The organism is Streptomyces sp. NPDC088194, from assembly GCF_040702025.1.
Taxonomy (GTDB): Bacteria; Actinomycetota; Actinomycetes; order Streptomycetales; family Streptomycetaceae; genus Actinacidiphila.
This window is the reverse complement of the sequence record NZ_JBFBIV010000047.1, coordinates 1-57671: the sequence shown is the minus strand read 5'-3', so window position 1 is coordinate 57671 and position 57671 is coordinate 1. Positions and strand designations below refer to the sequence as shown.

Here is a 57671-nt window from a genome sequence, read left to right as displayed (position 1 = left end):
GCGACTCCGGCGACCGGCGCGGGCGCCACGACCACGGCCACCACGGCCACGACCACGGCCACGGCCACCCCGACAGCACCCGGCCAACAGCTCGGCGCACGCGCCAAGTTGATCCTCTTCGTGCTGTGCGCGGCCCAGTTCATGGTCGCGCTCGACTTCTCCATCCTCAACGTGGCCCTGCCCGTCCTCGGCGCCGACCTGGGCATGAGCCGGGCCAACCTCCAGTGGGCGGTGACCGCGTTCGCGCTGCCGTCGGGCGGCTTCCTGCTGCTCTTCGGCCGGATCGCGGACCTCTACGGGCGGCGCCGGCTCTTCCTGACCGGGCTCGCGCTGTTCGCGGTCGCGTCGCTGCTGGCCACGCTGGCGTGGAACCCGGCGGCGTTCCTGGCCGCACGCGCGCTCCAGGGGCTCGGCGCGGCGATGGTCGTGCCGACCGGGATGTCCCTGCTGACCACCACCTTCCCCGAAGGACCGCAGCGGGAAAGGGCGTTGGGGATCAGCGGCACCCTGCTGTCGCTGGGCTTCACCATCGGCGTGGTGCTGGGCGGCACCCTCACCGACGCGTTCGGCTGGCGCTCCACGATGGGGCTGCTCGCGGGCGTCGCGGTGCTGGTGCTGGCCGCCGCGCCGGGCCTGCTCACCGAGTCCCGGCACCCGGGCCGGCCGCGGATCGACGTGCCGGGCGCGGTGACCGTCACCGGCGGGCTGCTCGCGCTGATCTACGCGCTGTCCACCGCGGCGCAACACGGCTTCGGCGGCGCCGACGTGATCGTCACGCTGGTGCTCGGGCCGCTGCTGCTGGGCGCGTTCGCGCTGGTCGAGTCGCGGGCCGCGGAGCCGATGGTCTCGCTGGCGATGCTGCGCCGCCGCAGCGTCGCCTTCGGCAACCTGGCCGGGCTGGCCACGTTCTCGATGATGAGCTCGGTGGTCTTCCTGCTCACCCTCTACCTCCAGGAGGTCCGCGGGCTGTCGGCGTTCCGCACCGGCCTGGTCTTCGGCGTCCAGGGCGTGTTCGCGGCGGTCACGGGGATGACCGCGGCCCGCGTCATCGGCCGGATCGGCGCCCGCGCCACCGTGCTGACCGGGCTGGCCGTGCAGGCGCTGCTCACGCTCCCGCTCCTGCTGCTCGGCCCCGGCTCCGCCGGCACCTGGCTGGCGTTGGCCGCGGTCTCCCTCGCCTGCGTCGGCCACCTGCTGGTCGTCGTCTCCTACGGCATCACCGCGACCTCGGGCCTGCCTGACCACGAACAGGGCCTGGCCACCGGCCTGGTGACCAGCTCGCAGCAGGTCGGCATGACCATCGGCATCCCGCTGCTCTCCGCCCTCGCCGCCGCCCGCCCGCACTTCCTCTCCGGCCTCCACCTGGCGCTCGGCGTCGACGCGGCCGTCCTCGCCGCAGCCGCCCTCCTCGTCGCCGCCGGCCTGCCCCGCTTGGCGCGCTCGGCGAGTGCCCGGTAGATGACGCCGGCCACCGAGGGGTCCCGTCCCGCGTGCTCGCCGGTGGGGACGACCAGGCCGGGCGGGATCTGCTCGACGGACCCGCCGCCCGGACGGCGCCGCACCACGGTGTGGAGCATGTTGACGGTGACGACCGGCGGCCGGCCGCCCCTGATCGGGTCGTGGTCGTAGGCGCCGGGCAGGGGCCCGGCGGGCATCTCCACGACCAGGCCGTGGGCGGTGAGGCGGTGAGGCGGTGAGGTGGTCGGCCGGCCCGGTGAAGCGGCTCGGCCGCGACGCTGCCGAGCCGCTTCACCGCGCGACGGGGCGGGACGCCTGCAGCCGACCTCCGGGATCGGTGGGCCGGCCGTCAACGGTCGGCCCACCGACGACGCCGTGTCGGGCTTCGCCCGGACAATCGGCGGCGGCCCTCCACGGACAGCGGTGCGTTCGCGTGGGTCATGGTGTCGTCGGGGCCGTACCGGACACATGGCGCCGTGCGCCGGTGACGACGAGCGAGACATTCTGCCCGCCGAAGCCGAAGGAGTTGCTGAGCACGGCCTCCTGGGGGACGTCTCGTCGCTCCGCGACGACATCGAGATCGATGTCGGGACCTACACCGGCCGCGGTGAGGTTGCGGGTCGGCGGGATGACGCCGTGCTCGACGCTGAGGACGGCGATGAGCGCTTCGATCGCGCCGGCTGCGCCGAAGAGATGACCGAGCGCCGCCTTGGGGGCCGTCACGGTGGCGCGGCCGAAGACCTCCCCGATCGCGTGCGCCTCGGCAAGGTCGCCGACCGGAGTCCCGGTGGCATGGGCGTTGATGTGGCTGATCCGCTCGGGAGCCAGACCGGCTTGCGCCAGGGCCTTCCGCATGGCCGAGATCTGACCTGAGCCGTCGGCGGCGGGCGCCGTGATGTGGTGGGCGTCGGCGGCGATGCCGGCGCCGGCGAGCACCGCGTGGACGCGAGCGCCCCGGGCGCCGGCATGCGCGGCGCTTTCGAGCACCAGGACAGCGGCGCCTTCGCTGAGCACGAATCCGCTGCGGTCCGCGGCGAACGGCCGGGACGCGGAGGCGGGTTCGAGGGTATGCCGTGACAGTGCCTGTGCCTGGGCGAAGCCGGCCACGGTGATCGGTGTGATCGCGGCCTCGGTCCCGCCCGCGATCACCACGTCCGCCTCGCCGGCACGGATGAGCCTGGCCCCCAGGGCGATCGCCTCGGCGCCGGAGGAGCACGCCGAGACGGGCGTGTAGGCACCTGCCCGTGCACCGTATTCGATACTGATCAGCGCCGCCGCCGCGTTGGGCATGAGCATCGGGACCGTGCGTGGCGAGACGCGCCGCGTCCCGGCGGCCTTCAGTACGTCGTCTTCCTTCAGCAGCGTCCGTACGCCCCCGATGCCCGTGCCGATCGCCGACGCGAGCCGGTCCGGGTCCGCCGCTGGGGCACCGGCGTCGGCCCAGGCTTCGGCCGCCGCGGCCAGCGCCGCCTGCTGCGAGCGGTCGAGCCGCCTGGCCCGCACCGGCGGCAGCAACTTGGCGGGGTCGATCGCCATCGTCCCCGCGGCTGTGTCGGGAAGGCCCGCGTCGTCGTAGCCACGCAGGACGCCGCCGCGGATACCGGACTCACCGGCGAGCAGGGCGTCCCAGGTGGACGCCACGTCTGCCCCGAGTGGGGTGATCGCGCCGAGCCCGGTCACGACGACTTCAGTCCCGTGCATGCCCCTCAACCTTTCTTGTATGCGATACAAGTCAACATCGCCCTTGTTGTATCACATACAATTTCGACGTGGAGAAGAAGCGAACCGAAGCTCGATCAACGTCGGCCCGGTCGCGTGACCGCGGTCGCGCGACGAGGCACCGGCTGATCGAGGCGACCGCACGGCTGTGCAGGGAACGGCCCGGCACCGAGGTGAGCGTCGCGGAGATCGCGAACGCGGCAGGCGTCTTCCCCAACCAGGTCACCTACTACTTCGGCTCCAAGGACTCGCTCCTCGTGCACGCCGCCTTCCTCGGCTTGCTGCACGACGCCCGACGGATCGAGCGCATCGGTCGCCAAGCCCCCGACGCCGTGACGTTCCGCCGCAACATCGCCCGCGCCGTGCTGGCCATGCCCTCGCTCCCGTCGGTCACGCGGGCACTCGCCGCCGGGATCTCCAAGCCCGAACTCGCCCCCGTGGTCGACCAGCACCTCCAGTTGCTGTTCCGGCAGTCCGAGCGCTTCGTGAGCCAGCTCATCGACAGTCGCGGCTGGAGGGCCCGTCGACCGCTCGACGTGGAAGCCAGGACGTTCTGGAGCACCGCGCTCGGTGCGGTGCTGCTCGTCCGCGCCGGGGCACATGGCACCGTCGCCGACCTCGACCTCGCCGGAGCGTTGACCATCCACGACGAACCCGGTCCCGGTTAGCTCATTCGAGTGCGGGGCGGGCATGCGGGAACGGACGGGAGCATCAGGCGGGAGGCGCCCGGCAGGACCGTCTGTACGGCGGGACCCGGCTCGGGTTGCCAGCGCGGGTGACTGGTCGCGGCGACGTGCACGCGCAGGGCGTGGCCCGGCCGGAAGAGGTGGTGCGCGGACCACAGGTCGACGTCCACGGCGGTCTCGATCGGACCGGCTGGACCGGCTGGACCGGCTGAACCGGCGGGACCGGCTGGACCGGGCCGGCCGACGGGGTGGGCCGCGCGGGCGATCCCGTCCGCGAGGTTGACCGAAGTGCCGTCGGGCGCGACATCGCACAGCCGCACCACCCAGGTGGCGGTGGGAGCGGTGCAGGTCACCGTGAGCACCGCGCTGATCCGCCCGGCGATCTCCAGCGGGCGGGTCAACGGAGCGCTCGCGTAGACGAGTACGTCGGGGCGCGCCTCGATCGGCCGCTGGTCGGCGGGCCCGGCCGGGTGCTGCTCGGTCAGCAGCAGCGCGCCGCCGAGGGCGGGTACGGGGTCGGCCGGATCGTGCCGGAACGACCGGCCGGGCCCTGCCATACCTGTCACCGAAGGAGGCCGCGTGGACAGTTCGCCGTTCGCGTGCAGGTACCAGGCGGTCGGGTCGCTCGGCGGCGGCCACGCGGCGAACCGGCGCCAGCGGCCGGCCCCGGTGACGAAGACGAGAGCGGTGGCGTCCGCCGAGGTCCCGCGCGCCCGGCCGGCGCCGGGTTCCGGCGCGTTCCGCGGCTCGGCTGCGTCGCGCGACCCCCCGCCGACGATCCGCGTGCGCTCCACCACCGTTTCCAGCCAGTCCAGTTGGCGCTCCAGCAAGGAGCCGCCGCCGTCGATGTGCGCGCTGTCCGCGTGCGGCCCGAAGTCGAAGACGTCCCCGGCGGCGGCCGGTTCGGCCCGGCCGGACTGGTTGTCGTGGGTCCAGGGGCCGATGATCAGGGCGGCGCGGTGGCCCGCGGCGCGGGCGGCGGCGTGGTTGTCGAGGCTGCCCTGGAGGAACGCGTCGTACCAGCCCGCGACGGTGAGCGTGGCGACGGGCGGCAGCGCCGTATGGTCGGCGGGAACGGCGCGGGGTGGCGGGGCGCCGACCCGGCCGGGGACGGGCAGGCCCAGCGCGTCCGGCGCCGCGAGGTCCCAGTGCCCGGCACGCAACTCCCCCTCGGCGCGGGCGAGTTCCGCGAGAGCGGCGCGCCGCCGGACCGCGTCGGCCGCGTGCCTGCGGCGCAGGACCTCGTGGCCCAGGCCGAGCGTCCACTGGACGGGCAGGCCGAGTTCGCGGGCGCCCCCGCGCGCGAGCAACCCGTCAGCGGGGTCTGACCAGGTGAACTCCGGTATGGCGGCGACCAGTTCGGGAGGCGCCGCTTCGATCGCGGCCCACTGGGCGTGCCCGAGATAGCTGGGCCCGTACATCGCCACCCGGCCGTCGCTGCCGGGGAGCCCGGCGGCCCACCGGACGGTGTCGTGGCCGTCGTCGTACTCGTGGGCCAGCGGCTCCCACGCGCCGTCGGAGCCGAACCGGCCGCGGGTGTCCTGGAGGACGACGAGCCAGCAGCGGCGGGCCGCGGTGGCGGGGGCCAGGCGGGCGAGTATCCCCGGGTCGCGCCGCCCGTAGGGGCAGCGGGCGAGCAGGACCGGCCAGGGCCCGCGCCCGTACGGCGGCCGGTACACGTCGGCGCGCAGCACCGTGCCGTCGCGCATCGGGGCGTACGCGGTGTCGTACGGCTCAGGGCTGGACGTCACGGGGCTGGTGGACGTCACGGGGGCTCCTCGTCACGTGCGGGCCCCCGCCGTGGACAAGACGGCGGGGGCCGGTCAGCGGGGGCAGAACGCCAACGTGCGCTCTGTGAAAGCCGGTTGACGGGTCAGGTGATGGACAGGTCGTCGATGTAGCCGCGGTAACCGCCCGAGCCGCCGGGGTGGTCGTAGCCGACGAGGACACGCGCGATCCGCTTGCCGGAGTTCTTCGCCGCGAGGTCGACGGTCACGTGGTTCCACGTGTCGGGGGTCAAGTGGCCGCACTGGTGGGCGGGATGGATCTGGTCGCCGCTCTGGTCCACGGCGCCGGAGTCGCGCAGCGTGCCGCCGTCGGTGAAGACCAGGTCGACGGCGACGCACTCGCTCTCGGTCGAACCGGCGGGCACCCAGGGGGTGGTGGCGTGCGACTGGGGGTAGATCCAGTAGCCGAGGGTCTTCGCGGTGCCGATGTCCAGGGGTGCGGCACTGAGGTCGTAGACCTTGAGGTAGGCGTGCGGGCTGCTGCCGGCGGCACTGCCGGAGTACATCAGCGCGGCCGTTCCGGTGCGGGAGGTCTCCCCGCTGCGGACGCCCGTCTGCGGGCCGGTGGAGTCGGAGTTGATGCCGGTGACGCCCACGGCGTTGCCGCCCGCGGTGTCGACGGAGTCGGTCCAGGTGGGCTGCGGCTGGCCCGACTCGAAGCCGGTGGAGAAGCTGGTGCTGGTGGTGCCGCCGCCCGCCTTGACCGGCTGGGCGAGTTCGGCCTGCACGGTGGCGTAGGAGGTGCCGGGCCTGGCCAGGGTGATCGTCTCGCCCGCCGACGTGCTCAGCGTGATCTTCGTGCCGGACACGGTGCCCGCGTCGGAACCGCCCCGGTACACCTGCACCGGACTGCCGGGCCAGGGGTTGGTGAAGACGAGGTCGCCGCCCTTCTGGCTGACCGCGCGGACGTACTGCACCGCGTTGTCCGCCATGCTGCTGGAGATCAGGAAGCCGCCGGCGGCCATCAGGTCGCCGAACTTCGCGTTGGAGTTCGCCGGCCAGTCCGCGAAGACCTTCACGTCGCCCTGGAAAGACTGGAGCAGCATCTCGTCCAGGCCGGAGGTGGTGACGTTGATGTTCTCGATGCCGCCGCCGCTGTGGTGGACGGCGAGGTTGGGGTAGGAGTTGTCCACGGCCTCGGTGTGCAGGTTGGCCAGGATCGTGGCGGGGTCGTAGCCGACCCGGGCGGCGGCGGCGTAGAAGGTGGCGGGCGCGTTGCCGCCGTGCCAGGCCGCGGTGAGCTGGTCGACGGTGTTGCGCGCGGTCTGCACGAGCCCGGCCGGGCTGTCCAGGCCGACCTGGCCGCCCGGGTAGACGGCCTGGATGTCGATGTCGTTGCCGTCGTTGACCCAGCCCGCGCCGGTGGAGGTCTCCCGGAAGACGGTCTGGCCGTTCTGCGTCATCGTCGGCAGCGGCGCCAGGTGCGCGTCGATGTCCTGCCAGGTGGCGCGGGTCCCGGCGTCCTGGCCGAGCGCGGCGCTCATGTCGGTCAGGCCCTCCATCAGCAGGTGGACCAGGCCGAGCGACAGGATGCTGTTGGTCTGCGGGTAGGCGTTGCCTTCCTGCGGCGCGTCGTTGGTGATCGTGTACGTGCCGGAGGAGTCCTTGGTGAGGTAGTTCTGCCAGAACAGGCCGACCTGCTTCAGGAACGGGTAGACCTTCGCCGCGTACGTCGCGTCGCGGGTCTGCTCGTAGCGCATCACCATGTCACTGGCGACGTTGACCGCGTCGGACTTCTGGTTGTACAGGTTGGTGTCGGCGCTGGTGCCGTTCGGGGAGATGCCGACCGGGTAGAGCACGCCCTGGAAGCCGTTCTGCTGGGCGAGTTGCTGCCCGCGGCTCATCCAGTCCAGCACCGGCTGGTCGTAGGCGTCCATCTGCGCGATGTGATTGGTCGTCAGGGCGGCGTAGAACGGCGCCTGGTAGTTGTAGTTGGTGTGGTAGTCGCCGTTCCAGTTCATGTCGCCGGTGATCCAGTTGCCCCACAGGCCGGGCGCGTACTTCCCGCTCCGCGACACGCTGCCGAGCAGGTAGAGCGAGCCGTACCAGCTCTTCTCCACGTCCTTGTCGCCGATCTGCACGAAGGACCGCGACCAGTAGGAGTTCCACCAGCTGCGGTGCGAGGCGTTGTGGTCGTCGACGTTGCCCTGGGTGAGGTTGTCGACCAACGCGTCCGCCGCGGACTGGTAGTCGGCGGAGTCGTTGCTGCTCTCGATCGCCGCGACCAGCGTCGAGGTGGTGTTCGGCTGCATCGTCAGGGTCAGCTTGCTGCCGGATACCGACTGGCTCTGCCCGATGGTGCGCATCGCCATCCGGGCGCGCGGGTCGCCACTGCCGCCGGTGTCGGCGACCACGTCGGCGTCGAGGTCGTGGTCGCTGGTGGAGACGGTGGGCGTGCCGCCCGTACCGTTCTGCAGCGTGACGCCGATGCTCTGCGCGCTGCCGCCGGTGAGCGTGAACGACGTGACGAACAGGTTGGTGTCGGCGTCCACCCAGCTCCGCGTGGCCAGCGTCTGCCCGCCCAGGGTGTACGTGCCGCGCACCTCGGCGTGCTGGATGTCCTGCACCACGTGGTACGACGCCCCGGCCAGGCCGCCCGCCGACACCACGATCCGGCCGAGCGGCTTGATGGCGTGGCTGGTCGAGGACCAGAAGTCGTTCTTGCCCACGTAGAACGTCTGGTTGTCGATGCCGCCGCCGACCGCGACCCCGACGTCGCCGTTGCCCATCAGCGGCGCGTCCACGGTGTCGCCGCCGGTGAGGTGGCTCGGCGGCGCGTTCCACACGCCCTGGTACTGCGCGACCGTGGCCACGCCCTGGTTCGCGGTGATCGAGTCGGCCACCGCCGGCCGGGACAGCACCGTGGTCACCATGGCGCCCATCACGACCGCGGCGGTGGTCACGCTTCCCGCTCGTCTCGCAAGCGATGTGAGCCTCATCAGGCTGCTCCCTCTCTGCTTCTTCACGCCGGTCTCCCCGCGGGCCCGCCCGCCGCCGGCGCCCTCCGCTCCGGCACGCGCGGGGAGGGCGAACAGCGGTGTGCGGACGGGGAGGTGGGGGGCTCGGAGCGGGGGCACCGGCGGTCGTCGAAGCGGACCGGCACACCCGAAGACGTTCCCGGGAGGCGGCTCGCGGACCCGAGATAACGTTATCTTTGAATGACTGGGTTCATTTATAGGTGCGGGGCGGGCGGGTTGTAAAGGGGACGGGAGCGGAACCGTGGGGGTGGGGTGCGGCCGGGGGTTGGGCGCCGCGCGGAGGTGGGGCGCCGCCGGGGGTGGGGCGCCGCCGGCGGGGGGTGCCGCCGGGGGCACGCGTGTCGGCGGGGGCGCGCGTGTCGGCGTGGCCGCTCGGCGCCGCATGCCGGAGACCTTCACCAACTTCGGTGACTGGCTGGGAAACTGAACGTAGATCGTTGGCCGGGCTCGGGACCAACCGTGGGGCCAACGCTCCAGCAGCGCGGCCGTATACGCCTCTGTGCGCGCGGTCGTGGTTCGGTGCTCGCGGTGCCGAGAAACGGCCCCGACCCATACTCTGACAGTTCCGACAAGCGGCGGATCTGCTCGGGATCGCCCGGCACGAGTTCACCGCCGTACTACCACGCACGTAGGCGGCCGTTCGCGGGGGTACCGTTTTGGTGTCGACGCCGAACGGGAGACCGTTATGCCTGCCTATGCGGAAGAGCACACAGGGACGCGCGTCTTGGATGCCCGCAAGGTCAGAGGACTGACGCGGCGTGAGCTCTCCGACGCGTCGAGCGTCGCCTACAGCACGCTGACGAAGGTGGAACAAGGCGTCATGCCGGCGAGCCCCTCCGTGTTGGGCGCCCTCGCACGGGCGTTGTCGGTGCCTGTCGCCGAACTGACGGGGCAGCCGTACCTCGGGGAATTGCGGCAGGACCAACTCGACGGGTTGATAGAGCCGATCCGGGAGGCGCTGAACGTCTACGACCTGGGCCCGGACCCGGACATCTCGCCGCGCGCGCCCGAGGAGATGGAGACCGACGCCGAAGAGATGTGCGCCCTGGTACGCGCAACCGACATCAAGAAGGTCGCGGCGGAACTGCCGAGTCTGATCTTCGAGGCTACGACGGCGGCGCACGTCAGTCCGAGCGAGCGGCATTGGCGCTTGCTGGCCAGTACGTACCGCACCGCCTACGACGTCACGACGAAGCTGGGCTTCTTCGACCTGTGCACGGTTGCCCTGGACCGCATGGAGTGGGCGGCTCAGCATGCCTCCGATCCGGTCATCAGCGGCATGCGTCAGTACCTGCGAGCGCTGGCCTACCTGCGTGCGAGTGACTACCGCACCGGTCAACGACTGATCGGCCTGGGAATGAACACATTGAAGCAGGCAGATCCCGGACGAACGCGAGACGTCCTGACCGGGCAGCTTCATCTCGGTGCGTCCGTCCTCTCGGGCAGGGACAAGGACAGAGACGCGGCCGAGGGGCACCTGGACGAAGCCGAACGGATCGCCCAACGCACCGGACCGGCCGAACGAATCCACTGGCTCTCGTTCGGTCCCACGAACGTCGCCGCACACCGGGTCAGTGTCCTCGCCGAACTGGATCTGTATCCGGAGGCCGTCCAGACGGCAACCGCCATGACCGTTCCGTCTGACTGGCCGTTGTCCCGGCGGGCTCACCACCACGCCGAGGTGGCATGGGCCCAAATGTGGAGCGGGCACACGGAAGGGGCGTTCAAGAGCCTGCAACAGGCGAGGACGCTGGCTCCGCAGCAAACGCGGTACCACCCGATCGTGAGGGAGACCTACGCCGGGCTGGAGTCCGCTCGGCGCCGCATGCCGGAGACCTTCACCAACTTCGGTGACTGGCTCGGAAACTGAACGTAAATCATTGGCCGGAGCTATCAGTCAGGTCTGATAGTTCCGGCCTTTGTGTGTCGGCAAGCTGACAGGCAGTCACAGATTCCCGACCGGGGCTAGCACTCCGGGGGCGTGGACAACCTGAGGAAAGCAGGCTGACATGCGTGAGCGTATGGGCTGGAGCGAGCCGGGCACCAGAGTTGATTCAGCCGGGTCGGAACGCGAGGACGGCGGGAGCCCCGCGGTGAACGGTGCCCGGCTTCTGCCGTGGCCGGGGCCGGACGGGGGTGCGTGCTATCTCCGGTCGGATGAGTGTGACGCGTTGTGGCGGCTGGCCGACGAGATGGAGTCGGTGCAGCTCGGGATGGGCCGGGAACTGCTGGGCTTTGTCCGCCGGACGCTGGCGGAGGCGACGCCTTGGGACTGTGAACTCCAGGGCACGGTGGCGCACTTGTGTACGGCGTTGTCGGACGCGCTGCGGGTCGCCGACAGCCGTGGGGCGCTGCTGGGCCTGCCCGGGAGTAGGGATCGGGTGGGATCGACGGTGGGCGTATCCCGTTGATCGGGCCTGCCCTCGTTGCGTGAACTCCCCCTTGTAGCTCAGTCAGGAAGAGCCCGGGCAGCACCGCACGCTCTCCGTTCATTCGTGCGGGCAGGCCCGATGACTCCGGTTCGAGTCCGGACAAGGGGACGTGGCGGCCCGGCACGCGGAATTCCCGCGCGCCCAGGCCGAATACCACCACGACCGACACCGCGGAAAGGAGAGCCGTATGGCCGGCGCGAGCGGCGGGGACGGCAAGACGAAGATGCTCATCGACTGGGAGTGGTTATCCGCGCGGGAGTTGTACGCCAGTGAACTGGCCTACCGGCGACAGCGCGCGGGGCTGACGCTGATGGAACTCGGGGCGAAATGCCTTTACGAGCAGTCGTATCTGCATCGGCTGGAGCGGGGGCAGCGGTTGGGCACCGTGGAGGCTGCTGCCGCTCTGGACAAGGTGTACGGCACCGGCGACCTCCTGGTGAAGCTGTGGCACCTGGCCAAACGGGAAGCGAAGGACAAGCCGTTCCTCGGACTTGCCCCCTTGGAAGCCGACGCGGTGAGCGTCCAGGAATACGCCGTCAGCGCCGTGCCGTACCTGCTCCAGACCCGCGCCTACGCCGAAGAACAGCTCCGCACCGCCCGCCCACGCAGCATCAAGCAATTGAGCGCCCAGGTCGCCGCACGGCTGAAACGCCAGGACCGCCTCACCGGACCCACCCCCGTCCGCTACCGCGCACTGATCGACGAAGCCGTACTACGACGCAAAGCCCGCGACCCCCACACCTGGACCGCCCAACTGGAACACCTCATCGAGACCGCCCAAAAGCCCGATGTCTCCCTGCACGTCGTCCCGTTCGGCACCGGACCCCACCACATCCGCAGCTGCCTGGAACTCATCTTCTTCCAGGACGGCCACACCGTCGCCTACACCCAAAGCAGTTGGAGCGGCCACCTCGTCGAGGAACCCGAAGACGTCGAACCGCTGCGCCTGGCCTACGACCTGCTGCGCGATACCGCCCTCACGCCGGCGGACTCGCTGACCTTCCTCCGCACCGCGCTGGCCGAGCACGCGCCGCAACCGCAACCGGCTCTGCCCGCCTGAACCCGGCCACACGACAAGAATCGACAAGGAACGAGATGCAGACCCGTAAGACCTCTTCCGCAACGACCGGACCCTCGGCCTTACCCGCACCACCTCGCCGATGGACCCTCACCGCCACCGACGGCCGCACCCTCACCGGCCACCTGCCCGCGTGGGCCGGGAACGACCCGAGCGAGCACAACGTGCCCCCCGGTGCCTGGGAGGACCGGCTCGCCGACATCCACCTCACCCGGCGCTTCCCGGGACGCACGGTCCCCGTCTACTGCGCCACCAGCCCGGCCCCGGGACCCGTCGCCGAGGAAGCCTTCTCCTGCACCCTGGACTGCAACCCGCACGCCGAAGCACCCGAACCCCGCACCCCGCTGGTCAACCTGCACCTGTGCGGGGACAGTTGGCTCACCGACCTCGGCCCGCAGGACCTGACCCGGCTCGCCGCCACGTTCCGCTGGGTCGCGAACCGCCTCGACCGGGAGGTCCGCCCCGCCCTGGTGGACGCACAAGAGGACTGGGCCAGGCACGCCGATGCCGACCCGAAAGCCGTAGCACCCGACAGCCGTGCCGCCCCAAAGCCGTGGCACCCGAAAGCCGTGGCAGCCGGCACCCACCGGACTCCCGCGGCGCCGCCGCACCGTTGAGAACCCTCAGAGCGGGATCTCCCCCGACCCGCGGGTGATCAGCGTGGTGGGCACCGTCACCGTCCGCACCGGGCGCCCCGGGTCCGCCAGCCGCGCCTGGAACAGTTCGATCGTGGTGCGCCCGATCTGCACGTCACCCTGGGCGACGACGGTCAACCCGGGCCTGAGCAGATCCGCGAGGCCGAAGTCGTCGAAGCCGACCAGCGCGGTGGCGCCGAAGTCGGGCCCGAGCGCGCGGATCACGGCCACCGAGGTGGAGAAGTTGCCGGTGACGATGGCCGTCGCCGGGTCCGGCCCGCTCCGCAGCCGCTCCAGCGCCGCGGAGATCCGCTCGGCGGTGATCGGCCCGGGGTGCACCATCCCGTCGAGCGGGCCGCCGGCCGCCCGCAGGCAGTCCCGGAACGCGGCGGCGCGCTGCCGCCCGGTGTAGATCCGCTCGTCGTCCCCGATGTAGCCGATCCGCCGGTGGCCCTGCTCGGCGAGGTGGCGGAAGGCCAGCTCGATCCCGCCCTGGTTGTCGGACAGCACCGTGTCGACCTCGACTCCGGTGGCGGGCCGGTCGAAGGCCACCACGGCCAACCCGGAGTCGATCTCGGGCTGGAGGTACTGGTGACCGTCCGCGATCGGCTCGATGATGATCCCGTCCATGCGGCGCCCGCACATCGACATCACGGCCTCGCGCTCGCGCACCTCGTCGTCCTCGGTGGACATCGCGACGACCGTCAGGCCCGCCCCCCGCGCCGTCTCGTCGACCGCCCGCAGCACCGGGTGCGCGTCGGCGATGTGCCGCACCGCCGCGCCGATGGTGCCGGTGCGGCCACTGCGCAACTGGCGGGCCCGCTCGTCGGGTTGGAAGCCGAGACGGTCGATGGCCTGCCGGACCCGCTCGGCGAGCGCCCCGCCCACCGTCGTGTCGCCGTTGACGACCCGCGAGACCGTACGCAGCGCCACACCCGCTTCACGGGCCACATCGATCATCGTGGGCCGGCGCGGCCGTGACGATCCGCGCTTTCCGGCGGCACCAGGACCAGCCACTTCGCTTCCCTCTCCTCGATCGCCCACGACTCGCCCCCGGGGTCGGCCCGAGATCCGTCCGTGATCACCGAGGGGCTTGACTTGCTGTCCTGGAACCCTAGTGTACTCGGCGAGAAAACGTTATCTCGCCGTCAGGACGCGGCAACCGCCGAAGCGTCCCCGGTCCGGGACGCGTCCGTGCTCGCCGGTTTCCGCCTGCCCCAGAAGCGCTCCGCGGCGCCGACGCGGGCCTCCCGCAGTCCCCACGCAGCCCTGCCGTCGTTACTCAAAGTACCCACATCGTCACTCAACGATCCTGGCAAGTCCTCCGCTGTACCCCGCAGTTGCCGTGACCCGTGGTCCGTGGCCCCGTGCCCCCGTGACCACCGGTCGTCGCGGCGGCAGCGCCGTACGCCGACCCAACCCTCCCGAAAGGTACGGCCATGCTCAGACGAAGTGCCGCCGCGCTCGTGGCGGCCGGTGTGCTCGTCCTCACCGCGTGCTCCGACTCCGGCTCCGGCTCCGGCTCTTCCGCGAACGGGGGCGGAACGTTGACCTACATGACGTTCAACTCGCCTTCGCTGACGCCGACGTTCTGGAAACAGTCCATCGCCAGGGCGCAGAAGGACGTGCCGGGCGTGAAGATCAAGCAGGTGGTGGCGCCGAGCACGGACCGCGACTCCTACGCCAAGCAGCTCCAGGCGTCAGGGCAGTTCCCCGACCTGCTGCAGTCGATCACGCCGTCGCAGTACACCGCGGCGGGGCTGCTGCGGCCGTACGACCAGAGCTGGGTCGACCAGAACTTCCTGCTGCCGCAGGGCAACGCGATCAAGGGCAAGGTCTACATCCCGCCGACGAACTCGCAGATCATCCCGCTGGTCTTCTACCACAAGTCGCTGTTCAAAAAGGCCGGGGCGCAGGTGCCGACGACCTGGCAGCAGTTCCTCGACGCCAACGCGAAGCTCAAGTCCGCCGGCCTGACCCCGATGGAGCTGGGCGGCAACGACCCGTTCGCCGCGGCGATGCCGCTGACCGGTGCGATCAGCGCGGACGTGCTGGGCAAGAACCCGCGGTGGATTCAGCAGCGGTACGCCGGAAAGGTGAAGTTCACCGACGCCGACGTGGTCGCCGCCGCGACGAAGATGCGCACACTGGTGACCAAGGGCTACTTCGAGCAGGGCGCGCTCAACGTCAGTTACGCCGACTCGATCAAGAACTTCAACGCGGGCAAGGCCGCGATGTACCCGATGGGCAGTTGGTACCTCGGCTCCATCCCCAAGGACCAGTGGAACGACATCGGGGTCTTCCCGTGGCCGACGGACGACGGCTCGGTGGTGGTCCCGTTCGCGGTCGGCGGCTCGATGGCCGTCGCCACCAAGGTCGGTGACCCGGCCCAGGCGACGAAGTTCGCCCAGGCGTGGTCGCTGGACCCGGACAACCTCAAGGCGCTGATCGAGGGCGACGGCGCGTACCCGATGCTCAAGAACAAGACGCTCGCCGACTACCACGTCACGGTCAGCCCGGCATTCAGCGACTCCTACGCCTACGTCACCAAGACCGACACCAAGGTGAGTTCGATCGGCTGGGCGACCAACGACGACGCGCTGCCCGGCTCCGGGAACAACGACTTCTACGCCGCCGCGCAGGCGCTGTTCAACTCCGGTGACGTCAAGGGCCAGATGGCCAAGCTCGACAAGGCGTGGAGCACGTCGACGCAATGAGCACCCGGACCGCTTACGAAGGGAGGGGGACAGCAGTGCAGCCGCTCTCCGACGCCCCGCGCTTCCCGAACAGCTCGCGCTTCCCGCACCTCTCGCACTGGTTGCGCGACACCACCGAGGACCTCGGTCTGCGGCTGATCGCCGCGCTGGGTCTGCTGCTCTACCTGGTCTTCATCGTCGTGCCGGTCTTCATGAGCCTGCGCAGCAGCTTCACCGACGAGAACCCGCTCAGGTCCGGCAGCCACTGGATCGGCCTCGCCAACTACTCCGAGATGCTGCACGACAGCCAGTTGCGCGACAGCGTGCTGTTCACGCTCGCGCTGGCGGTCGGCGTGACGGTCGTGGCCAACGTGGTCGGCCTCGCCTTCGCGATGCTGCTGGACCGGACCGAGTTGAGCTACCGGGTGCTGCGCACCATCGCGTTCCTGCCGCAGGTGATCTCGGGGGTGATCGTCGGCTTCGTGTGGAAGACGATCCTCACCGAGGACGGCCTGCTCAACGACCTGCTCCAGCGCACCCACGTGGTGCACCGGCCGGTGGACTGGCTGGGCACGCCGCACCTGGCGCAGTTGTCAGTGGGGATCGTGGTGGCGTGGGTGCTGTCCGGCTTCACCACCGTCGTCTACCTCGCGGCGCTGCAGAACATCCCGCGCGAGCTGTACGACGCGGGGTCGATCGACGGCGCCAGCTCCCGCCAGCAGTTCCGCATGATCACGCTGCGGATGGTCGCCCCGGCGACCACGATCAGCGTGACGATCTCGCTGATCACGGTGCTGAAGCTGTACGACGTCATCCAGGTGCTCACCTCCGGCGGCCCCGCCGACGCCACCCAGTCCACGGCGCAGTACATCGTGAAGATGGCGTTCACCTCCGACCGGTTCGGCTACGCCTCCGCCATCGCGATGTTCCTGCTGGCGCTGTCCGCGGTGATCGCCCTGTCCGTCACGAGCATCCTGCGCCGCAGGGAGGTCGACCTGTGACCGTGCACGCCGTCCCCACCGCACCCGACCGGACCGGTTCGCGTCCGCGTCCGCGCCGGGCCGCGGCCCCGATGCCGCGCCGCTCGCGGCGGCCTGGCCGGCCGGGCAGGTCGCGCCGCAGCCGGCTGAGCCCGGCCCGGCTCACGCTCGCGGTGATCGTGGTGCTGGTGTTCGTCAGCCCGATCTACCTGACGATCGTCAACGCGTTCAAGAAGGAGGGCGACATCGTCGCCGGTCCGGCGACGCCTCCGCTCCACCCGACGCTGGGCAATCTGCACACCGCGCTCAGCCGGCCGGACCACCTGCTCCAGCACGGACTGCGCAACTCGCTGATCGTGGTGGTGTGTTCGGTGCTGCTGCTGATCCCGCTGGGCTCGGCGTTCAGCTTCTACGTCTCCCGGCGGCGGACCCGCACCCGCGCGGCGGTGCTGGCGGTGCTGGCCGCGGGGCTGATGATCCCGCCGCAGGTGGTGCTGCTGCCGACCATCCGCATCCTGACCTTCCTCGGCCTGGACCACAGCTATCCGGGGCTGATCCTGTCCAATCTGGGCGGCGGCTACTTCTCGTTCGCGGTGTTCGTCTACGTCGGCTTCATGCGGGCGGTGCCGGACGAGGTGGTGGAGGCGGCCCGGCTGGACGGCGCCGGCGGGCTGCGGATCTGGTGGACCATCGTGATGCCGCTGGTGCGGCCGGCCACCGCGACGGTGACCATCTTCCTTTCGCTGTGGATCTGGAACGACTTCCTCAACCCGCAGTTCATCCTCGGCCCGCTCCAGGGCCAGACCATCACCACCGGTCTCTATCTCTCCGTGGGGCAGTTCCAGATGGATTACGGCCAGTTGTTCGGCATCATGTTCCTCGCCGGGGTGATCCCGGTCGTCGGTTACCTCACCCTGCAGAGGCAGTTCATCGCCGGTCTGACCTCGGGATCGACCAAGTGAGCGCGGCGCCGGGCGGCGTGGGGGTGGCGGCGGGCCCTGGTCCCGAGCCGGGCCCTGTTCCGGCCGCGGTTCCGGCCGCGGTTCCGGTTCCGACGGAGGGCGGTCCTGACCGGCCCGAAGGAGTGCCCGCGCTGGACGACCTGGCCGGCGGGTGGCTGCCGGTCGAGGAGCTGGCCCATCTGCCGTCGCTGCGCAACCAGTGGGGCCAGGCGCACGTCAACGCGGACCTGGCGTCGCTGTCGTGGGTGGCGTTCCCGCCCTACAGCGGCGGCTACCACACCGGGGTCCTGCGGGTGGACGGCCGCCCGCTCGCCGCGCAGCGGATGCGCTGGTCCCCCTGGGGCGTCCGACGCGCCGCCGAGCAGGGGCCGTTGACCGTCGAGACCGACGTGCGGATGGCGTACGAGCGCAGCCGCGTGCTGTGGCGGATCACGCTGCGCAACGACTCGGCGGAGCCGGTGCGGACGGTCGTCGAGCAGGAGATGCTGGCGATGTTCGCGCACTCCGAGGTCGACTGGGGCTGGCTGTACGGAACTCCGTGGAACTCCGGCCACCACCACGACTTCTACGCCACCGAGCGGCTGCGCGCGGAGGTGACGGCCGAAAGACCCCGGCAGGTGCAGCTCCTCCCGCACGGCGAGCGCTGGATACGGCTCGGCTCGCCGCGCATCCCCGGCATCCAACGGGACGAGGACACCGCGCCGATGCTGCTGGAGTCGGAGCTGCCGGACCACTCCGCGCCGGACTCCGGCCGGGTGCGAGCGCCCGGCGCGCCCTGCCTGGTACGGCAGTTGGCGGTCGAGCGGAGCAACGGGGCACGCACGGCGATCGGCGACGGCGTGGCCGCGTACACCGTGCGGGCCGGCACCGACCTGCGGGTCGGACCGGTGGCGCTCGGCGCGGGCGACGCACTGCAGTTGGAGGTGCGGGTGGACCAGCCCGGGGTGAGCGGGGTGGTCGCCACCCACGGCAACCATCCGGACTCGGCTCAACTGGGCTTCCATGAAGGGAGGTTGACGCTGCGGATCGGCGGGGAGCTGGTGCTGGCCGAAGAGCCGCTGCCGCTCGGGTCCTGGCACGCGGTGGGCGTGCGGCTGTCGGAGCAGGGCGCGACGCTGCTGGTCGACGGCGCCGCGGCGGGGCGTACGGCGCCGTGGTGGGGCGGGCAGCGGTGGACGGCCGAGGCGCTGCCCGGCGGCGGGGTGCTGGTCACGGACGGGGCCGGGCCGGCCCGGTCCTGCTACGCGTTCCAGGCCGCGCCGGACGCACTGACCGTGGACGGCGCGCGGGCGGTGGCCCGCTGGGAGGTCGCGCTCGCGCCCGGGCAGCGGGTCGAGGTGGGCTTCGTGCTGGACGTGGCCCGGGACGCGGACGCGGCGCGGCGACGGGCGTACGGCGCGGCGGCCGGCTTCGACGCGGCCTTCGCGGAGGCCGCCGAGCGGTGGCGCGCCACCTGGGCGTACGCGTTCACGCCGGGCAACCCCGAGTTCTCCGGGCACCTTCCGGCGCTGGTCACGGCCGACCCGGACCTGGAGCGCACCTACTACCTGGGGGTGCTGCTGGCGCTGTACCTGCGCAACACGCAGGTGTCGCGGACCGGTCCGGTGTTCCTGACCGGCGGGCCCCGGCTCGGGCCGACCACGACCTTCTTCTGGGACCAGTCGGAGTTCGCCCGCACCGCGGCGCTGCTGGAGCCGGCCGGGATGCGGGCATGGATCGTGGCGGCGCTCGGCCAGCCGTACGACCACTGCCACTCGTTCGACACCCGCAACCTGCTGCCGGTCGGCAACCACTACGCCGCGAACGACCACGCGCTGTTCCGTACCGCCACCGCGTATCTCGGGGTGACCGGGGACCTGGGACTGCTCGCCGAATCCACCGGCGGGCGCAGCGTGTTGGACCATCTGCGGGCGATGGCCTACCGGCCTCGTTCGCGGGCGGCGGCGTTCGGCGGAGGGGTGCTGGTCGATCTGGGCCGGGACGCCTGGGAGTTGCTGGAGTGCGTGCCCAACTACCGTGACGCGGTGACGTCGTTCAACGCCGGCTACGTCGGCATGCTGCGCTCGCTCGGCGGGCTGCTGCGCCGGCTCGGCCTGGACGCGGAGGCGACCGGCGCCGAGCGGGACGGCGACGCGCTGGCCCGCGCGGTACTGGAGGGCTACGCGGGCGACGGGCGGTGGCTGATCCGGCACCCGGAGGGCAGCGAACCCATCGGCCACTGCCTGGACTTCGCGCTGGTGGCCGCCGACATGACCGGTGACCTGTCGGCGGCGCGGCGCGCGGAGATGGTGCGGTTCGTGACGACCCGGCTGATCGACGGGGACTGGATGCGGGCGCTCGACCCGGCCGACCCGATCGCGCCGCTGTCCGACCGGCCCGACCACGGCGCGGCGGGCGCCTTCGCGGCCTGGCCGGGGGCGACCGCGTACGGGCTGTGCCGGCTCGGGCGGGCCGACCTCGCGGCGGACCTGCTGCGGCGCGGCCATCGCGCCACGTCGGGCGGGCTGTGGGGGCAGGCGATGGAGGCCACCGCGGACGGCCGCTACCGCGTCGCCGAGCGCGGGGTGTCCAACCGGGAGAGCGTGGCCGCCGTCGCGGTGACCGAGGCGGTGATCGCCGGGTTGTTCGGGGTCGAGGCGGATGCGGCCGGCGACGGCGCGGCGCTGCCGGGTCCCGGGCGGACGGTGGTGTCGCCGTTCGGGGAGCTGCGCAACGTCCGTACGGCGTAGACCGATCGCCGGGCGTGCACCGCATGTGGTCCCGCCCGGCACCTCGGCCATCAAGGCACAACTCCTGGTTGTGGCTCGCCGGACGGATGGTTGTTTGCCCTGCCGTCCTCGCGCTTGCTTTCATGGCGCCGGTCAACGCGGAGTTGTACGGGCGACATGGCGAGGGGTGCGCTGAACGTGACGGACGGCAGGGCGGACGATACGGCACCCGGCGCGGCGGGAACGGCGGGGACGCGGTCGCTGGGGCGGCCCTTCGGCTGGCTCTGGGCGGCCTACGCGGTCAGCGCCTACGGCACCGGCTTCGGCTTCGGGGCGTTCCCGCTGCTCGCGATCATGGTGCTGCACGCCGGGTCGGGCGAGGTGTCGGCGCTGTCGGCCGCCGGGCTCGCCGTGGGCGCGGTGGCGGCGGTGCCGCTCGGCCCGTGGGTGGAGTTCCACCGCAAGCGGCCGGTGATGATCGCGATGGACCTGGTCCGGTTCGCCGCGATGATCAGCATCCCCGTCGCCTACGCGTGCGGCCGGCTCGGCTTCGCCCAACTGCTCGTCGTGTCCGTCGTCGTGGCCACCGCGAAGATCGCGTTCCGGTCGGCGAGCGGCGCCTACCTGAAGTCGCTGGTCCGGCCGGAGCACCTGCTCGTCGCCAACGGCCGCTTCGAGTCGACCACATGGACCGCCACCGTGATCGGACCGCCGCTCGGCGGCGCCGCGATCGGGCTGTTCGGCCCGGTGACGACCGTGGTCGCCGACGCGGTCAGCTACCTGCTGTCGGCCCTCGGCGTCCGCGCGATCGGCGGCAGCGAGCCGCACCCGCGGGCCCGTACGACGCCGGTCCCCGCACAGGGCGGCGCCGCGCCCCGCTCGCGGATCGCCGAACTGCTCGACGGATGGCGGCACATCCTCGGCCACCCGACGCTGCGCCGGCTCTTCCTCAACACGCTCCTGATGAGCGCCCTGCTGCTGGCCACCGAACCGCTGCTCGCCGTCCTCATGCTCGGCCGGCTCGGCTTCGCCCCATGGCAGTACGGCCTCGCCTTCGCGCTGCCTTGCCTCGGCGGCCTGATCGGGGCGCGGCTGTCCCGGCGGCTGGTCGCGCGGTTCGGGCAGCACCGCGTCCTGCTCGTGTCGGGCACGCTGCGCGCCTGCTGGCCGCTGTGGCTGGCGTTCCTCCGGCCCGGGATCGCCGGGATCGTGCTCGTGGTCGTGGTGCAGTTCGGCCTGGTCACCTGCATCGGCGTGTTCAACCCGGTGCTCGCCACCTACCGGCTGGAGCAGACCGCGACGGACCGCGTCGCCCGCACACTGTCCGCGTGGACGGTCAGCAGCAACCTCACCGTCGCGGCCATGACCGCCCTGTGGGGCCTGCTGGCGGCCCTCACCTCACCGCGCCTGGCGATCGGCGCCGCCGGACTGCTCGTCCTCGCCACCCCGCTGCTCCTCCCCCGCGCCGCCCGCGGCACCTCGGCGACCGCCGACCCGGCGGCCGCTCCGGCCGACGCCCCGGAGCCCGCCCGCGGCGCCGCGTGAGGCCCGAACACGCCGCCACCCGCTACGACTTCCGGGTCAGGCCGCGGTCCAGAAGGGTCATCGCGAGGACCGCGGCGCCCGCGGCGATGAGGATGATCGCCGCCGCGTGCAGCCCGGAGTCGGTGGCGCCGTGCTTGAAGGCGAGCCCGGTGACGGTGGCGGAGACGATGGAGCCGAGGTAGCCGAAGGTGCGGAAGAGCCCGGAGGCGGTACCGATCTGCTCGGGCGGCGACTGCGTGTAGAGCGCGGTCTGGTTGCTGACGGTGGCGGTGCCGACGCACAGGCCGAAGACGAGGGTGACGGCCACGACCAGGACGACCGGGCTGTGCGCGGTCAGCGCGAGGATGCCCAGCGAGCCGGCCAGCATGGCGACCGCGGCGGTGACCAGCGGCCCGCGGACGAGGTTGCGCCGGGACAGCGGGCGCGAGACGAGCGCGGACAGCGCGCCCATCGGCAGGAGCAGCAGCCCCGCCTCCTCGGTGGACAGCCCCCGGCCGGCCTCCAGCCACTGGGTGAGCCCGTACATCACGGTGTAGGTGCCCAGCAAGGTGAGCGAGGTGCGCAGGTAGGTCCGGGTGAGGGCCGCGTTGGCACCGAGGCCGCGGATGTCGAAGAAGGGGGTGGGGGTGCGCAGTTCCCACCACACGAGCGGCCCCAGCAGCAGCACGGCGACGGCGAGCGCGATCCAGTCGAGGTCCGGCAGGTCCATCAGGAAGACCATCAGCGCGGTCATGAACCCGCCGAAGCCGACCATGCCGGGCAGGTCGATCCGGGCGGCGATCTGCCGCGCACCGCGGCGCGGCCCGGTGGCGGGCGGGTCGGCCGGCACCCAGCACAACGTCATCACGAACGCGACGGCGGTGACGGGCACGTTGATCAGGAACGCCCAGTGCCAGCCGAGCGCGCCGACCAGGACGCCGCCGAGCGGCGGTCCCACCGCTGTGGTGGCCATCCCGGCGATCGCGATCCCGCCGAGCACGGCGCCGGGCGGCTCGGCCAGACCCGCGGCGGCGGCCCGCCGCCGGATCAGCACCATCGCCGAGGGGAAGCCCGCGGACGTGCCGACGCCGATCAGCACCCGCGCCACGGTGAGCGTCGCCAGGTCGGTGGCGAAACCGCCGAGCACCCCGCCGAGCAGCACCAGCGTGATCCCCGCCAGGAACACCCGGCGCGGCCCGAACTCCTCCGCGAGCTTGCCCGCGGTGGGCTGGGCGATGGCGCAGGCCAGGTAGAGGCTGGAGACCAGGACCGCGGTGCTGCCGACGGACACGTGCAGCGCGGTGGAGATGGGTACGAGCGCGGTCGCGATGATCGAGCTGTTCACCGGGTTGAGCGCGGAGCCCACGTACAGCGGGGTCACGAAGCGCCAGGCGAAGGGGGCGGCGGCGTCCGTCCCCGCGGGCGCGGACGCCGCCTGCTTCCGTATTCGGAGCGTCATTCCGCCGGACCTTCCGGGCTCGCCACGTCCTTCGGGCTCGCCACGTCCCTCCGGCTATCCGGTCCCTCCGGACCTACCAATCCCTCCGGCCCCTTCGGCCCGGCGTCGTCGAGTTCCGCCGCCGCGAGCCGCTCCAGCAGCGCGATCGTGCGCTCCAGGTCGGCGCGCTCCCCCGCCGGGACCAGCGCGTCCAGGGCCCGGGTGAGGAAGGACTCCCGCGAGGACTCCAACGCGTCCAGCAGGCGCGCGGCGGACGGCTCGGCGGTCACCAGCGTCTTGCGGCCGTCGGCCGGGTCCCGGTGGCCCCGCACCAGGCCGGCCGCCTTGAGTACGGCCAGGTTCTGGGCGATGGACTGCGGGCTCACGTGCTGGGTGGTGGCCAGCCAGGCCGCGGTGACCGGACCGTCGTGCACCACGCTGCCCAGCACCGCGAGCTGCGAGATCGACAGTCCGGTGCCGTGCAGTCCCGCCTCCACCCGCAGGCGCGAGCGGAGGCGGGTGATGGCCACGCTGAGCCGGTGGGCGACTGCCGGCGTGCTGTCGGCCGCGGTGCCGCCGGCGGGCGTGGAGCCGGCCGGGGCGGGGCCGCCGGAAACCGGCACGGGGGTGCCGTTGGGGTCGTGTGGGCGCATGACCGCCACCGTAACAGTTCGACAAGCAACTTGTTGAATTTACTTGTCGAAATTACCGATCGCCGCCGAGCGCCCCCTCGCCACGCCCCGCCGCGCCCGGCTCCGGGTGGCCCTGGACCCGCGTCGCCCCCGACGCCTCGGCACCGCTCACCGGCTCCACCAGCACCGTGCCGATCCGGTTCCGCCGCCCCGCCTGCGTCTCCGCGGTCAGCCGCAGCGCGACCGTACCGTCGGGCCCGACCGCCGACGCGTCCACCGGCAGCGGCACCACCGCGACCGCGCCCGGGATCGGCACCCGGCCCAGCGCCTTCGCCAGCAGGCCGCCGACCGTCTCCACGTCGTCGTCGTCGAGCGGCACGCCGTACAGCTCGCCGAGGTCGCCGATGTCCAGCCGCGCGGTGACCCGGAACCGGCCGCCGCCCAGCCGCTCCACCGGCGGCGTCTCCCGGTCGTACTCGTCGGTGATCTCCCCGACGATCTCCTCCAGGATGTCCTCGATCGTCACGATGCCGGCGGTGCCGCCGTACTCGTCGACCACGACCGCGACGTGGTTGCGCTGCTGCTGCATCTCGCGCAGCAGGTCCCCGGCGTTCTTGGTGTCGGGCACGAAGAACGCCGGCCGGATCAGGGAGGAGACCGGGTCGGACTCGGCGTCGCGGTTGATGTGCACCCGCCGCGCCAGGTCCTTGAGGTAGACGAAGCCGACCACGTCGTCCTCGCTCTCCCCGGTCACCGGAATCCGGGAGAAGCCGCTGCGCAGCGCCAGCGTCATCCCCTGACGGACCGTCTTGAACCGTTCGATCATCACGAGTTCGGTACGCGGCACCATCACCTCGCGCACGATCGTGTCGCCCAACTCGAAGACCGAGTGCACCATCCGGCGCTCCTCGTCCTCGATCAGTGACTCGGACTCGGCGAGGTCCACGGCCGCCCGCAGCTCCGCCTCGCTCGCGAACGGCCCGCGCTTGAAGCCCTTGCCGGGCGTGAGCGCGTTGCCCAGCAGGATCAGCAGCCCCGGCACCGGCCCCATCACCCGGGCCAGCGGCAGCAGGACGTACGACGCGGCGGTCGCGGTGTTCATCGGGTGCTGGCGGCCGATGGTGCGCGGCGAGACCCCGACCGCCACGTACGACACCAGCACCATCACGCCGATCGCGACGCACAGCACCTGCCAGGTGCGGTCGAAGTGCCGGTCGGCGACGACCGTGATCAGGACGGCCGCGGCCGTCTCGCAGGCGACGCGCACCAGCAGCGCCACGTTCAGGTAGCGGGTGGGGTCGGAGGCGACCGCGACGAGGTTCGCGGCCCCGCGCCGGCCGGAGCGCAGCGCGTCCTGGGCGCGGAACCGGGAGACCCGGGCGAGCCCGGCCTCGGCGCACGCCGCGAGCCAGGCGACGATAACGAGCAGTACGGCGAAGACGACCATGAGGGTGCAGTCGCCGCCGTCAGCGGGTGGTGGGCGCGGGCGAGGGGCCCTCGACACCGCGCTCGGCCCGCCAGCCGTCCAGGATCGCCTTCTGCAGGCCGAACATCTCGGCCTTCTCCTCGGGCTCCTCGTGGTCGTACCCCAGCAGGTGGAGCACGCCGTGCACGGTGAGCAACTGAAGCTCCTCGTCCATGGAGTGCTTCGTCGGCGCCTCCTCGCCCTGCTTCTTCGCCACCTCCGGGCAGAGCACGATGTCCCCGAGCAGGCCCTGCTCGGGTTCGTCGTCCTCCTTGCCCGGCCGCAGTTCGTCCATCGGGAAGGACATGACATCGGTGGGGCCGGGGAGGTTCATCCACTGGAGGTGGAGTTGCTCCATCGCGGCGGCGTCCACCACGATCACCGACAGTTCGGAGAGCGGGTGGATGCGCATCCGGTGCAGGGCGTAACGGGCGGCGTCCAGGACCGCCTCGTCGTCGATATCCCAGCCGGACTCGTTGTTGACGTCGATCGCCATGGTGGTGGAGTGGTTACTTTCTCTTCGGCCCGGAGCCGCCGCCGCGCCCGCGCCCGGCGTCCTGGCCGCGCGCGGACTCTTCCTCGGCCTGGGCGTTGTCGTAGCGCTCGTAGGCGTCCACGATGCGCCCGACCAGCTTATGGCGGACCACGTCGGTGCTGGTGAGCCGGGAGAAGTGCACGTCGTCCACGTCGAAGAGGATGTCCTGCACCTGGCGCAGCCCGCTCTTGGTGCCGCCGGGCAGGTCGATCTGCGTGATGTCGCCGGTGATGACGATCTTCGAGTCGAAGCCGAGCCGGGTCAGGAACATCTTCATCTGCTCGGCGCTGGTGTTCTGCGCCTCGTCCAGGATGATGAACGCGTCATTCAGGGTTCTGCCGCGCATGTAGGCCAGCGGGGCGACCTCGATGGTGCCGGCGGCCATCAGGCGGGGGATGGTGTCGGGGTCCAGCATGTCGTGCAGCGCGTCGTAGAGCGGGCGCAGGTACGGGTCGATCTTCTCGTACAGGGTGCCGGGCAGGAAGCCCAGCCGCTCGCCGGCCTCGACCGCGGGGCGGGTCAGGATGATCCGGTTGACCTGCTTGGCCTGAAGGGCCTGCACGGCCTTCGCCATCGCCAGGTAGGTCTTGCCGGTGCCGGCCGGGCCGATGCCGAAGACGATCGTGTGCCGGTCGATCGCGTCGACGTAGCGCTTCTGGTTGACCGTCTTGGGGCGGATGGTGCGGCCGCGGCTGGAGAGGATGTTCTGGGTGAGGACCTGGGCGGGCGTCTCCGCCTCGCCGTCGGCCGACGTCCCGTTCGCCCGGAGCATCGCGATCGAGCGCTCGACGGCGTCCTCCGTCATGGGCTGGCCGGTGCGCAGCACCAGCATCATCTCGTCGAACAACCGCTGGACCAGGGCCACGTCGGCGGCGTCGCCGACCGCGCTGATCTCGTTGCCCCTGACGTGGATGTCGACGGCCGGGAACGCCTGCTCGATCACGCGGAGAAGAGCGTCACCAGAGCCCAGGACGGTCACCATGGGGTGCTTGGCCGGTACGACGAAGTGCGCGCGCGCCTGATGCGGCTGCTGCGGCTGCTGCTGGGTCGGTGTCTGAGTCATGGGCCGGCGCTAGGGCCTGCTCATCCCGCCTTCTGCTGGTCGATGGGCCCAGGGGGCCTTGGGGTACCAAGGGTACGACGCGGAACGCCGCAGGCAGAGGGGATTACCGCTCGCCGTTTCGGGCCGCGCTGCCGGGTGCGCCCCCCGGCGCGCCGCCGACCGCGCCGGGGACCGATCCGCTGACCGATCCGCTGACCGCGCCACCGACCGCGCCGCCCGCCGGGCGGAAGCCGATCGTGGGGACGGCTCGGCGCAGCGGCCACGGGCGGGTGGCCGCCGGCAGCAGGTCCTCCAGGAAGCCGTACCGGCACACCGCCTCTCGGTGGTGCGGGGCCTGACCTGCGAACGCCTTGGCCTGCTCCCACCAGCCGGCGATCTCCATCCAGCCGGGCGCGGACAGCGACCCGCCGAACTCCTGCACGGACAGCGCCGCGCACAGCGAGGCGAACGCCAGCCGGTCGGCCAGCGGCCACTGCGCGAGGGTGCCGGTGACGAAGCCGGCCACGAAGACGTCCCCGGCGCCGGTCGGGTCCAGCGCCTCCACCGCCAGCGCGGGCACCTCCGCGGTCTGGCCGGTCGCGGAATCCACCGCGATGGCGCCCTGCGCACCGAGGGTGACCACCGCGAGCGGTACGAGTTCGGCCAGCCGGTGGGCGGCCTCGCGGGGGCCGTCGGCCCGCGTGTAGCGGACCGCCTCCTCGGCGTTCGGCAGGAACGCGGCGCAGTGCCGCAGCCCGGCGAGGTCGGCGGGGTCCCAGCGGCCGGTCTCGTCCCAGCCGACGTCGGCGAAGACCTTCGTGCCGGACGCGGCGGCCCCGGCGATCCAGTCGTAGCGCTCCTCGCCCGCCTCCCGGCCGCCGAGCGAGGCGACCGCGGCGCGGGCCGGCGGCGGGCAGGTCGGCACAGCGTCCTCCGGAGGCGGTGCGCGGTGGCCGTGGCTGACCATGGTCCGCTCGCCCTCGTACGCCATCGACACGGTGACCGGGGAGTGCCAGCCGGGGACCCGCCGGGACGGCCCGAGGTCGATGCCCTCGCCCTCCCGCAGGCACTCCCAGCAGTAGTCGCCGTACATGTCGTCGCCGAAGGCCGCGGCGAGCGTCGTGCGCAGGCCGAGGCGGGCCAGCGCGGTGGCCATGTTCGCGATGCCGCCGGGGCTGGAGCCCATGCCGCGCGCCCAGGACTCCGTGCCTCGCACCGGGGCCCGGTCCAGTCCGGTGAAGATGATGTCCAGGAAGACGGTGCCCGTCAGGTACACGTCCGTCGCCGGGTCGCCCGGCGCACGCAGCCCTCCCAGCGGGTCGAGAACGGGATGATCGTCCATCCCCCCACTGTCGCACGGTGCCCCTGACCGACCGGGTTGCCACGTGCTGTCGGTTCAGGGACCACCTGCCGGTGGGGTTGCGCCACGGACGGGTCGTAAGGTCCGGGGAGGACATTGGCCGGGCAGACGGGACGGATACGGCGTGCGACTCACCATCCTCGGCGGGGGCGGCTTCCGGGTGCCCCTGGTGTTTCGGGCCCTGCAAGGGGACCCCACGGTCACGGAACTGGTGCTGCACGACACGGACCCGCTGCGCCTGCGGGTCATCGCGAAGGTGCTGGCCGAGCAGGGGGCGGCGGGTGCGGCTCCCGGACCGCGCGTGCGGGTCGAGACGGACCTGGACGCGGCGCTGCGCGGCACGGACTTCGTGTTCTCGGCGATCCGGGTCGGCGGCACGGGGGGCCGGGTGCGGGACGAGCAGGTCCCGCTGGCCGAGGGCGTGCTCGGCCAGGAGACCGTCGGCGCGGGCGGGGTGCTGTACGGACTGCGCACCGTCCCGGTCGCCCTGCACCTCGCCGAGCGCGTCCGCGCGGTGGCCCCGTCCGCGTGGGTGATCAACTTCACCAACCCCGCGGGGATGGTGACGGAGGCGATGGCCCGGGTACTGGGCCCGCGCGTGATCGGCATCTGCGACTCGCCGGTGGGGTTGGTCCGGCGGGCCGCGCGGGCGGCGGGCGCGGACCCGGACGCGCCGGGCTTCTCGTACGACTACGTCGGCCTCAACCACCTCGGCTGGCTGCGCGGACTCGCCCTGGACGGACGGGAGTTGCTGCCGGGGTTGCTCGCGGACCCGGCGGCGCTCGGCTCGTTCGAGGAGGGGCGGCTGTTCGGCGCGGAGTGGCTGTCGGCGCTGGGTTCGCTGCCCAACGAGTACCTGCACTACTACTACTTCGAGCGGGAGGCGCTGGCGGCGGTGCGGTCGGCGGACGCGACCCGGGGGGAGTTCCTGCACGCGCGGCAGTCGGAGTTCTTCGCGGCGGCGGACCGCGCGGGCGGTACGGAGGCGGGCGCGGCGGGATCGGCGGGCGCGGCCGGCCGCGGGCCGTCGGCGTACGAGCTGTGGGAGCGTGCCCGGTTGGAGCGCGAGGAGACCTACATGGCCGAGAACCGCGCGGCCACCGGCGGCTGGCAGCGCGACCCGCACGACCTGGACGGCGGCGGCTACGACAAGGTGGCGCTCGCCCTGATGCGGGCCATCGCGCGGGACGAGCGCACCGTGCTGATCCTCAACGTGCCCGGCGGCGGGGTGGTTTCGGCGCTGGACCCGGACGCGGTGGTGGAAGTGCCATGCGAGGTCGGCGCGTTCGGGGCGCGGCCGCTGCCGGTGGCGGCGCCCGACGAGCACCAGGCCGGGCTGATGCTGGCGCTGAAGTCGGTGGAGCGGGCGGCGATCGAGGCGGCGACCACCGGTTCGCGGGCGGCGGCGCTGCGCGCGCTGGTACGGCATCCGCTGGTCGACTCCGCGGCGGCGGCGAGCCGTATCCTCACCGCGGCGAACTGGTGACAACCGGCGGAACCCGGCCCGCGCGGCTCTGAACTGCGGGTTAACGCAAAGGAAACCACGGATGAACCCGTGTTGCGCCGCCACGCGCGTAGATGGGCCTTGACCTGCTCGGATGCCGGGGTCTACATTCCGCCGCACCACCAAGCTTTGAAGGAGCACCGCCATGCCCCGTGCCCGTCTGTCCCTGCGTACCCGCGCGCTGGCCGTCACCGCCGCCGCGGTGACGCTGGGCGCCACGTTCTACGGCGTCGGCGTCGCGACCGCGGACAACTCCGCACCGCGCAGCGACAAGCAGATCCCCAATCTCACCAACGTCGTCGACGAGATCAAGGCGTACTACGGCGACACCGTCGACGCGTCGGGCGAGCACCAGGCGTCCCCGACCAGCAACTACGCACATCAGGTCGCCGGGATCGAGGCGAAGGCGAAGTCCTGGCTGGCGCAGGCGGCCACCGCCGGCCACGGCCACGGCGGCGGGAAGGGCCATGGCAAGAGCGGCAAGCCCGCGATCGTGCTCGACGTCGACGACACCAGCCTGCTGACGTACAACTACGAGCTGGAGGTGGGCTTCAACTACACCCCGGCGAGCAACCAGTCGTACCTGGACACCAAGAACATGCCGCCGGTCTTCGGCATCGACACCCTCGTCAACTGGGCCGCCTCGAAGGGCATCACGGTCTTCTGGATCACCGGTCGCCCGGAGGCGCAGCGCGCCGACACGGTGCGGAACCTGACCGCGGAGGGCTTCAAGGCGCCGGCCGACACCTCGCACCTGTACCTGAAGAACGCGGCCACCCCGCCGTCGTACCTGCCGTGCGGCGCGACCTGCACGACCATCGAGTACAAGTCCGGCACCCGGGCGCACATCGAGTCGCTGGGCTACGACATCGTCGGCAACTTCGGCGACCAGTACAGCGACCTGGAGGGCGGGCACGCGGACAAGTCGTTCAAGCTGCCGAACCCGATGTACTACCTGCCGTAGGGCGTGCGGCCGCCGTGGGTGTGAAGCTGTGCCGTGCGGCGGCAAGGTCCCCTTCAGGGACGGCGTTTGGGCACCGGGACGCGCATCAGGTCGTGGGCGACGGTGAGTTCGCCGGCGAAGCCCGCCGCGCGGGCCTGGTGCCCGAAGTCGTCCGGGTCGGGGTAGCGCTGCGAGAAGTGGGTGAGCACCAGGTGCCGTACACCCGCTTCCGCGGCCACCCGGCCCGCCTGTCCCGCGGTGAGATGGCCGTACTCCTCGGCGATCCCGGCGTCCTGGTCGAGGAAGGTGGACTCGATCACCAACATGTCGCATCCCGCGGCGAGTTCGGGCACCGCCGGGCACATCCGGGTGTCCATCACGAACGCGAACGACTGGCCCGGCCGCGGCTCGCTGACCTGATCCAGCGTCACCCCGCGCAGCTCGCCGTCACGTTGCAGCCGGCTGATGTCCGGCCCGGCGATGCCGTGTGCGGCCAGTCGCTCCGGCAGTATCCGCCGCCCGTCGGGCTCGTCCAGCCGGTAGCCGTACGCCTCCACGGGGTGCGACAACCGCCGTGCCGACAGCGTGAGTTCGCCGGTGACCGCGATCGGGCCGTCCTCGTCGAGCGGCCGCTCGCGCAGTTCCGCGGTCTCGCGGTACGCGGTGGCGTACCGCAGCCGCTCGAAGTACCGCTGCCCGCTCGCCGGGTAGTGCGCGGTGATCGGGTGCGGCACCCGGTCCAGGTTGATCCGCTGCACCACCCCGGCCAGGCCCAGGCTGTGGTCGCCGTGGAAGTGCGTGACGCAGATCCGGGTCAGGTCGTGCGCGGCCAGCCCGGCGTGCACCATCTGCCGCTGGGTGCCGTCGCCGGGGTCGAAGAGGATGCCCTCGGTGTCCCAGCGCAGCACGTAGCCGTTGTGGTTGCGCTGCCGGGTCGGCACCTGGCTGGCGGTGCCGAGCACGACGAGTTCGCGGGGTGACATGGCGCTGGGGTCCGTACGGTCGCGGGTCGGGTCCGGGGGTCCAGGTCAGGTCCGGGTGTCTGGGTCGGGTCCGGGTGTCCGGGTCGGGCCGGGTGTCCGGGTCAGGTCTGGGGGTTCGGGGCGTCCGGTGCCCGGCTCAGACCAGCCGCTGGAGGTCGCGGCCGCCCAGCACGTGGGCGTGCGCGTGGAAGACGGTCTGGCCCGCGCCCGGGCCGGTGTTGAACACGATCCGGTAGCCGGTGTCGACCACGTTCTCCCGCGCGGCCACCTCGCCGGCCTCCCGCAGCACGTCCGCGGCGGCGGCCGGGTCGCCCGCGGCCAGCTCGGCCGCGTCGGCGTAGTGCACCCGCGGGATCACCAGCACATGGGTGGGCGCCTGCGGGTTGATGTCCCGGAACGCGATGGTGGTCTCCGTCTCCCGCACCACCGTCGCCGGGATGTCCCCGGCCACGATCTTGCAGAACAGGCAGTCCGGCTGTGCTTCTCCCGCCACGGCGGCACCCCTTGCTCTTCCGCTCGTCCGTCCGCGGCCGGCGCCGTCCGCCGACCCGCACCCGGCATCGTATCGGCCCGCCCGTCGTCCTCCTCGCGGTACGGCCCCCCTTGCGTGTTCCGGTGCGGCGCCCGCCGGGCACATCACGGGAGTGAGGAACGAACGCGCGCCCCGGGCGGGCAGGTTACGTGACCGGTCGATCTCCGTGGGCTGCCTGCTCGCGATGCTGATGCTGGTCGGAGCCATCGTGGCGGGGATCGGCGCGATCGCCTACTACGCGCTGCCGTCGTGCCACACCGACTGCCGCCCGAGCACGGGGGGCGGCGGTGGCGGCGGCGGAGGCGGGTGAGGCAGCGGAGGCGGGTAGGCCGGCGGTGGCGGGTGAGCCGGCCTACCGGCCTTCCGGCCCACGCCCGCAGGCGTCCGCGCGGGCCGCGGCCCTTAAGGGCGGACGTCCACCGTGTGGGGGATGGCCGCCGTGAACAGGGCGGGGCATCGTGGGGGGATGGGACGCATCCGGAGGAACTGGGGTGTCGGGGTGGCGGGAGCCGCCATGGTGATGGCCACGGTCGCGGCGTGCGATCCCGTGGACGGGCTGAGCAGCTCCAACGTATCGGTGAGCACTGACCAGTTGGCCACCAAGGCGCTGAAGCAGGACCACGTCCAGGTGCAGTGGCTGTCGTGCAGCGCGACCGAGGACAGGAAGGACCCGAAGGTCGACTGCGTGGGCCGCACGAACGACCAGCGGAAGATCTCGGTGAAGGGCGACGTGACCCGGCAGTCGAACCTCAAGTGCGTCCAGGGCCATCTGACCGCGTTGGTGGAGGGCCGCACCGTTTTCGACGTGCACGGGCTCGGCGCGTGCTGACCGGCTGCGCTCCGCGCGGCGGCCCCGGTTCGTACCGAGGGGCACTGCTCAGCGCAGTTGATCGTGGTTAGGCTGGCTTCGTGACGCAGTCCTCGCTCTCCGCGCGCCCTTCGGGCCCTGTTCACCCCGCATCTCACCCCTCGTACCTGAGGCACCCGCACCCGCACGGTGACCTGGTCGTCTTCACCGCCGAGGACGACGTGTGGGTCGCGCCGCTCGACGGCGGCCGGGCCTGGCGGGTCAGCGCGGACAACATGCCGGTCCGGCGGCCGCGGATCTCCCCCGACGGCACGTCGGTGGCCTGGTCCTCCACCCGCGACGGCGCCCCCGAAGTCCACGTGGCGGACCTGGCCGGGGGCCCCTCGCGGCGGCTCACCTACTGGGGCAACGCCCAGACCGGCGTGCGGACATGGACGCCGGACGGCGAGCTGGTGGTGGTGACCACGGCCGGCCAGGCGTCGATCCGCCGTACCTGGGCGCACCGGCTGCCGCTGGACGGCGGCCCCGCGCGGAAGTTGCCGCTCGGCCCGCTCGGCGACCTCGCGTACGGACCGGACGGCGCCCTGCTGCTCCAGTCGGTGACGATGGGGCGCGAGGCCGCGTACTGGAAGGGCTACCGGGGCGGCACCGCGGGCAAGTTGTGGCTCGACCCCACCGGCGAGGGGGAGTTCGCCCGGCTGCACGAAGACATCGACGGCAACCTCGAGTACCCGATGTGGGTCGGCGACCGGATCGCGTTCCTCTCCGACCACGAGGGCCAGGGCGCGCTCTACTCCAGCCGGCCCGACGGCGCCGACCTGCGCCGCCACACCCCGCTCGGCGGGTTCTACGCCCGGCAGGCAGGCACCGACGGCACCCGGGTGGTGTACACCGTCGGCGGCACCCTGTACGTGCTGGACAGCCTCGGCGAGGACGTACAGCCGCGCCCGCTGGAGATCGAACTCGGCGGCCAGCGGGTGGACTTGCAGCCCTACCCGCTGCGCCCTGCCGCGTATCTGGGCGACGCCCGGCCGGACCACACCGGCCGGGGCAGCGCGGTGGAGGTGCGCGGCACCACGCACTGGGTCACCCACCGGGGCGGCCCGGCCCGGGTCCTGGCCGCGCAGCCGGGCGTACGCACCCGGCACCCGCGGGTGTTCTCGCAGGGCGACGACCAGTACGTGGTGTGGGTGACCGACGTCGACGGCGACGACGCGCTGGAGATCTCCCCGGCCACCGGACTGCCGGCCGGCACCGCGCCGCGCCGGCTCGCGGCCGGGCGGCTCGGCCGGGTGCACGAGCTGGAGGTGTCGCCGGACGGCCACCGGATCGCGGTCGCCTCGCACGACGGGCGGGTGCTGCTGGTCGACACGCAGACCGGCGAGGTCCGCGAGGTGCCGACGACCGACACGGCCACCGCGGAGGGCGACGACGAACCCGCACCGGCTCCCGCACCGGCCGGAAACGCCGGAGACGTCAGCGACCTGGCCTTCTCCCCCGACTCCGGCTGGCTGGCCTGGTCCCAGCCCGGGCCGGGCTCGCTGCGGCAGATCAAGCTCGCCGCCACCGCGGACCTGACCCTGGTGGACGCCACCCCGCTGCGTTTCATCGACTTCGCGCCCGCGTTCACCGCCGACGGCCGGCACCTCGCCTTCCTGTCCCAGCGGGCCTTCGACCCGGTCTACGACGCCCACGTGTTCGACCTCTCCTTCCCCAACGCCTGCCGCCCGTACCTGATCACGCTCGCCGCCACCACGCCCTCACCGTTCGGCCCGCAGCGGCACGGCCGCCCGTACGACGACGACGGGGACGAGAACGGCGAGCACGGGGACGGCGGCGGCACGGGTACAGGCACGGGTACGGGTCTGGGGCTGGCCGCGGGCGAGGACACCGGGGCGGGCGTGAGCGCCGGCACCGGCGCGGACGACGGCTCGGACAGCGGTTCCGGCGAGGAGTCCGACGACGCCTCCGACGGTGACTCCGGCAACGGCTCCGACAGTGGCTCCGGCAGCGACAACGGCGGTTCCGACACCGGTGGTTCGGGCCGGCGCGGCCGCCGGGACCGGCCACGTCCCACCAAGGTCGACGCGGAGGGCATCGCCGACCGGATCGTGCCCTTCCCCGTCGAGGCCGGCCACTACTCGGGGTTGGAAGCCGCCAAGGGCGGGGTGCTGTGGCTGCGGCACCCGCTCGTCGGCAGCCTCGGCGCGTCTCTGGCCACGCCCGAGGCCGAGCCGCCGGAGACCGTCCTGGAGCGTTACGACCTGCGGCAGTTGAAGGTCGAGGAGATCGCCTCCGACGCCGACGGTTTCGCGGTCTCCGGCGACGGCACGAAGGTGCTCGTCACCAGCGGGGCGCGGCTGCGGATCGGGCCGGCGGACAGCAAGTCCGATGACGACTCGGACAGTTCGACGAGCATCGACCTGGCCCGGGTGCGCGCCACCGTCCAACCCGCCGACGAGTGGCGGCAGATGTTCGACGAGACGCACCGCCTCGCCCGCGACCACTTCTGGCGGGCCGACATGGGCGGCCTCGACTGGGACGCGATCGGCGAGCGGTACCGCGCGCTGCTGGACCGCATCGCCACCCACGACGACCTCGTGGACCTGCTGTGGGAACTCCACGGCGAGCTGCGGACCTCGCACGCGTACGTCTCGCCCCCCGGCGGCTCCGGTGACCCGCGCCGCCGCCAGGGTCTGCTCGGTGCGGACATCTCCCGTGCGGAGGACGGCAGTTGGCGGGTGGACCGGGTGCTGTCCGGCGAGTCCTCCGACCCCCGGGCGCGCTCGCCGCTGGCCGCGCCCGGGGTGGCGGTCCGCGCCGGGGACACCCTCGTCGCGGTGGACGGGCTGCCGGTCGACCCGCTGACCGGCCCCGCGCCGCTGCTGGTGGGCACCGCGGGCAAGCCGGTCGAGCTGACGGTCACACCGGCGGCGGGCGGCCCGGTCCGGCACGTGGTCGCGGTGCCGCTCGCCGACGAGGAGGCGCTGCGCTACCACGACTGGGTCGCCGACCGGCGCGCCTACGTCCACCGGGCGTCCGGCGGCCGGCTCGGCTACCTGCACGTGCCCGACATGGTCAGCAACGGCTGGGCCGAACTCCATCGCGACCTGAGGGTCGAGGTGGCCCGCGAGGGGCTGGTGGTCGACGTCCGCGAGAACCGCGGCGGGCACACCTCGCAGCTCGTGGTGGAGAAGCTGGCCCGCCGGGTCATCGGCTGGGACCTGCCGCGGTACGGCCACCCCTTCAGCTACCCGCAGGACGCTCCCCGCGGGCCCGTGGTGGCGGTGGCCAACGAGTTCTCCGGGTCGGACGGTGACATCGTCAACGCGGCGATCCGCACGCTCGGGATCGGCCCGGTGGTCGGTACCCGCACCTGGGGCGGCGTGATCGGCATCGACAGCCGCTACCAGCTGATCGACGGGACCTCGGTGACCCAGCCGAAGTACGCGCTCTGGTTCGAGGGGTTCGGGTGGTCCGTGGAGAACCACGGGGTCGAGCCGGATGTCGAGGTGGTCGTCACCCCGCAGGATTACGCCGCCGGGCGCGATCCCCAGCTCGACCGTGCCATCGGGATGGCCCTGGAGGCGTTGGCGGCGAACCCGGCGAAGTCGGCGCCGCCCCTTCCGGGGTAGGCGGGACCCTCCCGGGTGCCCCTGTCCGCGGTTCTCGGGACCTTGCGGCGGGGGCGCCGCGGGACCCTCCCCGAGTGGGGGGCTGGTCGCGCAGCTCCCCGCGCCCCCTGGGTATGTGCGGCCCGCCGCGCATCCGCAGAGGTGGGGTGGAACACCCGAACTGATGAAGTTTCAGCCGCCGCCCGCGGCAATCTCCCGGTGTCCGTGTTGCCGTCGGCCGGCGAAGGGTCATGCATCTTCGGAAGGCCCGCACCGCCCACCACCGAGAGGTGACCGCCCATGCGCCGACGCAGCCGCAAGCTCCTCGCCCGTACCGCGTCCCTGCTGGCCGCGGGGCTGGTGGTGGCGGGCACTCCCGCCGCCGCGCACGCCGCCACGCCGTCCGCCGTGCCCGCCGTACCCACCGGGCGGATCGGCCTGCCCGGTACCGCGCCCCCGTGGGCGACCGCGCAGGCCGACCAGGGCCAGGCGCCGACCGGCACGACCGTGACCGCGCACGTGTACCTGGCCGGCCGGGACCACGCCGGGCTGGAGGCGGCGGCCCGTTCGGTCTCCGACCCGGCCTCGGCGGAGTACGGCCGGTACCTCACCCCGGCGCAGGTACAGGCGCGGTACGGCGCCACGCCTGGCCGGCAGGCGGCCGTACGCGACTGGCTGACCGGCGCCGGCTTCCGGGTGACGGCCGCGGACGCGCACCAGCTGACCGTGCAGGGCAGCCCGAAGGCCGTCAGCGCCGCGTTCGGCACGACCCTGCACCGGTACCGCAAGGGCGGCCACGTCTACACCGCGCCGGTCACCGCCGCCTCGGTCCCGGCGGACATGGCCGACGCGGTGCTGACGGTGACCGGCCTGGAGGACACCCCGCACCTGGCGACGCCCAAGGCCGTATCGGCGGCCTCGCCGGGCGATCAACTCCCCGGCCCCACCGCCGCCTTCGTCAACGCGCCGCCGTTCTCGACCAGTTGGGGCGACCACCCGGCGGCCGGCGTCCCGCAGGCGTACGGCGCCGTCCCGCCGTACGCCGTCCAGGGCTACACCGGGCGGCAGTTGCGGAGTGCGTACGGCGTGACCGGCTCGGGCCTTTCCGGGCGCGGCGTGACCGTGGCGGTGGTGGACGCCTACCACTCCCCGACGCTGACCGCGGACGCCGAGACGTACGCCCGGCGCAACGGCGACGCGCCTTACCGCGCCGGCCAGTTGACCACCGTGGACGCCCCGGCCTGGACCGACACCGACCAGTGCGGCGCGGACGGCTGGTACGGCGAGCAGTCGCTCGACGTGGAGGCGGCGCACGCGATGGCGCAGGACGCCGGGATCACGTACGTCGGCGCCGCCTCGTGCGACGACCCCGACCTGCTGGCGGCCCTGAACACCGTCGTGGACCACCATCTCGCGGACATCGTCAGCGACTCGTGGGGCGAGCCGGAGAGCGCCGCGGACCCGGCGCTCGACCCGGCCTACGACCAGACGTTCGCCACCGGAGCGCTGGAGGGCATCGGCTTCTACTTCTCCAGCGGCGACGACGCCGACGACAAGGCGTCGACCGGCACCAAGCAGAGCGAGACGCCCGCGTCGCGGCCGTGGGTGACCGCGGTCGGCGGGACGTCGCTCGCGGTGGGCGCGGACGACGGCTACCAGTGGGAGACCGGCTGGGGCACCGACAACTCGCGGCTGAACTCCACCGGGACCGCGTGGTCCTCGCTGCCGGGCACCTTCGACGACGGCGCGGGCGGCGGGGCGAGCACGCGGGCGGCCCAGCCGTGGTACCAGCGCGGCGTGGTACCGGCCGCCCTCGCGCGGCAGGGCGGCGGGCGGGCGATGCGGACCGTCCCGGACATCGCGGCGGTCGCCGACCCCACCACCGGCTTCCTCATCGGCCAGACCCAGAGCTTTCCCGACGGCACCGTGAAGTACAGCGAGTTCAGGATCGGCGGCACCAGCCTGGCCGCGCCGGTGATCGCCGGCATCCAGGCACTCGCCCAGCAGGCGCAGGGCTTCCCGATCGGCTTCGCCAACCCCCGCCTCTACGACCAGCGGCACGCCGCCGACTTCCACGACGTCACCGACCACCCGCTCGGCGCCGACCGGCAGTTGGCTGCCGTACGGGTCGACTACCGCAACGGCGTGGACGATTCGGCGGGCACCTCCACCACGCTCCAGACCCTCGGCCACGACTCCTCGCTGGCCGCGGTCCCCGGCTACGACGAGGTGACCGGCGTCGGCTCGCCCGCCCCGGCCTATCTGCGCTCCTTCCGGCTCCTGCCCGTCAGGCGGTAGTCAGCCCGCGGAGACGGACCGCCCGCGAACGGGGACCACCCCCGAACAGGGACCGCCCGCGAGCAGGGAACGGGTGGGCGTGGCACCGCGTCGGTGCGGCCGGGAACGGGTAGGTTTCCGGCCGACCGCCCGCTTTCACGGTGCTTTCCGGAGGTTTGCGTGGAACCGCTCGACGAACGGCAGCGCGAGGCACAGGAGTTGATCGCCCGGGCGCGGCGCGAGCTGGCCGGCGCCGCCGCGCACAACGCGTTCGTGGAGCTGGTGGAGGCCGGCGCCGCGCCCCGGGAGCGGCTGGTCCGCCTGGTGGCGGAGGAGTCGTTGATCGTGCGCAGCGACCGGCGCAGCTTCGCCCTGGCGGCGTCGCGGTTCGGCGGCGACGATGCCGCGGCCGAGCTGTTCCTCGGCCTGGCGCAGGGCGAGACGCGGGCGTTGGAGCTGCTGGAGCGGCTGGGGTCGGCGCTCGATCCGGCGGGGCCGCCGGCCGGTGCGGCCGGGTGGCGGCCGTCGCCCGCCGCGCAGGGCTATCCGCACTATCTGGGCTGGCTGGTCGGGTCGGGCACGCGCAGCGAGCTGGCGCTGGCGCTGCTGGTCAACTTCGGCTTCTGGGGCGGTTATTGCGCGCGTCTCGCGGAGGCCGTGCCGCCGCGCTACGACCTGACCGCCGGCGACGTGGAGTTCTTCGCGTTCTTCTCGACCCTGCCGCCCGGCTTCGAGACCCGGGCGACCCGGCTGCTCCAGGCCGGCCTGGACGCGGGAGAGGACCCCTCGGCCGCAGTGGAGGCGGCGCGGCTGATGCAGGCGTACGAGGCCGCGTTCTGGCAGTCGCTGGCCTGATGAGGCCATACCCCCACGTACCGGTGACGCGACTGTGGCGCTATCGGGACATTTTTCCCGCGGAGGTCGGGCAACAATCGAGTTGACCATGGTTCCGACGGGGAGACCTCGGGGCCGTTGAGCAAGACGAGGAGCACGAGTTGATGCGTACCAACCGGAAGATTGCCGTCACCCTCGCCGTCGCCGCACTGGTGGGGGCCGCCGGTGCGGGAGTCGCGCAGGCGTCGCCGGCCAAGGGCAAGAGCCCCGCCCCCTCCGCCTGCCGTCCGGCCAACCACCTCGCGAAGATCACCCAGACGGCCAACTCCGCGGGGCACCGGCACTACCGCGTCACCCTGACCGCACCTCGCGGCTACGAGTCCTGCACGCTGGCCGGCTCGCCCACCGGCGTGCGCTTCACGAACCACGACAAGAGCGTCAAGCTCACCACGAAGCGCTACGGCAGCCAGCACACCAAGGTGACCTTCGGCCCGGGCCACCCGGTGCACTTCGACATCCAGGTGCCCAACAACGCGCACGGCCTCGCCGCGAACGCGGCGTCGTTCACGCTCCAGGCCCCCGGCGGCGAGATCCCCGGCACCTCCTTCGCCGACGGCAAGCTCACGGTCGCCAAGGGCACCCTGGTCGGCCCGGTCCAGCGCGGCGCCTGACCCGCGCCCGCCCCCACCACCGGGCACCGCACTCCACGCGGGCTCGCACGTACGTCGTGCGGGCCCGCGTTCTGCGTGCGACCGCTCTCAGGCGACACCTGCTCAACCGGTCCACCGCGAAGGCGTCTTGGCTTCACTCCTTGAAACCAAACGGGCGGATGGCGCCAGCCGGTCAAGGGCTGGGCGCAATGATGGTTCAGACCTTGACCGCGCCCCGGTAGGCGAGTTCAATCACACCCGCACCATGGGCAGACGACCGGCCGTCATCGGCGACCGCGGGTCGGCCCCTTCGCGCACAGCGCTTCCGCACGCCTGCTGTCCCGCTCCCCCCGCACTCTCGCTCCCTGCTTTCCCGTTCTCCCGTTCTCCCGTCCTCCCGTTCTCCCGTCCTCCCGTTCGGCACGGAAAGAGTGCGTGGACGCGCACTCCTGGGAGCGCTCCACCCGCGGTCCGACCGCGGGGCCGGAGCGTTCCGCGCCGCCGTGACGACGCCCGGCCGCCGTAGGGCATGCGTCCATGTTCCGAAGTCGGCCACCGCGCCACGCACCACGCTCACCGCCCCCAGCTCCACGTCCGCACCTCCACGTCCGCACCTCCACTCCCCCACCGGACCCCGAACCCCGACCCCGAACCCCGACCGGAACACCCCCCTCGGCAGATGCTTGGAGGCATCGTGCACACGTTCCGCACATCGGTGAGACGGCGAACGCCGTATCTCGCCGCCCTGGCCCTGGTGGCCGGCGGCTCCGGCCTGCTCGGCGCCGTCTCCGCCCCCACCGCGCAGGCCGCCCCCACCGCGGCCGGCGCCTGCCCCTGGGTGCACTCCACCGCACCGATCCCTGACCGGGTCGCGCAGGTGCTGGCGCAGATGACGACCGCCCAGAAGGTGGCACTGGCCACCGGCACCGGCGGCTCCAGCTACGTCGGGTTCACCCCGGCGATCCCCGCGCTGTGCATCCCGGCGATGACCCTGGAGGACGGCCCGGCCGGCGTCGCCGACGGCATGAACGACGTCACCCAACTGCCCGCACCGGTCAGCGTCGCGTCCACCTGGGACACCGCGGCCGAGCAGACGTACGGCCAGGTGATCGGCAGCGAGCAGGCCGCCAAGGGCACCACCGTCGACCTCGGCCCGACCATCAACATCGACCGCGACCCGCGCTGGGGCCGCGCCTTCGAGTCGATCGGCGAGGACCCGTACCTCAACGGCCAGTTGGGCGCCGCCGACATCAGGGGCGTGCAGTCCACGGGGGTGATGGCCCAGGTCAAGCACCTGGCCGTCTACAACCAGGAGACCAACCGCAACACCCCCTCGGACGACGCGGTGATCAGCGAGAAGGCGCTCCAGGAGATCTACCTGCCGGCCTTCCAGGACGCGGTGCAGCAGGGCGCGGCCTCCTCCGTGATGTGCTCCTACAGCACCATCAACGGCACCTACGCCTGCCAGAACCCCGACCTGCTGAACAGCACGCTGCGAGGCCAGTTCGGCTTCCAGGGCTTCGTGACCTCCGACTGGGGTGCCACCCACTCCACCGCCGCCTCGGCCAACTCCGGCCTGGACCAGGACATGCCGGGCAACGACGGCTACTACGGCACCGCGCTGAGCAACGCGGTCGGCTCCGGGGCGGTCAGCCAGGCCACGCTCGACACGATGGCCACCCGCATCCTCACCGAGATGTTCGCGTTCGGCCAGTTCGACAAGGCGCCGTCCGGCTCGCCGGGCGCGGTCGCCACCAGCACCGCGAACAAGACCGCGGCGACCCAGCTCTCCGCCGAGGGCACCGTCCTGCTGAAGAACAGCGGCGGCGTCCTGCCGTTCGGCTCGGGCACCTCCTCGATCGCGGTCATCGGCGCGGACGCCTCCACCAGCCCGCAGACCGCCGGCGGCGGCAGCGCGGCGGTCAACTCCAGCGGCACCGTCACCCCGTTGCAGGGCATCACCGCCCGGGCCGGCGGCGGCGTCAGCGTCAAGTACGACAGCGGCTCCGACACCGGCTCGGCCGCCTCGCTCGCCGCGGCCTCGTCGGTCGCGGTGGTCTTCGCCAGTGACTTCGAGTCCGAGGGCAGCGACCTGGGCGGCATCGACCTGCCGGCCTCGGAGAACAACCTGATCTCGGCGGTGGCCGCCGCCAACCCGAACACGGTGGTGGTGCTCAACACCGGTTCCGCCGTGACGATGCCCTGGCTGAACTCCGTGAAGGGCGTCATGGAGGCGTGGTACCCGGGCCAGAACGACGGCACCGCGATCGCCTCGCTGCTCTTCGGCGACACCAACCCCTCCGGCCACCTCCCGGTGACCTTCCCCACCTCGCTGTCCCAGGTCCCCGCGCACACCACCGCGCAGTGGCCCGGCACCGGCGGGCAGGTGCAGTACTCCGAGGGCGTCGACGTCGGCTACCGCTACTACGACGCCAACAACCTCACGCCGCTCTTCCCGTTCGGCTACGGCCTGTCGTACACCAGCTTCTCCTTCAGCGACCTGCACGTGGGCGCCCTGGCGGCGGGCGGCGCGGCCACCGTGACCGCGACCGTCACCAACACCGGGGCGCGGGCCGGCGCCGACGTCGCCCAGCTCTACGTCAGCCGGCCGGCCGGCAACGGCGAACCGCCCCGGCAGCTGGAGGGCTTCGCCCGGGTGGACCTCCAGCCCGGCGCCAGCCAGACCGTCAGTTTCCCCGTCAGCCAGCAGAACCTGCGCAGCTACGACGCCTCGTCCGGCGCCTGGACCACCGCGACCGGCTCCTACGGCATCTCGGTCGGCGACTCCGACGGCAACCTGCCGCTGACCGGCACCCTGGGCGTCACGTCGGCGCAGCTCGGCACGCCGCTGACCGTCACCGCGCCGGGCGCGCAGGAGGGCCTCACCGGCGCCGCGGTGTCCGTGCAGGTCGCCGCGCACGACACCACCGCCGGCCAGACCCCGTCCTTCACCGCCACCGGGCTGCCGGCGGGTACCGCGATCTCGTCCTCGGGCGCGATCACCGGTACCCCGACCAAGGCCGGCACCAGCACGGTGACCGTCACCGCCCACGACGGCGCGGGCGCGAGCGCCTCGACCACCTTCCTGTGGACGGTGGTGCCCGCGGACGCGGCGCTGGCCGGTCAGCTCGTCGGCTACCAGGGCCTGTGCCTGGACGTGAACGCCGCGAACTCCGCCGACGGCACGAAGGTCGACGTCTACACCTGCAACGGCACCGCCGCCCAGCAGTGGACGGTCGGCAGCGACAACACGGTGCGGGCGCTCGGCAAGTGCCTGGACATCACGTCGGCGGGCACCGCCAACGGCACGAAGGTGCAGCTCTACACCTGCAACGGGACCGGTGCGCAGGTCTGGCAGCCGCAGGCCGACGGGGCGCTGCTCAACCCGAGTTCGGGGAGGTGCCTGGACGACACCGACGAGTCCACCACTCCCGGGACCCAGGTGCAGATCTGGGACTGCACCGGCGCGGCCAACCAGGTCTGGAAGCAGGGTTAGCGTGCCCTGACCCCCCAGGGTGCCCCTGGACCCCGGTCGAGGGGCACCCTGCCCGGTGGTGGGTTGGTCGCGCAGCTCTCCCCCTGAGCTTCGCCTGGGTGGGGGTGCCCCCGGCGCAGCGAGGGGGAGTGCCCCACGCGCCCCTGAGCGAGTGCGGCTCCCTCTGCGAGAAGAGGGTCACCCACCCGGGGGCGCGGGGCGCCCTACGACCAGCGGCCCGTTCGGGCCATCAGCAGCGACACGGCCGCCACTCCCGCCGTCGAGGTGCGCAGCACCGTGGGGCCCAGCCGGTAGGCGGCCGCGCCGGCGTCCGCGAACAGGGCCAGCTCCTCCGGGGCGACGCCGCCCTCGGGGCCGACCACCAGCACCACGGAACCGGTGGTGGGGAGCCGGGCGCCGGCCAGCGGGGCGGAGCCCTCCTCGTGGAGCACCGCGGCGAAGTCGGCGGCGGCGAGCAGCGCGCAGAGCTGACGTGTCGTCACCTGCTCGGCGACCGAGGGGAACCGCAGCCGCCGGGCCTGCTTGGCGGCCTCCCGGGCGGTGGAGCGCCACTTCGCCAGGGACTTCGCGCCGCGCTCGCCGCGCCACTGCGTCACGCAGCGGGCCGCCGCCCACGGCACCAGCGCGTCCACCCCGGCCTCGGTCATGGTCTCCACGGCGAGTTCGCCGCGGTCGCCCTTGGGCAGAGCCTGGACGACGGTGACCGACACGGCCGGCGCCGGCTCGGCGCGCGGCTCGCGCACCTCGACGTCGAGGACGTCCTTGCCGGTGACCGCGGCGACCACGCCGCTCGCCCCGCGCCCGGTCCCGTCGGTCAGCACGATCTCCTCCCCGACCTGGAGCCGCCGCACCGACACCGCGTGCCGGCCCTCCGCGCCGTCGAGCCGTACCGTCGCCGGGGAGCCGTCGAGCGCGTCGGGGCCGACCAGGAAGACAGGGGCGGTCATGCGTGGGCCCCCTGAGCGGCGTGGAGTTCGGCGACCAGGGTCTCCACGAGCGCGCCCGCCGACAGCTCCCGGGCCAGCCGGTGGCCCTGCCCGGCCCACAGCGCCATCGCCTGCGGGTCGCCGAGGTCGGCGGCGGCCCGGCGAACGGGTTGGGTCAGGTGGTGCACTTGCGGGTAGCCGGCCGGGGCGTAGCGGCCGTGCTCGCGGACGAAGCGGTTGAGCAGCCCGCGGGCCGGGCGGCCGGTGAACGCGCGGGTCAACTCGGTACGGGCGTACACCGGGTCGGTGACCGCCCGCTTGTGCAGGGCGGACGCGCCGGACTCCGGGCAGACCAGGAACGCGGTGCCGAGCGCGGCCGCGGCGGCGCCCGCGGCGAGCACGGCGGCGACCTGCTCGCCGCGCATCAGCCCGCCGGCGGCGATCATCGGCAGTTGCACCGCCTCGCGGACCTGCGTGATCAGCGACAGCAACCCGAAGCCGGTGCCGTCGAGTTGGGGGTCGTCGCGGTGGGTGCCCTGGTGGCCGCCGGCCTCGACGCCCTGCACGCACAGCGCGTCGGCCCCGGCCCACTGGGCGGCCAGCGCCTCCGCGGGCGTGGTGACGGTGACGACGGTGTAGGTGCCGGCCTTCGCGAACGCGTCCAGCACGGTCCGGTCGGGGCAGCCGAAGGTGAAGCTCACCATCGGCACCGGGTCCTCCAGCAGGATCGCCACCTTGGCGTCGTACCCGTCGTCGGAGCCCGCCTCCGGGTCGCCGAGCGCCGTGCCGTACCAGGCGGCCTCGCCGGCGAGCTGCTCGGCGTAGACCTCGACCGCGGACGGATCGACGGTGCCGGGCTGCGGCATGAACAAGTTCACCCCGAAGGGTTGCGACGTGGCGTCCCGCAGTTGCCGGATCTCCTGGTACATCGCCTCGGACGTCTTGTACCCGGCGGCGAGGAAGCCGAGGCCGCCGGCGCCCGCCACCGCGGCCGCCAGCCGCGGGTTGGACGCGCCGCCGGCCATCGGGGCCTGCACGATCGGGTACGCCGAATAGGAGGAAAGATCGGTCAACGCGGGCATGTGGTCATCGTGTCACGTAGGGTGCCGCGCCAGGTGCCGCGGGGTGGCCGGGGCGGGAGACCGCCAACGGCGGGCCCGCCCCGCGAACGGCGTCCTCACCGCCCGTTGAAGGCGTCCTTCAGCCGGGAGAACAGCCCCTGCTGGCCGGGCGCGAACTGCCCGGTGGGCCGCTCCTCGCCACGCAGCTTCGCCAGCCGCCGCAGCAGGTCCTCCTGGTCGGCGTCGAGCTTGTGCGGGGTGACCACCTCGACGTGCACGATGAGGTCGCCGCGCCCGCCGCCGCGCAGGTGGGTGATGCCGCGCTGGTGCAGCGGGATCGACTGGCCGGACTGGGTGCCGGGCCGCACGTCGACCTCCTCCAGGCCGTCCAGCGTCTCCAGCGGGCACTTGGTACCGAGCGCGGCCGCGGTCATCGGGATGGTGACGGTGCAGTGCAGGTCGTCACCGCGGCGCTGGAAGACCGCGTGCGGCAGCTCGCGGATCTCCACGTACAGGTCGCCGGCCGGGCCGCCACCGGGGCCGACCTCGCCCTCGCCGGCGAGCTGGATACGGGTGCCGTTGTCGACGCCGGCCGGGATCTTCACCGTCAGGGTCCGCCGGGAGCGCACCCGGCCGTCACCCGCGCACTCCGGGCACGGGGTGGGCACCACGGTGCCGAAGCCCTGGCACTGCGGGCACGGCCGCGAGGTCATGACCTGGCCGAGGAAGGAGCGGGTGACCTGCGAGACCTCGCCACGACCGCGGCACATGTCGCAGGTCTGCGCGGAGGTGCCGGGCGCGGCGCCCTCCCCGTTGCAGGTGCCGCAGGTGACCGCGGTGTCCACCTGGATGTCCTTGGTGGTGCCGAACGCGGCCTCGTCCAGCTCGATCTCCAGCCGGATCATCGCGTCCTGGCCGCGCCGGGTGCGCGAGCGCGGGCCGCGCTGCGAGGACTGCCCGAAGAAGGCGTCCATGATGTCGCTGAAGTTGCCGAAGCCCGCGCCGAAGCCGCCCGCGCCGCCGCCCCCGCCCGCGGCGGACAGCGGGTCGCCGCCGAGGTCGTAGACCTGCTTCTTCTGCGGGTCGGAGAGGACCTCGTAGGCCGCGTTGATCTCCTTGAACCGCTCCTGCGTCTTCGGGTCCGGATTGACGTCCGGGTGCAGTTCGCGGGCGAGGCGGCGGAAGGCCTTCTTGATCTCGTCCGGGCCCGCGTCGCGGCGTACGCCGAGTACGGCGTAGTAGTCCGTGGCCACCTACGACTCCGCCAGGATCTGTCCGACGTAACGTGCCACTGCGCGTACCGCTCCCATCGTTCCGGGGTAGTCCATGCGGGTCGGTCCGACCACGCCTAGCTTGGCGACTGCCTCGTCGCCCGAACCGTAGCCGACCGCCACCACGGAGGTGGAATTGAGGCCCTCGTGAAAATTCTCATGCCCGATCCGGACCGTCATGGTGCCGTCGGCGGTCTCTCCGAGGAGTTTGAGGAGCACCATCTGCTCCTCGAGCGCTTCGAGCACCGGCCGGATCGTGAGCGGGAAGTCGTGGTGGAACCGGGTCAGGTTGGCCGCGCCGCCCAGCATGATCCGCTCCTCCTTCTCCTCGACGAGGGTTTCGAGGAGGGTGGCGAGCACCGTGGCGACCGACGGGCGGTCGTCGGGGTCGAAGCTGTCCGCCAGGTCCTGCACCAGCGGCGGTACCTCGGGGAAACGGCAGCCGGTGACACGGCTGTTGAGCCGGGCGCGCAGGTCCGCGAGGACCGTCTCGCCGACCGGCCCCGGGCAGTCGATGATCCGCTGCTCGACCCGGCCGGTGTCGGTGATCAGCACGAGCATCACCCGGGCCGGCGCGAGCGAGAGCAGTTCCACGTGGCGCACCGACGAGCGGGTCAGCGACGGGTACTGCACGACGGCGACCTGCCGGGTGAGCTGCGCGAGCAGCCGCACGGTGCGGGCCACCACGTCGTCGAGGTCGACGGCGCCTTCGAGGAAGTTCTGGATGGCGCGCCGCTCCGCGCCCGACAGCGGCTTGACGCCGGCGAGCTTGTCGACGAAGAGCCGGTAGCCCTTGTCGGTGGGGATACGGCCGGCGCTGGTGTGGGGCTGCGCGATGTACCCCTCGTCCTCCAGGACCGCCATGTCGTTGCGCACGGTGGCCGGGGACACTCCCAGCGAGTGCCGCTCGGTGAGCGCCTTGGAACCGACCGGTTCCTCGGTGCCGACGTAGTCCTGAACGATGGCACGCAGCACTTCCAGCCTGCGTTCGCTCAACATCGCGCACCTCCAACCCGGCGTCCCGGCCCTGCGGCCTGGCACTCCTCCGTTTCGAGTGCCAGCGCTCCCGCAGTCAGTGTACGGCGCGGCGGCAAGGGCACGGCAAGAGCGCCGGGGATACGGTCTCGCGCGGCGGGCGGTACGGGCGATACGCGCGGTACGTACGGTGCCGCACGCGGTGGGTACGGTACCGCGCGTGACCGGGGCGGGTCCCGGGGGTGCGGCGCGCGGCGCGGCGGGCATGGCGATAGCGTCGAGTCGTGAGCGATGAGGACAGCGGGTCGGTGTGGGAGCACCTCGCGCCGGGAGTCGCCAGGCGGCGGCTGCCGCACCTCGACGTGACCATCGGGCTGGTGGTCGGCGCGGACGGGGTGCTGCTGGTCGACACCGGGTCCACGCTGCGCGAGGGGGCGGAGCTGCGCGCCCAGGCCGAGGCGCTGACCGGCCGCCCGGTCACCCACGTGGTGCTCACCCACGGGCACTTCGACCACGTCTTCGGCACCGCGGCCTTCCCGGACGCCGAGGTGTACGGGCATCGCGCGCTCGACGGTCTGCTGCGGCGCGAGGGCGACGTCCTGCGCGCGGACGCGGTGGCGCACGGCACCGACCCCGCGGAGGCGGCCGACGCGGCCGCCGCGCTGCGCCGCCCGACGCACCTGGTCGACGACCGGCTCGCCCTCGACCTCGGCGACCGGCCGGTGCTGCTGGTCCACCCCGGCCGCGGGCACACCGGCCACGACCTCGTCGTGCACGTGCCCGGCGCCACGGCCAGCGATCCCACGGTGGTCTTCTGCGGGGACCTCGTCGAGGAGTCCGGGGAGCCCCAGGCCGGCCTCGACGCCCTCCCGGCGGAGTGGCCGGCCACCCTCGACGCCCTCCTCGCCCTCGGGGGCGAGACGGCCCGCTACGTCCCCGGGCACGGCGCGGTGGTCGACGCCCGCTTCGTCCGCGGGTTGCGGGATGCCCTGACCCCCTAGGCTGCCCCGTCCTGTCGGCCCCGGGACCACCCCTCGGTGGGTGGCTTGCCGCGCAGTTCCCCGCGCCCCTTCGGGTTCCCGCCGTCTTGGTTGCCCGCCGTCCCCGTCCTCGACCCGGTGGCCTGCTGAGCGCGCAGTTCCCCGCGCCCCTTCGGGTTCCCGCCGTCTTGGTTGCCCGCCGTCCCCGTCCTCGGCCCGGTGGCCTGCTGAGCGCGCAGTTCCCCGCGCCCCTGGGTGTGTGCGGGTGCCTCCCAGGCGAAGTTCCGGGGGCAGCCAGGACGGCGGGTTGCCGTGGGGGGGGCGGGCACGACGGGTGGTCCCGGGGCGGGAGATCCGGGAAACCCGGGGGGTCAGGCCCTACGATCATCCGCATGCGTAGCAGGAGTTATGACCCTGACCTCACCCCGCCCTGGAAGAAGTCCGACGCGGCGCCGGAGGTGGCCGCGGAGCGGGACCTGGTGGTCGAAGAGGTGAGCACGGGGTTCTGCGGAGCCGTGGTCCGGGTCGAGAAGACCGCCGAGGGCCTGACCGTGACGTTGGAGGACCGCTTCGGCAAGCTGCGGGTGTTCCCGATGGCGCCGCGCGGCTTCCTGATCGACGGCCGCACCGTGACCCTCGTACGCCCGCGCGCGGCCGCACCGGCCCCGCGCGGCCCGCTGCTGTCGGCGTCGGGCTCGATCGCCGTGACGGGCGCGAAGGCACGGGTCGCCCGGGCCGGGCGGATCTACGTGGAGGGCCGCCACGACGCGGAGCTGGTGGAGCGGGTGTGGGGCCACGACCTGCGGGTCGAGGGCGTCGTCGTGGAGTACCTGGAGGGCGTCGACGACCTGCCCGCGATCGTCTCGGCGTTCTCCCCCGGCCCGGACGCCCGCCTCGGCGTGCTGGTGGACCACCTGGTGCCGGGCTCCAAGGAGTCCCGGATCGCCGCGTCGGTCACCGGCGCCGACGTGCTGGTGGTCGGCCACCCGTACATCGACGTGTGGGAGGCCGTGAAGCCGTCGTCGGTCGGCATCCCGGAGTGGCCCCGGGTGCCGCGCGGGGAGGACTGGAAGACGGGCGTGTGCCGGGCGCTGGGCTGGACGGACCTCACCACGGGCGAGGCGTGGCAGCGCATCCTGGCGTCGGTGGCGTCGTACAAGGACCTCAAGCCCGAGCTGCTGGGGGCCGTGGAGCACCTGATCGACTTCGTGACGGCGCCGTAGTGCGGGAGGCGGCGCCGGGGCGGCCGGCCGCGGGCGTCAGTCGACCAGGTCCCTGACCACGGCGTCGGCGAGCAGCCGGCCGCGCAGCGTGAGGACGGCGCGGCCCTCCGCGTAAGGGCCGGGCTCCAGGAGACCGTCCCTTACCGCGCGGGCGGCGGCCTTTGCGCCCTGTTCCGCGAGGATCGCCAGCGGGCAGCCGTCGGCGAGCCGCAGCTCCAGCAGGACCCGCTCCACCCGACGGTCCTCCGCGCCGAGCAGTTCCCGGCCGACCCCGGGGGTGCGCCCCTCGGCGAGGGCCTGCGCGTAGGCGCCCGGGTGCTTGGCGTTCCACCAGCGCACCCCGCCGACGTGGCTGTGCGCGCCGGGACCCGCGCCCCACCAGTCCGCGCCGGTCCAGTACAGCTCGTTGTGGCGGCAGCGCGCGGCGGGCCCGGTGGCCCAGTTCGAGACCTCGTACCAGCCGAAGCCCGCGGCCGACAGCCGCTCCTCGGTGATCAGGTAGCGGTCGGCGTGCACGTCGTCGTCGGTCATCGGCACCTCGCCGCGCCGGATGCGGCGGGCCAGCCCGGTGCCCTCCTCCACGATCAGCGCGTACGCCGAGACGTGGTCGGGCTCGGCGCCGATCGCCGCGTCCAGCGACGCGTGCCAGTCCTGGTCGCTCTCGCCGGGGGTGCCGTAGATCAGGTCGAGGTTCACGTGCTCGAACCCGGCGGCGCGGGCCTCGGCGACGCACGCCTCGGGGCGGCCGGGGGTGTGCGTGCGGTCCAGCACCTTCAGCACGTGCTGCCGGGCGCTCTGCATGCCGAACGAGATCCGGTTGAAGCCGGCGGCCCGCAGTCCGGCCAGATAGGCCGGGTCGACGGACTCCGGGTTCGCCTCCGTGGTCACCTCGGCGTCGGCGGCGAGCCCGAACTCCGCCCTGATCGCGGCGAGCATCCGGCCGAGGTCGGCGGCCGGCAGCAGCGTGGGGGTGCCGCCGCCGACGAACACGGTGCTGACCTCGCGGGGGTCGTCGCCCAGCACCTTCCGGGCCAGCCGCACCTCCTCGGCCAGCACGTCCGCGTAGTTCTCCCGCGACGCCAGCGCCCCGCCCGAGCCCCGCAGCTCGCTCGCGGTGTACGTGTTGAAGTCGCAGTACCCGCACCGCGTGGCGCAGTAGGGCACATGCAGGTAGAACCCGAGCGGGCGGTCTTCGGCGCCCTCGAACGCGGAAGGCGGCAGACCGCCGTCCGCGGGCACGGGTTCCCCCTCGGGGAGTACGGAAGGCATTCGTCCAGTATCCGTCACCCGGGGGGAACGCTCGGCGGCGCCGTCCTCAGGCCTCGCGGGCGCCCTGGTACATCTCGTCGATCAGCGGGGCGAACTCGCGCTCGACGACCGGCCGCTTCAGCTTGAGGCTGGGCGTGAGGTCGCCGTGCTCGACGTCGAGGTCGCGCGGGAGGATGCGGAACTGGCGGATCTGCTGCCACCGCTGGAGCCCGGCGTTGACCTCCTGGACGTACCCGTCGATCAGCTCGCGCACCTGGTCGGTGCCGACCACCTCCGCGTACGGCCGGCCGCCGAGGCCGTTGTCCTCGGCCCAGCCCAGGAGCGTCGGCTCGTCGAGGGCGAGCAGCGCCGTACAGAAGTTGCGGCCGCCGCCGACCACCAGGACGTTGCTGACGAACGGGCACACCGCCTTGAACTGGCCCTCGACCTCGGCCGGCGCGATGTACTTGCCGCCGGAGGTCTTGATCAGGTCCTTCTTGCGGTCGGTGATCTTCAGGAAGCCGTCGGGCGACAGCTCGCCGATGTCCCCGGTGTGGAACCAGCCGTCGGGCTCCAGCACCTCGGCGGTCTGCTCGGGCAGCCCGTGGTAGCCCTGCATGATGCCGGGGCCGCGCAGCAGGACCTCGCCGTCCTCGCCGATCCGGACCTCCAGGCCGGGCAGCGCCTTGCCGACGGTGCCGGTGCGGTAGGACTCGCCGGGGTTGACGAAGCTCGCCGCGCTGGACTCGGTGAGGCCGTAGCCCTCCAGGATGTGGATGCCGGCGCCGGCGAAGAAGAAGCCGATCTCGGGGGCGAGCGCGGCGGACCCGGAGACGCAGGCGCGCAGCCGGCCGCCGAACGCCTCGCGCAGCTTCGCGTAGACCAGCCGGTCGGCGACCGCGTGCTTGCTGCGCAGCGGCAGCGGCACGGACGGGGTGCCGGTCAGCCGCATGCTGTTCTGCGCCGCCTTGGCGTAGTCGCGGGCGACCTGGGCGGACCACAGGAAGATCTTGTACTTCGCGTTGCCGCCCTCCCTGGCCTTGGCGGCGACCCCGTTGTAGACCTTCTCGAAGATCCGCGGCACGGCGGCCATGTAGGTGGGCCGGACCACCGGCAGGTTCTCGATGATCTTGTCGACCCGGCCGTCCACGGCGGTGACGTGGCCGATGGTGATGTGCCCGGCGGTGAGCACCTTGCCGAAGACGTGCGCGAGCGGCAGCCACAGGTACTGCACGTCGTTCTCGTCGAGCAGGCCGACCGCCTCGATGGCGCGGGCCATGTACGCCCACGCGTCGTGCGGCAGGCGCACGCCCTTGGGGCGCCCGGTGGTGCCGGAGGTGTAGATGAGGGTGGCGAGCTGGTCCTTGGTGAGCGCGCCGATGGCGTCGGTGACGGCGGTCGGGTGCCGCTCCAGGTAGGCGGCGCCGCGCTTCTCCAGGTCGGCGAGGGACAGCACCCAGCCGTCGCTGTCGGCGGCGTCGGCGCCCGTCGGGTCGATGACCACGACGTGCGCGAGGTCGGGCAGGTCGGCGCGCCGCTCGCGGGCCTTGGCGAGCTGGGCCGCGTCCTCGGCGATCAGCACCCGGCTGTCGGAGTCGGCGAGGATGAACGCGGTCTCGTCGGCGTTGGTGGACGGGTAGACCGTGGTGGTGGCGGCGCCCGCGCACAGCACGCCGAGGTCGGAGAGAATCCAGTCCACCGAGGTGTTCGCGGCGATCGCGACCCGCTCCTCGGGGCGCACCCCGAGGTCCATCAGGCCGGCCGCGATGGCGTACACCCGGCTCGCGGCCTGCGCCCAGGTGAGCGACCGCCACTCGTCGGGGCCCTCGCCGGACGCGGGCGGCACCGGCATGCGGTACGCCTCGGCGTCCGGCGTCGCGTCGACCCGCTGCAGGAAGAGCGTGGCCACGGACGGCGGCCGGTTCTCGATCAACGTCTGTGTGTCGGTCACGACAACCTCCGGGCCGAACGGCGTTCTTAACTCACCAGTAACCTATCCGCGATCAGGGTAGAGGCCCAGCGCCCGGCACGTAAGGGGGAACGGGCGGCGGGTCGTAAACCGTGACCGGACCCACCCGTTTCCCCACCGCCCTCCCCGCCCGGCGGCGCGGCCCGCACCGCGCCCTACTTCTTCGCCTTGGACTCCCCCTCGGAGTCGGTGGACAGCACCGCGATGAACGCCTCCTGCGGCACCTCGACGTTGCCGACCATCTTCATCCGCTTCTTGCCCTCCTTCTGCTTCTCCAGCAGCTTGCGCTTACGGGAGATGTCGCCGCCGTAGCACTTGGCGAGGACGTCCTTGCGGATGGCGCGCACCGTCTCGCGGGCGATCACCCGGGCCCCGATGGCGGCCTGGATGGGCACCTCGAAGTTCTGCCGCGGGATCAGCGCGCGCAGCTTGCCGACCAGCCGCACCCCGTAGGCGTACGCCTTCTCCTTGTGGGTGATCGCGGAGAACGCGTCGACCTTGTCGCCGTGCAGCAGGATGTCGACCTTCACCAGGTCGGCGCTCTGCTCGCCGGTGGGCTCGTAGTCCAGCGAGGCGTAGCCGCGGGTCTTGGACTTGAGCTGGTCGAAGAAGTCGAAGACGATCTCGGCCAGCGGCAGGGTGTAGCGGATCTCCACCCGGTCCTCGGAGAGGTAGTCCATGCCGAGCAGCGAGCCGCGCCGGTTCTGGCACAGCTCCATGATCGCGCCGATGAACTCGGTGGGGGCGAGCACGGTGGCGCGCACCACCGGCTCGTGCACCTCGTCGATCTTGCCCTCGGGGAACTCGCTGGGGTTGGTGACGGTGTGCTCGGCGCCGTCCTCCATCGTGACGCGGTAGACCACGTTGGGGGCGGTGGCGATCAGGTCGAGGCCGAACTCGCGCTCCAGCCGCTCGCGGATCACGTCCAAGTGGAGCAGCCCGAGGAAGCCGACCCGGAAGCCGAAGCCGAGGGCGGCGGACGTCTCGGGCTCGTAGACCAGCGCCGCGTCGTTGAGCTGGAGCTTGTCCAGGGCCTCGCGCAGCTCGGGGTAGTCGGAGCCGTCCAGCGGATACAGGCCGGAGAAGACCATCGGCTTGGGGTCCTTGTAGCCGCCCAGCGCCTCGGTGGCGCCGGCGGCCTGGGTGGTGATGGTGTCACCGACCTTGGACTGCCGGACGTCCTTCACCCCGGTGATCAGGTAGCCGACCTCGCCCACGCCCAGGCCGTCGGCGGCGAGCATCTCCGGGGAGTTGGTGCCGATCTCCAGCAGCTCGTGCACCGCGCCGGTGGACATCATCCTGATCCGCTCGCGCTTGGTGAGCTGCCCGTCGATCACCCGGACATAGGTGACCACGCCGCGGTAGGAGTCGTAGACCGAGTCGAAGATCATCGCGCGGGCCGGGGCGTCGGCGACGCCCACCGGGGCCGGCACGTCGCGGACCACCCGGTCCAGCAGCGCGTCCACGCCGACGCCGGTCTTCGCCGAGACCCGCAGCACGTCGGCGGGGTCGCAGCCGATCAGGTTGGCCAGCTCCTCGGCGAACTTCTCCGGCTGGGCGGCGGGCAGGTCGATCTTGTTGAGCACCGGCACGATGGTGAGGTCGTTCTCCATCGCGAGGTAGAGGTTGGCGAGCGTCTGCGCCTCGATGCCCTGGGCCGCGTCGACCAGCAGGATCGTGCCCTCGCAGGCGGCCAGCGAGCGGGACACCTCGTAGGTGAAGTCCACGTGGCCGGGGGTGTCGATCATGTTCAGGATGTGGGTGCGGCCCTGGCCGTCACCGGTGGTCGGCGCCCACGGCAGCCGGACGGCCTGCGACTTGATGGTGATGCCGCGCTCGCGCTCGATGTCCATCCGGTCGAGGTACTGGGCGCGCATCTGCCGCTGGTCGACGACTCCGGTGAGCTGGAGCATCCGGTCGGCCAGCGTCGACTTGCCGTGGTCGATGTGGGCGATGATGCAGAAGTTCCGGATCAGCGCCGGGTCGGTACGGCTCGGCTCCGGGACGTCGTGCGGCAGAGGGGAAGGGGTCGCGGGCACGCGGGGTCCAGTTTCTTGAGAACGTGAGGGTCGAGGGAGCGTCGGAGAACAGCGGGAGCGTCGGGGAACATCGGAGAGCGTCGGGGTGCGGACTGTCCCCCATAGTCCCATGGCCGGGGGGCGGGCACGGTTTGGGAGCGCGCGTGCGCTGCTGGTAGCCTGGACCGCTGCGTCTCGTGCCCTCTACCCGAGGCGCGCACTCCTGGTAGACACGCCGACGGCATCAGCCGGCGGCCAGACGAACCTGAGAAGGCTCTTTCGTGGCGAACATCAAGTCCCAGATCAAGCGCAACAAGACCAACGAGAAGGCGCGCCTGCGCAACAAGGCCGTCAAGTCCGAGCTGAAGACCGCGATCCGTCGCACCCGCGAGGCCGTCGCGGCCGGCGACAGCGCGAAGGCCGACGCCGCCGCGCGCGCCGCCGCCAAGAAGCTCGACAAGGCCGTGAGCAAGGGCGTCATCCACAAGAACCAGGCCGCCAACAAGAAGTCGGCGCTGGCTCAGTCGGTCTCCGCGCTCCAGGGCTGAACCACCCGCACCACCACGTTCCACGGCCGTACGGCCGCGCGCCCCTGACCGGGGCCGGCGCGTCCGGACGACCACGCGTCATGGATCGCGGCACCGCCGGCAACCGGACTCAGCGGCCCCTCTACCGCCCGGACCGGCATCGCCCCGACCACGTGCGTCGCACGCGGACGTTCGCCACGTGCCTGCGGCGCCCGACGTACTTCGAGAGCCCGCCCGGGTCCGCCCGGGCGGGCTCTCGCACGTTCGGGTCGCGACGGGGTCACGGGTACGTGTGCGTTCCGTGACCGCCCGTCGCCGCAGGGGCAGCGCGCCGATATTCTCACCGCATGTCGACGCCGCCCGAGCAGCCGAGCCCCAACCCCTACCAGCAGCCAAACACGCCCGGCCAGGGCCCCGGCCCTGGCCCGATACCCCCGCAGCCGCCGGTCGGTGGATACGGGACCCCGGTGCCGGCCCAGCACAACCCCTACGCCCAGCCCGGAGCGTACGGGCAGCCGGCTCCCGGACAGCCTGGCGCCGCGCAGCAGCCGCCGACGCAGGGCTACTACATGCAGCCGGGTGCGCCCGGGGCACCGGGGATGCCGGGGGCGCCGCGGACCTCCGGCGGGGCCGGGCGGGCGGTGCTGTGGGCGGTGGTCGGCGCGGCGGTGGCGTCCGCGCTGTGGGGCGGCGGGGTGCTGCTGCTCGGCAAGGACTCCTCGGCCAAGGCCGATCTGCGCGGATACACGGTGAAGGACAACCTCTGCGACACCGAGGACGTGTCCGCCTTCACCACGCAGTACCCGCAGAAGGACGACGACCCGACGTCGTACACCACCAAGACCGCCACGGTCGACGAGATGTACTGCGACCAGAGCCTCAAGAAGGAGACGTCCTCCCTCTCCGACGCCTACCTGTACGTCGATGTGACCCTGCACCACAAGACGGACCCGAAAGCGGAGTTCGCCGACACCTGGCGCAGCTACACCCAGCGGCACCAGCAGTACAAGATCTCGACCGTCGCCGGCATCGGGCAGGAGGCGTACCTGCTGACGGAGGACGAGAGCAGCAGCCAGTACGTCACCCTCGCGGTCCGCGACGGCTGGATGACGTACACGATGAGCTGGAGTTCCTACAGCGTCGGCACGAGCAGCGACGACTCCACGACCGTCGACGAGGCCGCCACCATGGTGAAGACGGCGACGCGGGCGACGCTGCCGAAGCTGAAGTAGCGGGCTCGGGTACGGGTACGAAGGCGGGCGGCTCGGGCCTGGCGGGTCGGGCGGGCGGGGCAGGCCTGGCGGGTCGGGCGGGCGGTCAGGTGCGGGAGCGGGCGGCGCGGGCGATGGTGACCACGGCCTTCTCCAGGGCGTAGGCGGGGTCGGCGGCCCCGCCCTTCACGGCGGCGTCCGCGTCGGCGACCGCGCGCAGGGCGACCGAGACGCCGTCCGCGGTCCAGCCGCGCATCTGCTGCCTGACCCGGTCGATCTTCCAGGGCGGCATGCCGAGATCGCGGGCGAGCTGGCCCGGGTTGGCGCCGCGCGGCGCGGAGGCGAGCTTGCCGATCGACCGCACACCCGAGGCGAGCGCGAAGGTGATGCCGGGCAGCGGCTGGCCGACGGACAGCGCCCAGCGCAGCCGCTCCAGCGCCTCGGCGGTGCGCCCGGTCACCGCGAGGTCGGCGACCTCGAAGCCGGTGGCCTCGGCCCGCCCGGTG

The 57671-nt window shown here is 72.7% G+C and carries 43 protein-coding genes and 1 pseudogene (1 of these 44 running past the window's edge); 24 read left to right on the top strand and 20 right to left on the bottom strand.

Translation table 11 applies throughout. The features are described 5' to 3' along the window. A protein-coding gene (locus AB0399_RS24655; RefSeq protein ID WP_366412824.1) for an MFS transporter crosses the window boundary here: on the top strand, positions 1-1458 show its 3' portion. The gene continues 87 nt to the left of window position 1, outside the view; 1458 of the gene's 1545 nt are visible here — the last part of the coding sequence; its start codon lies beyond the left edge, outside the window; its stop codon occupies positions 1456-1458. A 438-nt stretch (positions 1459-1896) separates the two neighbouring features. On the opposite strand, the gene AB0399_RS24650 is transcribed toward AB0399_RS24655, so the two are convergent. Further along, on the bottom strand, positions 1897-3159 hold the full coding sequence (locus AB0399_RS24650; protein WP_366412823.1) for a beta-ketoacyl-[acyl-carrier-protein] synthase family protein: 1263 nt from the start codon (positions 3157-3159) through the stop codon (positions 1897-1899). 68 nt (positions 3160-3227) lie between these two features. On the opposite strand from AB0399_RS24650, the gene AB0399_RS24645 reads away from it, so the two are divergent. Then, positions 3228-3845 carry a TetR/AcrR family transcriptional regulator C-terminal domain-containing protein gene (locus AB0399_RS24645; protein WP_366412822.1) on the top strand — a complete coding sequence of 206 codons (618 nt, stop codon included), beginning with the start codon at positions 3228-3230 and terminating at the stop codon, positions 3843-3845. Here the strand turns inward: AB0399_RS24645 and AB0399_RS24640 are convergent. Further along, positions 3842-5632 (bottom strand): CocE/NonD family hydrolase, encoded by a 1791-nt coding sequence (locus tag AB0399_RS24640; protein WP_366412821.1) that lies wholly within the window; start codon positions 5630-5632, stop codon positions 3842-3844. The two genes, AB0399_RS24645 and AB0399_RS24640, sit on opposite strands and share 4 nt — an antisense overlap. Positions 5633-5736: 104 nt before the next feature. Next, a complete protein-coding gene (locus tag AB0399_RS24635) occupies positions 5737-8553 on the bottom strand; it encodes a hypothetical protein (protein WP_366412820.1) in 2817 nt (938 codons plus the stop codon). Positions 8554-9313: 760 nt separating this feature from the next. Between AB0399_RS24635 and AB0399_RS24630 the strand changes: the two genes are divergently transcribed. From AB0399_RS24630 to AB0399_RS24615, 4 genes are all read left to right on the top strand, one after another. After that, positions 9314-10498: a helix-turn-helix transcriptional regulator gene (locus tag AB0399_RS24630; protein WP_366412819.1), complete on the top strand. Its 1185-nt coding sequence runs from the start codon at positions 9314-9316 to the stop codon at positions 10496-10498. A 301-nt stretch (positions 10499-10799) separates the two neighbouring features. Then, positions 10800-11039, top strand: coding sequence for a hypothetical protein (locus tag AB0399_RS24625; RefSeq protein ID WP_366412818.1), 240 nt, complete (start codon positions 10800-10802; stop codon positions 11037-11039). A gap of 208 nt (positions 11040-11247) precedes the next feature. Then, positions 11248-12120 carry a helix-turn-helix transcriptional regulator gene (locus AB0399_RS24620; RefSeq protein ID WP_366412817.1) on the top strand — a complete coding sequence of 291 codons (873 nt, stop codon included), beginning with the start codon at positions 11248-11250 and terminating at the stop codon, positions 12118-12120. A gap of 35 nt (positions 12121-12155) precedes the next feature. Next, complete coding sequence (locus tag AB0399_RS24615; RefSeq protein WP_366412816.1) at positions 12156-12755, top strand: hypothetical protein; 600 nt, start codon at positions 12156-12158, stop codon at positions 12753-12755. Between the two features lie 6 nt (positions 12756-12761). Here the strand turns inward: AB0399_RS24615 and AB0399_RS24610 are convergent, their stop codons facing one another. After that, positions 12762-13733, bottom strand: coding sequence for a LacI family DNA-binding transcriptional regulator (locus AB0399_RS24610; protein ID WP_329369548.1), 972 nt, complete (start codon positions 13731-13733; stop codon positions 12762-12764). A 479-nt stretch (positions 13734-14212) separates the two neighbouring features. On the opposite strand from AB0399_RS24610, the gene AB0399_RS24605 reads away from it, so the two are divergent. The 5 genes from AB0399_RS24605 to AB0399_RS24585 all read left to right on the top strand — a co-directional run bounded on the left by AB0399_RS24605 (position 14213) and on the right by AB0399_RS24585 (position 21664). Next, positions 14213-15490, top strand: a complete 1278-nt coding sequence (locus tag AB0399_RS24605; protein WP_366412815.1) for an extracellular solute-binding protein — start codon at positions 14213-14215, stop codon at positions 15488-15490. A gap of 35 nt (positions 15491-15525) precedes the next feature. Then, on the top strand, positions 15526-16470 hold the full coding sequence (locus AB0399_RS24600) for a sugar ABC transporter permease (RefSeq protein ID WP_366412814.1): 945 nt from the start codon (positions 15526-15528) through the stop codon (positions 16468-16470). Continuing rightward, positions 16467-17411 (top strand): carbohydrate ABC transporter permease, encoded by a 945-nt coding sequence (locus AB0399_RS24595; RefSeq protein ID WP_366412813.1) that lies wholly within the window; start codon positions 16467-16469, stop codon positions 17409-17411. The genes AB0399_RS24600 and AB0399_RS24595 overlap by 4 nt, the downstream gene beginning before the upstream one ends. A 122-nt stretch (positions 17412-17533) precedes the next feature. Next, the gene (locus AB0399_RS24590) at positions 17534-20140 is read left to right on the top strand and encodes a hypothetical protein (RefSeq protein ID WP_366412812.1); all 2607 of its coding nucleotides are present in this window, start codon (positions 17534-17536) and stop codon (positions 20138-20140) included. A gap of 177 nt (positions 20141-20317) precedes the next feature. Further along, positions 20318-21664: an MFS transporter gene (locus AB0399_RS24585; RefSeq protein ID WP_366412811.1), complete on the top strand. Its 1347-nt coding sequence runs from the start codon at positions 20318-20320 to the stop codon at positions 21662-21664. Between the two features lie 22 nt (positions 21665-21686). On the opposite strand, the gene AB0399_RS24580 is transcribed toward AB0399_RS24585, so the two are convergent. From AB0399_RS24580 to AB0399_RS24555, 6 genes are all read right to left on the bottom strand, one after another. Then, on the bottom strand, positions 21687-23102 hold the full coding sequence (locus AB0399_RS24580) for an MFS transporter (RefSeq protein ID WP_366412810.1): 1416 nt from the start codon (positions 23100-23102) through the stop codon (positions 21687-21689). Further along, a complete protein-coding gene (locus AB0399_RS24575) occupies positions 23099-23734 on the bottom strand; it encodes a MarR family winged helix-turn-helix transcriptional regulator (RefSeq protein ID WP_366412809.1) in 636 nt (211 codons plus the stop codon). The genes AB0399_RS24580 and AB0399_RS24575 overlap by 4 nt, the downstream gene beginning before the upstream one ends. A gap of 52 nt (positions 23735-23786) precedes the next feature. Beyond that, positions 23787-25160 (bottom strand): hemolysin family protein, encoded by a 1374-nt coding sequence (locus AB0399_RS24570; RefSeq protein ID WP_329369531.1) that lies wholly within the window; start codon positions 25158-25160, stop codon positions 23787-23789. Positions 25161-25179: 19 nt separating this feature from the next. Then, entirely contained in the window at positions 25180-25674 is a 495-nt protein-coding gene (ybeY, locus tag AB0399_RS24565) for an rRNA maturation RNase YbeY (RefSeq protein ID WP_329369529.1), read from the bottom strand. A 13-nt stretch (positions 25675-25687) separates the two neighbouring features. Beyond that, positions 25688-26776 carry a PhoH family protein gene (locus AB0399_RS24560; protein WP_366412808.1) on the bottom strand — a complete coding sequence of 363 codons (1089 nt, stop codon included), beginning with the start codon at positions 26774-26776 and terminating at the stop codon, positions 25688-25690. 103 nt (positions 26777-26879) lie between these two features. Further along, entirely contained in the window at positions 26880-28097 is a 1218-nt protein-coding gene (locus AB0399_RS24555) for a PfkB family carbohydrate kinase (RefSeq protein WP_366412807.1), read from the bottom strand. A 142-nt stretch (positions 28098-28239) separates the two neighbouring features. On the opposite strand from AB0399_RS24555, the gene AB0399_RS24550 reads away from it, so the two are divergent. Together AB0399_RS24550 and AB0399_RS24545 are read left to right on the top strand one after the other, a co-directional pair. Then, entirely contained in the window at positions 28240-29601 is a 1362-nt protein-coding gene (locus AB0399_RS24550) for a 6-phospho-beta-glucosidase (RefSeq protein ID WP_366412806.1), read from the top strand. A 163-nt stretch (positions 29602-29764) separates the two neighbouring features. Further along, complete coding sequence (locus AB0399_RS24545) at positions 29765-30583, top strand: HAD family acid phosphatase (protein ID WP_366412805.1); 819 nt, start codon at positions 29765-29767, stop codon at positions 30581-30583. 53 nt (positions 30584-30636) lie between these two features. Here AB0399_RS24545 and AB0399_RS24540 read toward each other — a convergent pair whose 3' ends face one another. Then, the gene (locus AB0399_RS24540) at positions 30637-31545 is read right to left on the bottom strand and encodes a ribonuclease Z (RefSeq protein WP_366412804.1); all 909 of its coding nucleotides are present in this window, start codon (positions 31543-31545) and stop codon (positions 30637-30639) included. Between the two features lie 136 nt (positions 31546-31681). Continuing rightward, the gene (locus AB0399_RS24535) at positions 31682-32038 is read right to left on the bottom strand and encodes a histidine triad nucleotide-binding protein (protein WP_329369521.1); all 357 of its coding nucleotides are present in this window, start codon (positions 32036-32038) and stop codon (positions 31682-31684) included. A gap of 223 nt (positions 32039-32261) precedes the next feature. Here AB0399_RS24535 and AB0399_RS24530 point away from each other — a divergent pair, with 223 nt between their 5' ends. From AB0399_RS24530 to AB0399_RS24500, 7 genes are all read left to right on the top strand, one after another. Next, positions 32262-32387 carry a hypothetical protein gene (locus tag AB0399_RS24530; protein WP_366412803.1) on the top strand — a complete coding sequence of 42 codons (126 nt, stop codon included), beginning with the start codon at positions 32262-32264 and terminating at the stop codon, positions 32385-32387. Positions 32388-32543: 156 nt separating this feature from the next. Continuing rightward, positions 32544-32906, top strand: a complete 363-nt coding sequence (locus AB0399_RS24525) for a hypothetical protein (RefSeq protein ID WP_366412802.1) — start codon at positions 32544-32546, stop codon at positions 32904-32906. Positions 32907-32986: 80 nt separating this feature from the next. Further along, a complete protein-coding gene (locus AB0399_RS24520; protein ID WP_366412801.1) occupies positions 32987-36520 on the top strand; it encodes a PDZ domain-containing protein in 3534 nt (1177 codons plus the stop codon). 279 nt (positions 36521-36799) lie between these two features. Next, on the top strand, positions 36800-38797 hold the full coding sequence (locus AB0399_RS24515; protein ID WP_366412800.1) for a S53 family peptidase: 1998 nt from the start codon (positions 36800-36802) through the stop codon (positions 38795-38797). 159 nt (positions 38798-38956) lie between these two features. Beyond that, the gene (locus AB0399_RS24510; protein WP_366412799.1) at positions 38957-39631 is read left to right on the top strand and encodes a hypothetical protein; all 675 of its coding nucleotides are present in this window, start codon (positions 38957-38959) and stop codon (positions 39629-39631) included. A gap of 143 nt (positions 39632-39774) precedes the next feature. Then, complete coding sequence (locus AB0399_RS24505; RefSeq protein ID WP_329369512.1) at positions 39775-40281, top strand: DUF4232 domain-containing protein; 507 nt, start codon at positions 39775-39777, stop codon at positions 40279-40281. A 694-nt stretch (positions 40282-40975) separates the two neighbouring features. Further along, positions 40976-43756, top strand: coding sequence for a glycoside hydrolase family 3 C-terminal domain-containing protein (locus tag AB0399_RS24500; RefSeq protein ID WP_366412798.1), 2781 nt, complete (start codon positions 40976-40978; stop codon positions 43754-43756). A gap of 203 nt (positions 43757-43959) precedes the next feature. Here AB0399_RS24500 and AB0399_RS24495 read toward each other — a convergent pair whose 3' ends face one another. The 4 genes from AB0399_RS24495 to hrcA all read right to left on the bottom strand — a co-directional run bounded on the left by AB0399_RS24495 (position 43960) and on the right by hrcA (position 48013). Next, positions 43960-44703 (bottom strand): 16S rRNA (uracil(1498)-N(3))-methyltransferase, encoded by a 744-nt coding sequence (locus tag AB0399_RS24495; RefSeq protein ID WP_329369508.1) that lies wholly within the window; start codon positions 44701-44703, stop codon positions 43960-43962. Further along, on the bottom strand, positions 44700-45764 hold the full coding sequence (locus AB0399_RS24490; protein WP_366412797.1) for a nitronate monooxygenase: 1065 nt from the start codon (positions 45762-45764) through the stop codon (positions 44700-44702). The genes AB0399_RS24495 and AB0399_RS24490 overlap by 4 nt, the downstream gene beginning before the upstream one ends. Before the next feature lie 95 nt (positions 45765-45859). Further along, on the bottom strand, positions 45860-46996 hold the full coding sequence (dnaJ, locus tag AB0399_RS24485) for a molecular chaperone DnaJ (RefSeq protein WP_103889160.1): 1137 nt from the start codon (positions 46994-46996) through the stop codon (positions 45860-45862). Next, positions 46997-48013, bottom strand: coding sequence for a heat-inducible transcriptional repressor HrcA (hrcA, locus tag AB0399_RS24480; protein ID WP_329369505.1), 1017 nt, complete (start codon positions 48011-48013; stop codon positions 46997-46999). Positions 48014-48273: 260 nt separating this feature from the next. On the opposite strand from hrcA, the gene AB0399_RS24475 reads away from it, so the two are divergent. Both AB0399_RS24475 and AB0399_RS24470 read left to right on the top strand, forming a co-directional pair. Beyond that, positions 48274-48990 (top strand): MBL fold metallo-hydrolase, encoded by a 717-nt coding sequence (locus AB0399_RS24475; protein WP_366412796.1) that lies wholly within the window; start codon positions 48274-48276, stop codon positions 48988-48990. A gap of 371 nt (positions 48991-49361) precedes the next feature. Then, a complete protein-coding gene (locus AB0399_RS24470; RefSeq protein ID WP_329369501.1) occupies positions 49362-50192 on the top strand; it encodes a DUF3097 domain-containing protein in 831 nt (276 codons plus the stop codon). A 36-nt stretch (positions 50193-50228) separates the two neighbouring features. On the opposite strand, the gene hemW is transcribed toward AB0399_RS24470, so the two are convergent. The 3 genes from hemW to lepA all read right to left on the bottom strand — a co-directional run bounded on the left by hemW (position 50229) and on the right by lepA (position 55448). Beyond that, a complete protein-coding gene (gene hemW, locus AB0399_RS24465; protein ID WP_329369499.1) occupies positions 50229-51461 on the bottom strand; it encodes a radical SAM family heme chaperone HemW in 1233 nt (410 codons plus the stop codon). Between the two features lie 46 nt (positions 51462-51507). Beyond that, complete coding sequence (locus AB0399_RS24460; RefSeq protein ID WP_329369497.1) at positions 51508-53391, bottom strand: long-chain fatty acid--CoA ligase; 1884 nt, start codon at positions 53389-53391, stop codon at positions 51508-51510. A 173-nt stretch (positions 53392-53564) separates the two neighbouring features. Beyond that, a complete protein-coding gene (lepA, locus tag AB0399_RS24455) occupies positions 53565-55448 on the bottom strand; it encodes a translation elongation factor 4 (RefSeq protein WP_329369496.1) in 1884 nt (627 codons plus the stop codon). A gap of 260 nt (positions 55449-55708) precedes the next feature. Between lepA and rpsT the strand changes: the two genes are divergently transcribed. Continuing rightward, a complete protein-coding gene (rpsT, locus tag AB0399_RS24450) occupies positions 55709-55975 on the top strand; it encodes a 30S ribosomal protein S20 (protein ID WP_328464046.1) in 267 nt (88 codons plus the stop codon). Positions 55976-56301: 326 nt separating this feature from the next. After that, on the top strand, positions 56302-57186 hold the full coding sequence (locus AB0399_RS24445) for a collagen-like protein (protein WP_366412795.1): 885 nt from the start codon (positions 56302-56304) through the stop codon (positions 57184-57186). A gap of 85 nt (positions 57187-57271) precedes the next feature. Here AB0399_RS24445 and AB0399_RS24440 read toward each other — a convergent pair. Further along, positions 57272-57671, bottom strand: a pseudogene (locus AB0399_RS24440) (DNA polymerase III subunit delta); the annotation flags it as partial.

Bases quoted from the DNA above. Each gene is read 5' to 3' on its own strand.
- AB0399_RS24650 (WP_366412823.1), bottom strand. From the start codon at position 3,159: ATGCACGGGACTGAAGTCGTCGTGACCGGGCTCGGCGCGATCACCCCA.
- AB0399_RS24630 (WP_366412819.1), top strand. From the start codon at position 9,314: ATGCCTGCCTATGCGGAAGAGCACACAGGGACGCGCGTCTTGGATGCC.
- AB0399_RS24620 (WP_366412817.1), top strand. From the start codon at position 11,248: ATGGCCGGCGCGAGCGGCGGGGACGGCAAGACGAAGATGCTCATCGAC.
- AB0399_RS24615 (WP_366412816.1), top strand. From the start codon at position 12,156: ATGCAGACCCGTAAGACCTCTTCCGCAACGACCGGACCCTCGGCCTTA.
- AB0399_RS24610 (WP_329369548.1), bottom strand. From the start codon at position 13,733: ATGATCGATGTGGCCCGTGAAGCGGGTGTGGCGCTGCGTACGGTCTCG.
- AB0399_RS24605 (WP_366412815.1), top strand. From the start codon at position 14,213: ATGCTCAGACGAAGTGCCGCCGCGCTCGTGGCGGCCGGTGTGCTCGTC.
- AB0399_RS24580 (WP_366412810.1), bottom strand. From the start codon at position 23,102: ATGACGCTCCGAATACGGAAGCAGGCGGCGTCCGCGCCCGCGGGGACG.
- AB0399_RS24575 (WP_366412809.1), bottom strand. From the start codon at position 23,734: ATGCGCCCACACGACCCCAACGGCACCCCCGTGCCGGTTTCCGGCGGC.
- AB0399_RS24570 (WP_329369531.1), bottom strand. From the start codon at position 25,160: ATGGTCGTCTTCGCCGTACTGCTCGTTATCGTCGCCTGGCTCGCGGCG.
- ybeY (WP_329369529.1), bottom strand. From the start codon at position 25,674: ATGGCGATCGACGTCAACAACGAGTCCGGCTGGGATATCGACGACGAG.
- AB0399_RS24560 (WP_366412808.1), bottom strand. From the start codon at position 26,776: ATGACTCAGACACCGACCCAGCAGCAGCCGCAGCAGCCGCATCAGGCG.
- AB0399_RS24555 (WP_366412807.1), bottom strand. From the start codon at position 28,097: ATGGACGATCATCCCGTTCTCGACCCGCTGGGAGGGCTGCGTGCGCCG.
- AB0399_RS24545 (WP_366412805.1), top strand. From the start codon at position 29,765: ATGCCCCGTGCCCGTCTGTCCCTGCGTACCCGCGCGCTGGCCGTCACC.
- AB0399_RS24540 (WP_366412804.1), bottom strand. From the start codon at position 31,545: ATGTCACCCCGCGAACTCGTCGTGCTCGGCACCGCCAGCCAGGTGCCG.
- AB0399_RS24530 (WP_366412803.1), top strand. From the start codon at position 32,262: ATGCTGATGCTGGTCGGAGCCATCGTGGCGGGGATCGGCGCGATCGCC.
- AB0399_RS24525 (WP_366412802.1), top strand. From the start codon at position 32,544: ATGGGACGCATCCGGAGGAACTGGGGTGTCGGGGTGGCGGGAGCCGCC.
- AB0399_RS24515 (WP_366412800.1), top strand. From the start codon at position 36,800: ATGCGCCGACGCAGCCGCAAGCTCCTCGCCCGTACCGCGTCCCTGCTG.
- AB0399_RS24505 (WP_329369512.1), top strand. From the start codon at position 39,775: ATGCGTACCAACCGGAAGATTGCCGTCACCCTCGCCGTCGCCGCACTG.
- AB0399_RS24495 (WP_329369508.1), bottom strand. From the start codon at position 44,703: ATGACCGCCCCTGTCTTCCTGGTCGGCCCCGACGCGCTCGACGGCTCC.
- AB0399_RS24490 (WP_366412797.1), bottom strand. From the start codon at position 45,764: ATGCCCGCGTTGACCGATCTTTCCTCCTATTCGGCGTACCCGATCGTG.
- hrcA (WP_329369505.1), bottom strand. From the start codon at position 48,013: ATGTTGAGCGAACGCAGGCTGGAAGTGCTGCGTGCCATCGTTCAGGAC.
- AB0399_RS24470 (WP_329369501.1), top strand. From the start codon at position 49,362: ATGCGTAGCAGGAGTTATGACCCTGACCTCACCCCGCCCTGGAAGAAG.
- hemW (WP_329369499.1), bottom strand. From the start codon at position 51,461: ATGCCTTCCGTACTCCCCGAGGGGGAACCCGTGCCCGCGGACGGCGGT.
- AB0399_RS24445 (WP_366412795.1), top strand. From the start codon at position 56,302: ATGTCGACGCCGCCCGAGCAGCCGAGCCCCAACCCCTACCAGCAGCCA.